The following is a 49,270-nucleotide window of genomic DNA, read 5'->3' as shown; positions in this document are numbered from 1 at the left end:
GAATAAGCAAACAATTTCTAACTTTTCTTCTACTGATTTTGGACTTCTTTTGGACATGTGAAAACTCCCCTTATAGTGTCTAGTGAATTTTTGTTTTTTCACTGTCCACTATATGGGGAGTATATCATTGATCAGGCTGGTGGGTTTTCTATATTTCCTTGTCGTAGTTTCCTCGTTAGAATAATGCTGCTAGGGACTAAAACGATGACACTCCCAATCCAGGCAGCGGGGTTGGCAGCAGCGACACCGTAGAAACCGAAATAGGTCAGACCGACAATGGCAACACCTGCCCGCATGACCAATTCCATTATTCCTGCAAGAGTGGGGACAAAGCCTTTCCCCAATCCTTGAATAAAACTTCGTAGGACAAAGAGGATAGACAGAATCCAGTAGCAGGCCCCGTTGATGATGTAATAGGCTAGGGCTAGATGGTAGACTTCTGCATTGCCGTCTGCCAGAAAGAGGCGGGAAAAGAAACGGTTGGCAGTGACGAGCAAAATAGCAAAGAGAATGGCCCAAACAAGGCTGATCAAGACTGATTTTCTCAATCCTTCTAAAATACGTGGATAGAGCTTAGCGCCGTAGTTCTGGGCAGTAAAGGTCGAAACTGCTAAACCTAGGTTAATCATGGGAAGCATGGCAAGCTGGTCGGTCTTACTAGCAATGGCTTGAGCTGCAATCGCATTAGTGCCTAGCTGGTTGAGCATGACCTGCAAGGTAATGGCACCAATAGCAATAATACTGGCTTGAAAAGCAATGGGAAAGCCGAGCTGTGCATGCTTGATGAGATTGGCCTTGTCTAAGCGAACTTCCCTCCATTTGAGTCGGAAGTAGGGGACTTTTTTATAAATATAAACAGCCAGATAGAGGACTGAAAATGCTTGAGCCGTAATGGTTGCTAGCCCTGCTCCAAATACACCCAGACCAACATTTAAAATAAAGAGGAAATCGAGGGCGATATTGATAAAGCAGGCGATCACAAGGGCGATCAGCGGCGTAGTTGAGTCCCCTAGGCTACGGATCAGGTTGGAGAGGTAGTTAAAGAGGACAGAGAAAATAGTACCACCGAAAATGGCTATTAAAAACTGCTGCGAATGTGGCAACAATTCCTCGGGTGTCTGCATGAAGATGAGCAGTGGGCGTAGGAAAGAAAGTGCCAAAATAGTTAAGAAAAGACTGACGCAGATCGAATAAAAGAGACCATGGACAAAACTTTTCTTGACCCCTTCAAGGTCATTGGCTCCAAAACGTTGGGCAGTGACAATGGTCAATCCATTGGTCAAGCCCTGCGCAAATCCGAGAATGAGAAAGACGATACTTCCTGTTGATCCGACACTGGCAAATGCAACCTTACCCAGTGTGTGACCGACAATGATACTATCTGCAAAATTGTAAGCTAATTGGAAAAAACTTCCAATCAAAAGGGGCAAGGTAAAACGCAAAATCACACGAATCGGTTTGCCTTGGGTTAGATCCTGCATAAAAACTCCTTGAAATAGGGGGGAAGAAATGAATATAGAGCTGCTGTAAGGATAGGCTAGAGTTTATTGGTGTATTCCTCAAAGTGATCAACAGTATGGTTGTCAGTTACAGCCATGATCAGTTCTTGCTCGTTAAAGATATAGTCGGGTGAAAATTGAACATTCAATTTATGGGTTGTTGCATCGCGGAAGCCGATAATATTGAGATTGTAGTGCTTTCGTAATTGCAGTTGAGCGAGGCTCTTTCCAATCCACTTTTGTGGCGCATGAAACTCAATAATCGTGACATCACCATCTAGCTCAATCAAGTCGGTTGTATCCCGGTGGAGGAGGTGCTTAGCAAGGGAGACACCTGTTTCTCTCTCTGGGGAAATCACACGGTCTGCTCCGATCTTTAGCAGGACTTCCTTGGCTGTCTTGCTCTTTACTTTCGCAACCACCTTAGGGACATTTAAAGCCTTGCAATGGAGGACGGCAAGGACACTTGACTCTAGGTTGCGCCCAGTTGCAACAACGACCGTATCACAACGGTCAATCCCTGCTGCTCGCAACAAATCCTTGTCTGTAATATCACCGACAATGCCCTTGGTTAGAACCGTTTCTAGCTGGTTGATCCGATCCGCATGGTTGTCAACAGCGATAATATGACAGTCGTAATGGTGCAAGGTTTTGGCAATCGTTGTTCCAAAAACACCAAGACCTAAAATTCCAATAGTTTGAGTTTTCATTATCATTTCCTTTTAAATCAAGATACGAGAGCGTTAAGCAACTCCTAGACAAAATAGGCAATTGAAGCAGGGTGTCTCGCACCCAATGAGATTGGTCTTTTTGTCAGCGAGTTGTAGCTCGAGTTCAGTTACACAAGATACGAGGACGTTAAGAGCACAAAGTGAAAATAGGAAACTGACGCTGTGTCTTAGGACACAAGGCAATTTATCTTTTTCACACAGTGCTTAGTTCGAGTTCAGTTACACAAGATACGAGAGCGTTTGACACGAGCTTTACTCGCTTTATTTCAACCTCCCACAGTCTATCCCTAGACTGGGGAAGCAACTCCTAGACAAAATAGGTGGTCGAACAGAAGCGGTTCGCTTCGTCGTGAGACCCCCACAAAGGCAACTAGATTGGCGTGTTAGCGACAATCAGATGCCTACTGTGATGTTTTCTAAGTTTACTCAACTTTTTGACTACGCTTTGTCAGCGAGTTGTAGCTCGAGTTCAGTTAAAATAAGATACGAGGGCGTAAAAAAGCGACTGAAAAATAGGAGACTGACGCAGTGTTCAATGAACACAAGGAAGTCTATCTTTTTTCCGAGCTTTTAGCCCGAGTTCAGTTAAACAAAATACAAGAGCGTTTGACACGAGTTTCACTCGTTTTATTTAGTCTATTCCTAGGCTGAATTCAATTACACAATCATAGAAGATTTTGCATACTGGATCGTTTCTTCCTTGGACAATTTACGGGCAGAAAGACTAATCAAAATGGACATGGGACCAATCCGCCCAAAGAACATGAGAGCCATGATGACGAGTTGCCCTAGCTGGGATAGTTCGGGGGTCAGATTAGCAGTTACCCCGACAGTTGCTAGGGCTGACATGACCTCGAAAATGAGAAAGAGCATAGGCTTTTGAGGGTCTGTCATGCTGATGGCAAAGAGCCCGATGAGAAAGACCATGATAAAGACGATAAAGGTCGCAAAGGCTTTTTGAATAGTGACAGCATCGATCGTCCGCGCCTTGAAGTTGGTATAGGGTAGTCCGATAATCTCGCTTCTGGCATAGAGGATAAGAGTGAGAAAGGCTGTAATTTTAATCCCGCCAGCTGTTCCTCCGGGTGCTCCTCCAAGCATCATTTGAAAGGTATAGAGTAAGAGGGTGACAGGATTAGCCTTTGTATAGTCAATTGATGCAAAGCCTGCTGTCCGCATGGTGACTGTTTGGAAAAAACTAGCTAATACCTTTTGAGGAAGAGTCAATGGTCCAAGCGTTGCAGGATTGTTATATTCTGTTAGGAGGGTCAAAATGCTGCCAATGAAGAGGATGAGACAGGTCAAGGTGAGAACAACCTTGGTGTGGAAACTCAATTTTCGGAAACTCAAGCGGTTTTGAATCTTGGTCTGCATGTCAAACCAGACAGAAAATCCGAGGCCTCCCATGATAATTAGTGCAGCAATGGTCAGATTGACCAAGGGATTGGTCGCATAGCCGATCAGGCTACTGGAGCCAAAGTTATCAAAGCCTGCATTACAGAAAGCAGAAATGGCTAGGAAAATCGAAGAAAAGATTCCCCGTTGCCAGCCGAATTCTGGGACGAACTGGAAAGAGAGGAAGAGGGCTCCCAAGGCTTCAATGGCAAAGGTAAAACCAAAGACAGATTTGATAAAGCTGCGGAAGTGCTTGGTTTCTACTAGGCTAAAACTTTCTTGTAGGGTAGCCATATTGATAAAGCTAAGTTTTCGTCCCCCTCTTAGGGCAAAGAGCCCGATAAAGCTAATTAGGCTCAAGCCACCAATTTGAATCAGTAACATGCAAATGATCTGGCCGAGCGTATTGTAGGTTTCTGCGACAGGTACGGTAAAGAGCCCTGTTACACAGACCATGGAAATAGTCGTAAAGAGATGGTCCCAGTACCTTGCCTCCGAACTAGCTAGCTGGGAAATTGGCAGAGATAAGAGGAGCGAGCCAATCAGGATGACACCTGCAAAACTCAGGACAATCCGTTGGCTCGGCTTTAATGTTAGATGAAAAATAGGCATAATCTTCTCTCGTAATTGGGATATAAAAATAGTGTAGCATAAATTGTTAAAAATAATACTAAAAATGCCCAATTGCTAGCAAAAAATAGTTGGGAATCGGCAACGAGTTCAAGGTTATTTTTGTAAGAATCATGTTGGATTTATGTTTGTTTTTAACAGATAATCCCTAGTCCTAGCAGACTGGCTTTCTGGTCAAATAAGCAAGACAGGTCAGTGAGCATAGAGCTTCTTACTTCCATTCTGCCAAAATGATCTGATTGTAATAGCGGAGTGGACCGACCTTCTGCAAGAGGTAGTTGGCGGTTAGACCGACCAAAAATCCAGAAAGAATGCCACTAAAAGACAGGATGGGAAGATAGTTCAGAACCAGTAAAGATTGGGCAATCCAGGCAAAGACCATGATCTGGCCGATATTATGGAGCATTCCTCCCAAGATGGAGATTCCGATAGCACTGACCCGCTTAGGGCCGAGCTGCTTGGCGGCAAGCATGCCCATATAGCTGAGGGTAACCCCTGCAAAGCCATAGAGAAAGGTGGAAAAAGTTCCGCCTAAAAAGGTTGAAATCAGCAGTCGAATACTGACGACCTTGATGCTATCTTTAGCAGGAAGAGTGAAAATAGCAATCAAGCTAATCAGGTTTCCAAGTCCTAATTTTGCTCCGGGAGCAAAGGAAAAGGGGGTTGGAATCAGTCGTTCGACGAGAGAAATGACGACGGCTTGAGCAGCTAGCATGGTAATAAATAATAAGGTTTGGTTTTTTGAATTCATAATTGTGTCTCTAACTAAGTAGGTAGAAAGTCCTTGGGAATCAGGCAAGATAGCCCAATCCTTTCTACTTCCATTATAGTATCTGTTTTTTAAAAGATATGCAAGTCTTTTCGTAAAATTGTTGGAAAAAGCGAACCATCCAATTGTACAATCTCAACAAAAGGTGTATAATAGAGTTTGTTAAAAAACAGACAAACTAATCGGAGGTTATGTTTTGACTAAAAACATTGTAATAGTGGGTGCTGGGTATGCAGGGATTTCTGCGGCGCGCTTGCTCGGGAAAAAGTTCAAGAAAAACGATGATATAACCGTTACCTTGATCGATAAAAATTCATTCCATACCTACATGACAGAGTTGCACGAAGTAGCAGCTGGTCGTGTGGAAAAAGATGCGATTAAATATGATTTGAAACGTATTTTCAACAAGTATCCAAAAGTCGACTTGGTGACTGACAAGGTTGTTGAAATTGACTATGATAAAAAAGAAGTGATTGCAGAACACCAAACACTTCCATTTGACTATCTCTTGCTTGCCATGGGTGGGGAAGCCAACGACTTCGGTATCAAGGGCGTAAAAGAAAACGGCTTTACGCTTTGGTCAATCGAAGCAGCAGAGCGTTTGCACGACCATATCGTTGATTCATGCTACCGTGCCATGCGCGAACATGACGAAGAAAAACGCCGCGCCCTTTTGACTTTCACCGTTATCGGTGCAGGCTTTACGGGGATTGAAATGATCGGTGAGCTGATCGATTGGGTTCCAATCTTGGCGCGTGAATTCAAACTAGATCCAGCAGAGTTCTCTCTCAAAGTGATTGAAGCAATGCCAAACATCTTGCAGATGGTCACTGAGAAAGAGCAAGTTAAAACCCGTAAATACCTTGAGAAAAAAGGTGTTGAATTGGTGCTAGGTGACGGGGTTGCAGCTGTTGAAGCTGACAAATTGATCCTTTCATCTGGTCGTGAAATCCCAACCTATACATCTATCTGGACAGCGGGTGTACAAGCGAATAGCGATGCCAGCGAATTTGGCATTGAGAAAGCGCGTGCGGGTCGCTTGGTTGCCAACGAATACATGGAAGCTAAAGGCAAGGAAAATGTCTATGTAGCTGGTGACTTGGTTTACTATGAAGAGCCAGGAAATGACGGCAAGCCAACCCCGCAAATCGTTCAGGCTGCTGAGCAGACAGGACATACTGCTGCTCAAAATATCATTGTTGCGATTACAGGCGGCGAAAAACATAGCTACAAAGGGAAATACGACGGCTTCATGGTTTCGATCGGTTCTCGCTATGGTGTTGCTTTCTTGATGGGGAAATATCACTTGTCAGGCTTTATGGCAATGTTTATGAAGCACATGGTGAACTTGCTCTATTTCTTCAGCATTCGTAGCTTTTTCTATATGGGTTCTTATGTTCGCCATGAATTCTTTGATATTAAGAATAAACGCAATATCTTTGGTGGTCATACATCAGGCAAAGGAAATCTTCTTTGGTCTGCACCACTGCGTGTCTTTTACGGTTCGGTATGGCTCTACGAGGGAATCAAGAAAGCCTTTGGTCTCTTTGGAACTACTTCATGGCTAGGAGATCAGGTTGTCTTCCCATTCCCATGGTTGGCAGATCCTGTATCAGGTGCATCAGCTGCTGAAGCAACGTCTGGCGCTTCTCAGGCAGCGACTGAGACAGCAGAAGCAATCTTTGGACTTAGCTATGCCTACGGTGAGCAGCCAATGACCGTCTTAGATGGGATGCCAGACTGGTTTGCGTCGATCATGCAATTCATGATGCCAAACCAAGAAGTTGCCCTCTTTATGCAAAAATTCATGACTATTGTTGAAATCGGAATCGGTCTTGCCTTGATTGCTGGGGCGTTCGTATGGATTGTCAGTGCAGCAACCGTTGCCTTAGTTGCCATGTTTAGCTTGTCAGGCATGTTCTATTGGGTAAACATTTGGTTCGTGCCAGTTGCAATCTCACTGATGAACGGTGCCGGTCGTTCCTTTGGTCTTGATTACTGGATTATGCCTTGGTTGGGTCGTTTCCTCGATAGGAAGATCTATGGCAAGCCCAAGCATATTTACACCTTGAAAGACAAAGGATAATGAATAGTGGTTCTCATGATTCCATTATCATTGACATAGAGCATAGTCGTTTAGTTTCTCGTTATCTCGTCTTGTATAATTGAACTATTGAGAAAAGTTACACTTTTCTTATCTATCACTTGTCTAGTTATCAACTAGACAAGTACCTGCGACTCGTTGCTTAGTAATAAAAATAAATTAAACGGCTATAAAAAATGATGAGGACTATTCAAAAAACGGGAGAACAGTTTGTGAATAGTCCTTTTTCTATGATGAAGTAGGAGAATTGTGGTACATCAAATTTGGAAGAATCATACAGAAATACAAAGCGGACTAAAAGAGGTCAAGCGGATCATGCTGACAGAGATGAAGATGATTCATCCAGCTGTGCGTGAAAAAATTGTTGAATATATCGAAGCACCAGGAAAATATTTGCGGTCAGGACTATGCCTTTTATTTGCTCAAGCTGTGGACGGAGAAATCAAGCCAGAAAAACTTTATTTTGCTGCCTACGTAGAGGTGTTACATCTCGCTACCCTTATCCATGATGATGTCATTGATGAGGCAGAGATGCGCCGTGGGATTGTCGCTGCCCATCGTCAATTTTCAAATCGCATTGCGATCTATGCCGGTGACTACCTCATGGCTTATGCAGGGCGCTTATTAGCCAAGGGCATTCGCCTAATACAGGTTGAAAAAGATGAGACCGATTCGCTCAATGAGAGATTGATTGAGGGGATTTTAGCAGGGGAATTGGCTCAATTGATGAACCAGTTTGACGCCAGCATGAGCATGAAACGTTACCTCAAGCAGATTCAGGGGAAAACAGCCTTTCTATTCGGCATGGCTTGTCAGCTGGGCAGTTTACAAAATGGGACATCCATCAAGAAAACCTCTCCTGCATTTCGGGCAGGTCGTTCCTTTGGCATGGCTTTTCAGTTGCGGGACGATGTGATTGATTATCAATTAGCCGCTCAAGAGTCAGGCAAGCCTGCTCGTCAGGATATTAAAAATGGGATCTACACAGCTCCCCTCCTCCTTGCGATGGAAGAGGATAAGAGCATTCGTCAAGATGTACTATGTCTGATCGGGAGTAAAGAAGAAGCACTGCTGGATCAGATAGTGGATAAAATCAATCGGACCAAGGCCAAGGAGCGGACTCACTCCTTGATGCAGGCATACCTAAGCAAGATGGAGCAACAGACTTCCTTGCTGGAAGCAGGTGATCGGTCAGTAGACTTGAAATGGCTGATTGAGAAGATGCTTGACTACTATGTTTAGAACCTGTATGGAGGTGAGGGACATAGCTCACCAGAGTTATGGATGAAGTCGAGCCTAAAAGGCAGGAGCCTATCCTGCAGGTCAAGAAAAGCAGATAGTATTCTGGAGTAACTGTGGCTACAACTTCTGAACATAACAGAAGGATTTTGTGGTCAATTTTGCATTAAACATTGGACATTTTTGTCGAAAAGGTATAAGATTGTAGAGTAAGAAAACGCTTCAGTTTTAAGAGACTGGAGTAGGAAAAAGGAGTTTTAGTACATGAAAACAACAAAAGTCGTATTGAAAAGTGTTGCAGTTTTAGCAGCTACCTTTGCCTTGGTAGCGTGTGGTGCAAAAGAAGAAAAGAAAGATACTGCAGCGTCTTCAGCTGAAACAACAATGTCTTCTTCAGCAGCAGAATCAAAAGCGATGGTTGAATTGAAAGATGGTAGCTATGCAGCAGAATCTGCGCCAGATGATCGTGGATACAAGATCGTTCATACGATTACTGTAAAAGATGGAAAAATCACTGAGTCTAAGTTTGACTACGAAGACAAAGATGGTAAAATGAAGTCTGAAAATGAAGAATACAACAAAATGATGAGCGACAAGGCAGGTGTTTCTGCTAAAGAAGCAATTGAAAAATTAAATGCAGAATTGGTTGAAAAACAAGATGTAGCAGCTGTTGAAGTTGTTTCTGGTGCAACTCATACATCAGAAGACTTCAAGAAGAGTACAGAGGCACTCCTTGCGGCTGCAGCAAAAGGCGACACTGCAAAAGTGACAATTGATAAATAATCGAGCATAGAGCAAAAGAAATAGAGGCTACGTAAAGCCTCTTTTCTAGTGGATGTTTAGCAGAGTATCAAAGGAGGACGAGATATGAAATGGAAGTGGTTCACCATTCCCTTGCTCATCTGCGTTTTTTTACTAGGAGCTTGCCAGTCGGGACAAGGAGCCAAGGAGGGTTTGCCTGTGGAAGAAAAGCCCCTGACCCGTACAGAGACTTTGCTTCATACAGTTGTGCAGATTAGCATTTATCACAAGGATCAGGAAGACGTCATGGAAGAGGGGCTCGCCTATATTAAGGAAATGGAGCGGCTCTTATCAACGAATTTGGAAGGCTCTGATATTTATAGGATCAACCATGCGGCAGGCAAGGAAGCGGTCAAGGTTGATCCCCGTACTTTTGAATTGATTGAGCAGGCCTTGGAAATGGGCGAGAAAAGTGATGGACGTTTTGATGTTTCAATTGGAGCCATCAATAATCTCTGGAAGATTGGTTCAGAAGATGCCCGAAAACCGAGCGACCAAGAAATCCAGACAGCTCTTCCCCACATCAATTACAAGGATGTGAAGTTAGACAAGAAAGGTCAGACTGTTGCTGTAAAAGCAGGGATGATCTTGGAGCTGGGTGCTATTTCAAAAGGCTATATCGCTGATGGCGTGAAGGCTTTATTTGAAAGTAAGGGGATTACGACAGCGATTATCAACCTAGGTGGCAATGTTGTTGTGATGGGAAGTTCACCTGCCCACAAGGAGGGGTGGAAAGTCGGTGTCCAAGATCCTGATGAGATAAGGGGAACGGTGGTTGGTTCAGTCTATGTAAAGGACGGATCGGTCGTTACTTCAGGGATTTATGAGCGCTATTTTGAAGTGGATGGTGTCATCTACCATCATATCTTAGATCCCGCAACGGGCTACCCCGTTGAGAACAATATCTCGGGTGTGACAGTCTTTACCAAAACCTCTACCCAAGGGGACGCTCTCTCGACAACCCTCTTCCTCTTGGGGATTGATAAGGGCAGGGCATTTATCGACCAGCTAGAGGATGTAGAAGCAGTCTTTGTTGATAAGGAGCGCGGCGTTCACTTAAGTAAGGGATTAAAGGATCGTTTTGAATTGAGCAATAAGGAGTATCATCTTGTTAATGACGAATAAAAAGGGGAAAATGACTCTCCCCATCTTTTTAGAATTTATCGAATTACGGACCAAGGTTGCGAGTATCTTTCCAATGTTGCTTGGGATTGTCTGGGCAATTTACCGCTACGGTGCCTTTAATGGGCTTAATACCCTACTCTTTGTTTTGGCGGTCTTGGCATTTGATATGTGTACGACAGCGATCAACAATACTATGGACTATGTTAAGGCAAAAGACCAGATCTATCGTTCAGAGCATAATGTCATCGGCCGTCATCAGCTTGATTTTCGGCAAATGGTGCAGATCATCTTTGCCCTCTTGTTCTTTTCGATAGCGGTTTCGCTCATCTTGGTCTGGCGGACAGACTTGATGTTATTATTGCTGGGAGGCGTTTGTTTCCTGATAGGGATCTGTTATACGTTTGGTCCCCTCCCCTTATCGCGGATGCCCCTGGGGGAGATTTTTTCGGGGGTCACAATGGGACTAGGTATCTTTTTCCTCGGTGTTTTTGTCCAAGCACCTCACCAGTTGTTGTCTAGTCAATTTGTCGGTGAATGGTTTCAATTACAGCTAGCTTGGGGAAAATGGATTGAGATTGGTCTGATGAGCCTGCCCTTGATTTGCTTGATTGCTAATATTATGCTGGCAAATAACCTATGTGACTTGGAAGAAGATATTCGCAATCACCGTCATACGCTAGTCTTTCATATTGGACGCCAAAAGGGGCTTTTGCTCTATACCTGTTTGGCCATCTTACCTTGGCTCTTGTGGCTGGTCTATCCTCTCTTGGGCTTCTTGCCATTTTGGGCTTGGTTGGGCTATGGCGTAGCAGGATTGTCCTATAAAAGTCTGGGACGATTTTTGGAAAAGCAGGTCAAGCGTGAGACATTTGTGGAATCTGTGAAAAGTTTCATTCTCTTTTCAATCATGTATCTTCTGATACTGGTTGTGGCGTGCCTTGTCTAGCAAAAAGAGTAGGGAAGTGGGACTTCGAGATCCCGCTTCCATACTTAAAAATAGGAGGGCATATAAAACGATTGTCGATTCGTGTTTGTATAGCCGTTTAGTTTATTTTTAGTACTAGCTCAAACAGTCTGGGGAGAGACTGTTTGAGGTGGGAAATAAAGAAAACGACGTTTTCGTCAAAACAGTCTGGGGAGAGACTGTTTGAGGTGGGAAATAAAGAAAACGACGTTTTCGTCAAAACAGTCTGGGGAGAGACTGTTTGAGGTGGGAAATGAAGAAAACGGAGTTTTCGTTAAAAGTCGCAGGTAGTTGTCTAGTTGATAACTAGACAAGTGATAGATAAGAAAAGTGTAACTTTTCTCAATAGTTCAATGATACAAGACGAGTTAACGAAGTAATAAAAATATAAACTAAATGACTATAATTATTTCAGACGGCAAGATTCTCTTACGATTTCGTATAAGAATGATTAAAAGGAGGCTGGGTTCCAGCCTCCTTTTAAATAGGTAAAATCAGTTCTTCTTCCTCATCACTTTCTTGGTCTTCAGGTGTTCGGATTTCGATGATGAGATTGTGGGGCAGGCAGACTGCAATCTCGCCTGATTTGCTAATCCAGCCGGTATTAACCGCAATCTGGTCGGGGCTATTGTCCTCCTTGTCTCGGATACGCTCACCATCAACTTCGATGATGTTGTACTGACCAGGATTGGGATAGTAGGTCACTTCCTTGTGGGGAGTGCTTTTTGAGAGTTTAAATTCTTCGACAATTTCGCCGTTGATTCGAATTGAAGCAATCAGATAGGGTTCGGCAGCCTGTCCTTGACTGCCCGCATAGGTGACAATGGCTGGCACAAAGGACAGGAGCAGGGTGATCCCGATTAGGATAAAATCAAAAGGTCTTAACTGACGTAAAATGTGTTTCATTCCAATCCTCATTCTAGCAAGAATAATCATATTGTAAAGGAAATTCAGAGCTTTGTAAAGACAAGAGAGTGTCAAAAGTGATTGATGAACACTAGGAGGCGTACAGCTATTCGGCTATTACTTTAAAGGCATTCTCTAAATAAATGTCACCTGACTATATTATGTAAAGGGAGCAACTACTTTCCTAGGGTATAGCTAGATACTAGAAAAGAATAGTTAACTTTTTAATAAAGACGAAAGAATAAGTGTAGGACATTAAGACACGTTGTATGTATAAACATATTTTTATGTGTTGAATAATTATAAAGTCAGAAAAACTCTAACTCTTTTATTATAACATAAATATTTTTAAAAAAATAGACTTGATTTTTAGTTTAAAAAATATTATAGTAAAGCTGTAGTGATCAATGTAAAATAATTTGTTAGAAAGGAGGATTTAGGGAAATCAAGTTATTTTCATTCAAAATATTCATGATTTCTTTTTTAGAGGAGGAAGTCGATATGAAAAAAATATTGTTAGCATTGATTGTTTTAGTTACGGGGATTTTTTCATCTTCACTTGTTTTTGCTGATGAAATAGACTCTCAATTACCTATAGAAATTCAAAATATGTACAATGAGCTTGATAAGGTAACTGAAATTGATGAAGATGGTTTTATCTATATCAATATAGATGAGGCATATCATCAAAAAGTAAGCTCTGAGGCGATTGAAGTTGGAATGACAATTAATGAATTACATGACCAGATAAAACGAGATGGAGTAGAGAATACTGCAAGAAATGTTTTTCGTTCTGCGTATATTGGTGTCTATGGAAATTATTGTGGAAAAGGAAATAAAGGGTGGAATGTACCTCCGATTGATGATTTAGATGCAGCGTGTATGATGCATGATATGTGTTTTAAAGGGTTCTTTAATAATAATGACGAATGTAATAGAGAGTTCCGAAGAAGACTACTTCCAATTATCCAAGTAACACCTGGTTTTACTCGAAAAAGTATCGTTGCGATTGGAGCATATAAGTTATTCTCATGAACGAATTTATAAAGTTTAAAATATTTATATTGTTAGTATTTTGTGTAGTACTATTGATGAGTGGTGTTTTATTATGGAAGATTCGAAATATTCGTCTCCACTTGTTTTGGAAAGTAGTGTTGTTACTTTCTGCTACTGTTCTTCTTTGGATTCTTTGGAATGTATTGATTTGGGGTTATAATTCTTGATGACGAGAAAGCCCTTTTTGAAATAATAGTTTTCTACTAGCTCTAATAGAGTTGATAATACTGATACATTTGCACCCTTTTAGAGGGTGCTTTTGTGTTCTTTAGGCTCTCGTATTTTGGAATTGAACATGCCCTAAACTTTGTGCGAAAAAGAGATATAACTGTTTCAGCTTCAGCTGATTACAGGTATGGCTACCTTTAGGGAAAAATCTTCCTAGCTCCAAAGGTATAGTATACCTTTGGAGGCAGGAAATAGAAGTTTGCGGTGCAAACTCTCTCGATCCTCTGCGTCAGATTTCCTAGTTTGCCATAGCCGTTGTAGACTATGTCCACTTACGGATATGGATACTCTTGAGTGCGCTTTGAGTTTTTAACGGGCTTTGTATCTTGATGTAATTGAGTTCAGCCTAAAACCTCGGAAAAAAGATAAATACTCCTAGAAGCAAATACTTCTGCGTCGTATTTCCTATTTTTCTGTCGGTTTTTAACGGCTTCACATCTTGATTATCTCTTTTTAGGATGAAATATGGTACAATAGTAAGGATATGATGAAGGAATTTAACCATACGACCGTTTTATTGCATGAAACCGTGGATATGTTAGCGGTGAAGCCTGATGGCATCTATGTGGATGCAACCTTGGGTGGTGCAGGTCACAGTGAGTATTTATTAAGTCAATTGAATGAAGCTGGGCATCTCTATGCCTTTGATCAGGATGAAGCGGCGATTTTGAATGCCCAAAAACGCTTGGTTCCCTATATTGAAAAAGGAATGGTGACCTTTATCAAGGATAATTTCCGTCACCTAAAGGCTCGCTTGAAAGAGCAAGGAGTGGAGGAAATTGATGGCATTTGTTATGATTTAGGTGTATCCAGCCCCCAGCTAGATGAGCGCGAACGCGGATTTTCATATAAAAAGGACGCGCCACTGGATATGCGGATGGATCGCACAGCCTCCCTAACGGCTTATGAGGTGGTCAATCACTATGACTACCACGATTTGGTGCGCATTTTCTTTAAATATGGAGAAGATAAATTTTCCAAGCAAATCGCACGAAAAATTGAGCAAGCGAGGGCTGAAAAGCCAATTGAAACGACAACAGAGCTTGCAGACTTGATCAAATCAGCCAAGCCTGCTAAGGAATTGAAGAAAAAAGGGCATCCAGCCAAGCAGATTTTCCAAGCCATTCGCATCGAGGTCAATGACGAGTTAGGAGCGGCAGATGCGTCTATTCAGCAGGCGATAGATATGCTGGCAGAAGATGGTCGTATTTCAGTTATCACCTTCCATTCCTTGGAGGATAGATTGACCAAACAATTGTTTAAAGAAGCTTCAACGGTGGATGTACCCAAGGGGCTCCCCTTTATTCCGGATGATTTAAAGGCCAAAATGGCACTGGTCAATCGCAAGCCAATTTTACCGAGTGAAGCTGAATTAGCTGCCAATAATCGTGCTCATTCTGCCAAATTACGTGTGGCGAAAAAGATACACAAATAGGTGAAGAATATGTTACAAGATCAACGAAAAGACGCAACCATGCGTGTCATTAGTGAAAAAATCAAGACATTTTCTCGAGTGGAGAAAGCCTTTTATGGCAGTATCGTCTTGTCGGGTTTGACCTTGGCAGTTGGGATTGTCTTTATGCAGACTCGCTTGCTACAAGTTCAGGCGGAAATGGCCCATGTCAATCAAGAAATCAACAGTAAGCAAGTGGAGATTGATGATGCCGAGCAGGCTGTCAATGAGTTGATTCGGAATGCACGCTTATTGGAGATAGCAGACAAGGCTGGTCTGACCTATAAGAATGATAATGTTGGAGTAGCAGAATAATGTCAAAACGCAAACAACAATTATTACGGTATGTGTTAAAAAAACGCTATATTCCGTCACAAAATCGTCGGAGAGTGGGACAAAGTCTCATTCTACTGACGGTTTTCATCTTTTTCATTTTCCTCATCAATTTTGCCATTATTATCGGAACGGATAAAAAATTCGGTGTTGATCTGTCAGAGGGGGCAAGAAAAGTCCATCAGACAGAAGTGACCGTGCAGGCTAAGCGGGGAACGATTTACGATCGAACTGGTTTACCGATTGCCAAAGATTCAACGACCTATACAATCTATGTCATTATTGATAAGGAATATGTATCAGCTCTAAAAGAGATTCTGTATGTCGAACCGCGTCAATTTAATCAGGTCGCAGCGATCTTAAACAAGCATCTAGGGCTTGAGACAGATTATGTTCTGAAGCAGTTGAATCAGCCCAAGCTCAAGCAGGTTTATTTTGGAACCTTGGGCAAGAATATTTCTTATAGCACCATGACGGCGATTCAAGAGGAAATGGAAGCCACAGGTATAAAAGGGATTGCCTTTAATACCAACCCGGGACGCCTCTATCCAAATGGGAATTTTGCATCCAGTTTTATCGGTCTTGCCAACCTAGTCGAAGATAAGGATGATGGCGGCTATCATTTGGAAGGTCAGCGAGGGATGGAGTATGCCCTCAATAGTATCTTGGCTGGTCAAGACGGGAGAATTGTCTATGAAAAGGATAGCTGGGGTCGTATTGTTCCCGGGACAGAAAATGTCAAAGAAGCCAGAATAGATGGGCAGGATATTTACACAACGCTTTCGGCTGATCTTCAGCGCTCTCTGGAGACCAATATGGACGTCTTCTTTGGCAAGACTAAGGGAAAATATGTCAACGCGACACTCGTTTCTGCCAAGACAGGTGAGATTCTAGCAACGACGCAACGGCCGACCTACAATCCAGATACCAAAGAGGGAGTAGACGACAAGGACATCTTGCAACGCTCGCTCCTCTACCAGGAAAACTTTGAGCCGGGCTCTACCATGAAGGTTATGACGGTTGCCACTGCTATCGACAATGATAGTTTTGCGCCCAATGACTATTACAACCGTTCTGAAATCCAGATTGCTGATGCAGTCATTCGGGACTGGGATGTCAATGCAGGGGATATATTTGCTCCCATGACATTAACCTATGCACAAGGTTTTGCGCTTTCCAGTAACGTCGGTATGACCATTTTAGAACAAAAGATGGGCGATGAGCGCTGGTTAAATTACCTTGAGAGATTCCGCTTTGGTTTCCCAACTCGTTTTGGAATGGAAGGGGAAGAGTCGGGGATTCTACCAGAGGATAATGTTGTGTCTGTTGCCATGACCTCCTTTGGGCAAGGGATTCTAGCAACTCAAACTCAAATGTTACGTGGATTTAGCGCTGTGGCAAATAATGGTGTGATGTTGGAGCCTAAGTTTATCACAGCTCTCTATGATTCAAATACCGATTCAGTCCGCCTATCAAAGCCAGAAGTTGTGGGAAAACCTGTATCAGAGAAAGCCGCAGCTGACACTCGTCAATATATGATTGGTGTCGGAACAGATCCGCACTTTGGAACCTTACGCGCATCTGACGGAGCAGTTATTCAAGTAGAAGGCTACAACATTGCGGTGAAGTCGGGTACTGCCCAGATTGGTAAGGAAGATGGAACGGGTTATATGGAGGAGCCGAATGACACCATCAACTCCGTTGTTGCCATGATTCCCGCTGAAGATCCAGAGTTTATCATGTATATGACTGTCCAACAGCCAGAGAGTTGGAGCGTTCTCTATTGGAGAGACATTATCAATCCTACCCTCAAAGAGGCCATGCAGTTGAAAGATAGTCTCAACCTAACGACACCAGCCCCAAGTCTGACCGCTGTTACAAAAGAAACCGAGTATCCATTGGGGGATATTATCGGTGAGTCGCCAGGGGTAACGGCTGGGAGGTTGCGTCAGCGGTTGGTGCAACCGATTATCTTGGGAAATGGTCCAGAGATTAAGAAAGTCTCTGTCGAGATCGGCTCAAATCTTGCAGCCAATCAGCAGATTTTGCTATTGACAAACCGTTTCAAAACGGTGCCTGATATGTATGGATGGACCAAAGAAAATGTGGCTATTTTCTCTGAATGGACAGGGATTGAGGTTGAATATAGCGGTTCGGGTTCGATTGTCGTTGGTCAGAATGTTGCCATTGGCACTGACTTAGAAAAGACGAAAAAAATAAGAATTAACCTAGGAGATTAATATGTATTCTGTAATCATAGCAGGACTGCTTGCCTTTGGGGCGACGGTTCTATTGATTCCAAGATTTATCAGATTTTACCAAGCAAAACGTATCGAGGGTCAACAGACCCATGAAGATGTCCGCCAACATCAGTTTAAAGCAGGGACACCCACCATGGGGGGGACAGTCTTTCTACTGGTGGCTACTGTCGTGACCATTCTAGTTGCTGTCATTTCAAATAGGCTGACAGGATCAGTGCTTGCGATTCTTTTTATACTATTACTTTACGGAATCGTTGGTTTCTTGGATGATTTCCTAAAGATTTTCCGCAAGGTCAATGAGGGCTTGAACCCCAAGCAAAAATTAGCCTTGCAGATTCTAGGTGGTCTTGTCTTTTATCTGGTTCACATGCAGGGAACGGGTGACGGGACGCTCAGTGTCTTAGGGTATCCAATCCATCTAGGTATCTTTTATGTCGCCTTTGTACTCTTTTGGCTAGTTGGATTTTCCAATGCAGTCAATCTGACAGACGGGATTGATGGTCTCGCTTCGATTTCAGTAGTTATCAGCCTTTCAGCCTACGCAGTTATTGCCTATGTCGAGGGGAAAATGGATATTTTATTGGTCTGCGTGACCATGATTGGTGCCTTGTTGGGATTCTTCTATTACAATCATAAGCCTGCCAAACTCTTCATGGGAGATGTGGGCAGTTTGGCACTCGGTGGCATGCTGGCAACGATTTCGATCGCCTTGCATCAAGAGTGGACCCTGCTTTTTATCGGTCTAGTCTATGTGGTGGAAACCTCGTCTGTCATGCTTCAAGTCAGCTATTTCAAGTACACTAAGAAGAAGTTTGGTGAGGGCAAACGGATTTTCCGTATGACCCCATTTCATCACCATTTGGAATTAGGGGGCTTGACAGGAAGAGGCGAAAAATGGAGCGAATGGAAGGTTGACTTATTTTTATGGGGAGTTGGTCTCATCATGAGCTTGCTTGTCCTCCTTATCTTATATTTCTAAGGAAGCCTTTTATAGCCCAATGTTCTGAATGTGGCTCTTTCTATCCGAAAGGTACCCCATCTATCAGGAGCGCAGGCTAGAGTAGCTAGACAGTTTATAGCCCGATTTCCATGACCGATAGAAATGGATCTGAGAAGTAAGGACTAGGAGAGCGAATCTCTGGCGAGTATCAAACAGCAGTCAAATGCTGTTTTTTTTGTTATAATAAGGAAAGAAGAAAAAGAGGATACTATGAAATTTACAGAATTTAGCTTAAAACCGTATATTCAAGAAGCGTTGCGGGAAAGGGGCTTTGTTAGGGCGACAGAAGTTCAAGAACGGTTGATTCCAATCGTCTTGTCTGGGCGTGACTTGGTCGGAGAATCAAAGACAGGCTCTGGCAAGACCCACACCTTTTTGATTCCCATTTTTCAGCAACTGCAAGAAACAGTCGATCAGGTGCAGGCCGTGATTACCGCACCGTCGCGTGAGCTAGCAACGCAGATTTACCAAGCAGCGCGTCAGATCGCCCACTGTTCGGACACGGAAATTCGTGTGGCAAACTATGTCGGAGGAACGGACAAGCAGCGTCAGATTGACAAATTGCAGGCCAACCAGCCCCACATTGTTATTGGAACGCCAGGCCGCATCTATGATCTGGTTAAATCAGGGGATTTAGCCATTCATAAGGCGACAACCTTTGTGGTGGATGAGGCAGATATGACGCTTGACATGGGCTTTCTGGAGACGGTGGATCGGATCGCTTCCAGTCTCCCTAAAAATTTGCAGTTCATGGTCTTTTCTGCAACTATTCCGCAGAAATTACAACCCTTTTTAAAGAAATATTTGACCAATCCGATCATCGAGCAAATTAAGACGCAGACGGTGATTTCAGATACGATTGATAACTGGTTGATTTCGACTAAAGGACGGGATAAGAATGGGCTTATCTTGGAGATTACCAAGCTGATGCAGCCATACTTGGCTATGATTTTCGTTAATACCAAGACGCGGGCAGATGAATTGCATAGCTACTTGAGCGCAAATGGTTTGCGCGTGGCAAAAATTCACGGGGATATTCCACCGCGAGAACGCAAACGGATGATGAATCAGGTCAAGAATCTGGAATTTGAATACATTGTCGCAACCGACTTGGCAGCGCGGGGAATTGATATTGAAGGAGTTAGTCACGTCATCAATGATGCCATTCCGCAGGACTTGTCCTTCTTTGTGCACCGTGTTGGGCGGACGGGTCGTAATGGGCTATCTGGCACAGCCATTACCCTCTATCAGCCGAGTGATGATGCTGATATTCGCGAGCTTGAAAAACTCAATATCCGCTTTGTTCCTAAGACGATTAAGGACGGCGAATTTCAAGATACCTATGACCGTGACCGCCGTGTCAATCGGGAAAAATCTAAAGAGAAATTAGATCTTGAAATGATCGGCCTCGTCAAGAAGAAAAAGAAAAAAATCAAGCCGGGCTATAAGAAGAAAATTCAGTGGGCAGTAGATGAAAAACGTCGAAAGACCAAGCGCATTGAAAACCGCGCCAAAGGACGAGCAGAACGCAAAGCCAAACGCCAAACGTTTTAAACTAAGATACGAGGGCGTTAAGGGAGCAAAGCAAAAATAGGAGTTTTGACGAAGAACCATAGGTTCTAGGAAAAACTATCTTTTTTGCACAGCTCGTAGCCCGAGTTCAATTCTAAGATACAAAGCTCGTTAAAAACTCAAAGCGAAAATAGAAAATTTAACGAAGAAACTTTAGTTTCTAGGAAAATTTGTCTTTTTCGCACAGAGTTTAGGGCGTGTTCAATTCTAAGATACAAAGGGCGTAAAAAGCGAATGAAAAATAGGAAATACGACGAAGAAGTCTCTGCTTCTAGGAGTATTTATCTTTTTTCCGAGCTTTTAGCCCGTGTTCAATTACAAGATGTGAAGCCGTTAAAAACCGACTGAAAATTAGGAAACATGACGAAGAAGCGTAGCTTCTAGGAATGTTTATCTATTTTCCGAGCTTTTAGCCCGAGTTCAATTCTAAGATACAAAGCCCGTTAAAAACTCAAAGCGAAAATAGAAAATTTAACGAGTGAAAAGCTCCAGTTGAGGTTTTCAGCCCACTGGAACCCTAACTGTAACCAGTTAAAACTGGCACAGCTACGTCTCTTTTTCACACAGGGCTTAGCTCGTGTTCAATTACCCAAGATACGAGAGCGTTAAAAGCCCAAAGCGCACTCAAGAGTATCCGTATCTGTAAAGCAGGCATAGCCTGCAACAGCTACGGCAAACTAGGAAATCTGACGCAGAGATTAAAGAGAGTTTGCTTCGCAAACTTCTATTTCCCGCCTTCAAAGGTATACCATACCTTTGAAGCTAGGAAGATTTATCCCTAAAGGGAGCCATATCTGTAACCAGTTAAAACTGGCACAGCTACGTCTCTTTTTCACACAGGGCTTAGCTCGAGTTCAGTTCCCCAAGATACGAGGGCGTTAAGGGAGCAAAGCAAAAATAGGAGTTTTGACGAGTGAAAAGCTCCAGTGGAGGTTTTCAGCCACTCCCTAAAGTGAACCCTATCTGTAACCAGTTAAAACTGGCACAGCTACGAGAACATTAGATAAGCCAGCGAGTGCTGTAAAAGTGATTCTTGGATGAAAGTGTGGTACGCTATGAATACAGGTGATGAATATAGGAAACAGGAAAACAGATGTTACAAATAATACTAGGTCTTTATATGAAGAGCCTGTTGATTGCGGCAGTCTTAGTGGTTTTTGTTAGCCTAGGTTGGTTTTTAATCCGCCTAATCAAAAACAAAGACAAGACCACTCAAGAGCGCCAAGAGGTTCTCTTTGATTTGTTAATTATCAATGTGATGACCATTCCCATTTTGTCCTTTGGGATTGTGGGCATCTTGCTCATGCTAAGAGTGTAGAAAGAAGGAAGAAAAATGTACGATACGATTATTATTGGAGCTGGTCCTGCAGGAATGACTGCAGCCTTGTATGCGGCACGGAGCAACCTAAAAGTAGCGCTTTTAGACCGTGGTATCTATGGCGGACAAATGAACAATACCGCAGAGATTGAAAATTATCCCGGCTATGACCAAATCAGTGGTCCAGAATTGGCAGAAAACATGTTTGCACCGCTTGCAAAATTTGGTGTGGACTTTCTCTACGGTCAGGTGATTCGCGTGGAGACAGAAGATGAGATCAAACGAGTTGTGACAGAAGATGGGGTCTTGGAAGCTCATACTCTTGTCCTTGCCATGGGAGCTCAACACCGTCTCTTAGGAGTGCCCGGAGAAGATACTTACAATAGCCGTGGTGTATCTTACTGTGCGGTCTGCGACGGAGCTTTCTTCCGTGGGCAAGACTTGCTGGTTGTAGGTGGTGGCGACTCTGCTGTTGAAGAAGCCCTCTATCTGACCCAGTTTGCAAATACGGTGACTATCGTCCACCGCCGTGATGAATTACGTGCCCAAAAAGTTATTCAAGAACGTGCCTTTGCCAACGAGAAAATCCGATTCATCTGGGATAGCGTGGTTGAAGAAATTAAAGGCGATGACATCAAGGTGCAGGAAGTCTTGATTAAAAACGTGAAGACAGAAGAAGTAACAGCTCACGCCTTTGGTGGTGTCTTTATCTACGTAGGGCTTGACCCAATGACAGATGTTGTGGCAGATTTGGGGATTACGGATGAGCAAGGGTGGATTGTGACTGATGAACAAATGCTCACCAGCCAGTCAGGGATCTTTGCAGTTGGAGATATTCGCCAAAAACAATTGCGCCAGATTACAACGGCTGTTGGAGACGGAGCGATTGCTGGTCAGCAAGTTTACCATTACGTTACAGAGCATGTAAATTAAGGAGAAAAGATGTTCCATATCCAAGATATACAGAAAAAATCAGACGGTATTTCTTTTGAGGAAACTCTGGAGCTTGCGGATGAGTTGAAGGCGCGAAATGCTGATGTCTTAGCAGTTACCCCCATTAAGGTGGTAGGTCGGGTCAGCTTTGAAGTAGGATTCTTTCTCTTGAACTATCACATGACCTATGACATTACTCTAGCTTCCAGCCGTTCCATGGAACCAGTAGTCCTTTCGGAATCTCTTCCAGTACATGAAATTTTCGTGGCGGATGAGCAGGCTTTGAGAGGGCAGGATATGGTGGAAGAAGATTTGGTGCTCGTCGTTGAAGATGATGTGATTGTGCTGGCAGAAAGCGTGGCAGATAACATCCTCTTACAGATTCCACTCAAGGTATTGACACCGGAGGAAGAAGCGGGACAGGGCTTGCCATCAGGTAACAATTGGACTGTGATGACAGAAGAGGATTACGCGGTAGCAGCCCAAGAGAAAAAGGAAGCAACTAGCCCCTTTGCCCAATTACAGGGACTTTTTGAGGAAGAATGACATTGACAGACAATTGGAAACATCTTGTCAATAGGTCGATTTCATTGTATAATGAAAAGGATATTAAGAAATAGGAGTAGAACATTCATGACAAAAGCAAATTTTGGTGTTGTGGGAATGGCCGTTATGGGGCGCAACCTTGCACTTAACGTAGAATCAAGAGGCTACACTGTTGCGATTTACAACCGTTCAGCAGATAAGACAGAAGATGTTGTTGCCAGCAACCCGGGTAAAAAATTAGTTCCAAGCTATGATGTAGAAAGTTTTGTACAATCCATTGAAACACCACGCCGGATCATGCTTATGGTGCAGGCAGGTCCCGGTACAGATGCGACTATCCAAGCCTTATTGCCACACCTTGATAAAGGGGACATCTTGATCGATGGTGGAAATACTTTCTATGAAGATACCATCCGTCGCTCGAAAGAACTTGCAAATTCAGGGATCAACTTTATCGGTACAGGGGTTTCTGGTGGAGAAAAAGGAGCGCTTGAGGGGCCGTCTATTATGCCGGGGGGACAAAAGGAAGCCTATGACTTAGTAGCAGATGTTTTGGAAGAAATTTCTGCCAAAGCTCCTGAAGATGGTGCGCCATGTGTGACCTATATCGGACCAGACGGTGCAGGCCACTACGTGAAAATGGTTCACAATGGGATTGAATATGGTGATATGCAGTTGATCGCAGAAAGCTATGATCTGATGCAGCACTTGCTCGGTCTTTCTGTGGATGAAATGGCAGACATCTTTACTGAATGGAATAAGGGTGAGCTTGATAGCTACTTGATTGAAATTACAGCAGACATCTTGAAGCGTAAGGATGATGAAGGTCAAGAAGGCCCGATCGTTGACTATATCCTTGATGCCGCTGGAAACAAGGGAACGGGTAAATGGACGAGCCAATCCTCACTCGATTTGGGTGTACCATTGTCCTTGATTACCGAGTCTGTATTTGCCCGCTATATCTCAACCTACAAAGAAGAGCGTGTACATGCTAGCAAGATCTTGCCAAGACCAGCAGCATTTAACTATAAGGGAGATAAGAAGGAGTTGATCGAGAAAATCCGTCAAGCCCTTTACTTCTCAAAAATCATGTCTTACGCCCAAGGCTTTGCTCAATTGCGTGTAGCATCTAAGGAAAACAACTGGAACTTGCCATTTGGTGAAATCGCAAAAATCTGGCGTGCCGGCTGTATCATCCGTGCTCGTTTCTTGCAAAAGATTACGGATGCTTACGGACGTGATGAGGATCTTGCAAACCTCCTCTTGGACGAATACTTCCTTGACGTAACAGCCAAATACCAACAAGCTGTTCGTGATGTGGTAACCTTGGCGGTACAAGCAGGGGTTCCTGTTCCAACATTCTCAGCAGCGATTACCTACTTTGACAGCTACCGTGCTGAAAACCTACCAGCTAACCTGATTCAGGCGCAACGTGACTACTTCGGAGCGCATACCTATGAGCGCAAAGACAAAGAAGGAATCTTCCATTACTCATGGTATGATGAAAAATAATCTATGGTAAAAAAAATCTTAATTGCAGGCCGCGAGCGCAACCTATCTCATTTTGTCTCTATGGAGTTGCAGAAAAAAGACTACTTGGTCGACTATACTTCTACGGGAAAAGAAGCGCTTCAGCTTGCCCATGAGACAGACTTTGATTTGATTCTCATGAGTTTTTGTCTGTCGGACATGTCTAGTTCTGACTTGGCGGCAGAGTTGATTAAAATCAAACCGAGCACGGTCATGATTGTGGTAGTAGATAGTGAGGACGCCAAACAGTATGGCACGGATATTCAACGCTATGCTGTCTCCTATATTATCAAACCCTTTATCATCAGTGACTTGGTCGATCAGGTAACCTCTATCTTTAGGGGACGCGATTATATTGACGAACATTGCAAGCAGGTGAAACTTCAGGCAGCCTACCGTGACTTGAAAATTGATTTTCAAAATCGGACGGTCACTCGTGGTTCAGAGTTGATCAACCTGACCCGCCGGGAATATGACCTCCTTGCGACCTTGATGAATAGTCAGGAAACCTTGAGCAGAGAGCAGCTCTTGGATCGGGTCTGGAAATATGAAGCTACGGCTGAAACCAATGTCGTTGATGTCTATATTCGCTATCTGCGGGGAAAATTAGACCTGCCAGGTCAAGAATCCTATATTAAAACCGTCCGCGGTGTAGGCTATGCCATGCGGGAGGAATAAGAGAAAAAGTGGAGTGAGTTCAATCGAGATTTTCCGGTCTCGTTGGAACTCGCTTTTTCGTTGTAATCTGTGCCAAGACTGTTTGAGGTGGGAAATGAAGAAAATGCAGTTCGCAAGTAGTACTGAGGTACAGCAAGACGAGGTAACCAAGTAATAAAAATATAAACGAAATGACGATATTTGGAAAGCAGGCATTGCCTGTAACAGCTAGGAAAAACGAGGAAAGCAGACGACTGAACAGCTCCAAAAGTTTATTTCTTACAACAATGTATTCACAACAACCATTTTCTGACTTTTTCTCCAAAGTATGCTATCATAGAAAAGACTAGGACGAGGAGGAGATGAAACATTGAAGAAGAGTTCATTTAAAGAGAAATTGCTGTTGATTAGCTTTGCAGCCTTGGTTTTACTAGCGGTGCTAAACTATTCAGATATTTACAGCTCGGTAAGGGTCTTGCTATCGAGCATGAATGCCTTGTTTATCGGGGCGATTTTTGCCTTTATTTTGAATGTTCCGATGAAGAAATTAGAGGACTTGATTGCCAAGGTATCGTTTCTGCGAAAAAGCAAGCGGTCCCTAGCTATTGTCGGGGGTCTAATCGTCTTTGCTCTGATTGTGACAGGGGTAGTAGTGATTATTCTACCAACCTTGGTTTCAACTGTGTCGGAGTTAGTATCGGTTACGAATCAAGCTATTCCCAAGCTCATTCGAACCTTGCAGGAGAGTGGCTTCTTGTCCAGCAAATTGGGCAGTCGCCTGAATAGCTATGTCTCTCAATTTACGGATTGGTCTAAGTTATCCGGATTTGCGGCAGCTTTCCTCGCCGGATTAGCGAATAATGTGACAGGGATTTTTTCAAATGTTTTAACCTTGATCATGGCTTTCTTTATTACCTTGAGTATCCTTGGGAGCAAGGAACACTTGCAGGATATGACAGGCAAATTGCTTCACGCAGCCTTTCCAGAGAAAGTAGTGCGGATTATTGCCTATATTGGTCAGGTGATTATTGAAACCTATGATCGATTCTTGATGAGCCAGATTGTAGAAGCGGTCATCATTGGAGGTTTAGTCTTTGTCAGCTATTCCCTCTTCTCGATTCCGTATGCAGGAATGGCAGGAATTTTATCAGGAGTGCTTTCTTTTGTGCCTTATATTGGTCCTTTTTCTGCCTGTATTATCAGTGCCCTCTTTGTATCGGTGCAGAATCCTTGGTTGGCGCTCTGGTCGATCGTTCTCTTCCAGATAATCCAATTGATTGAAGGGAATGTTATCTATCCTCGTGTGGTGGGACAATCGGTTGGTTTGCCAACCCTCTTTACCCTAGCTGCTGCCTTAATCGGTGGAAATTTATTCGGCTTACTAGGCATGGTTTTCTTCACCCCTATTTTTGCGGTGATCTATCGCCTTGTGAGAGAATGGACCTATGCACGGCTTAAGAAAAAACAAGATATAAAGGCGTGAAAAATTCGTATGGAAATAGGAAATCGTTCTCGAGTCCTTAGACTCTTCGTACGATTTCCTATTTTCACTGTGTGCGCTTAACGTCCTCACATCTTGCGTAACTGAATTCGGACTACGAGCTGTGCAAAAAAGAGACGCAACCGTTGTAACTGTAGTTACCTACGGGTGTGGCTACCTTTAGGTGTAGTTTTTCCTAGCTCCAAAGGTATGGGATACCTTTGGAGGCGGGAAATAGAAGTTTGCGGAGCAAACTCTCATCTAAAAGTTCTTCGTCAAAACTCCTATTTTTGCTTTGCTCGCTTAACGTCCCCGTATCTTGTTTAGTATTATTATCCTGTGAAATATGATACAATGAAGTATAATCATGATAGAATGGGAGAGATAGTATGCGTTGCCCTAAATGTACCAGTATAAAATCAAGTGTTGTGGATAGCCGTCAGGCAGAAGATGGAAATACCATTCGCCGTAGGAGAGAGTGCGAGAGCTGTGGTCACCGTTTTACCACCTATGAACGCGTTGAAGAAAAAACCTTAGTTGTTGTGAAAAAGGATGGAACCCGCGAGCAATTTTCCCGTGAGAAAATTTTTAATGGGATTATTCGCTCTGCCCAAAAGCGTCCAGTATCTAGTAGTGAAATTGAAGAGGTGGTGAACCGCATTGAGCAGAAGGTTCGTGCCCATAGCGATAGCGAGGTTGAGAGTGATTTGATTGGCAATCTCGTCATGGAAGAGTTGGTCGAATTAGATGAGATTACCTATGTCCGCTTTGCCTCTGTCTATCGTTCCTTTAAAGATGTGGGTGAGCTTGAAAACTTGCTCAAACAGATCACCAAGGGAAGCAAGACAAGAAGATAGGACAGCAGATGAAACCAAATGATCTATATGCTTATATGCGAAAGAATGCCGTAAGCCCTAACTGGCTTAGCTTTATCCTCTGTTACCAACCGATTATTGGACAGGATGCGGCTGCGGTCTATCAATTCTTGTGGGCAAGCTATGACCATGGTACGGGCAAGTATGCCCTTAGCCGGATTTTAAATCATGTCAATATGGGGCTCAATCGCTTGGAGAAAGCCCTAGATGTACTGGGAGCCATGGACTTGCTGGCCATCTACCAGAGGGGGGATACGATCGTTTTTCGCTTCATTGAACCCTTAGCAAAGGAAGCCTTTTTGGCAAATCCTCTCTATCAAAAACTCTTGACCAAGAAAATTGGAGAGCCAGCAGTGGAGGAATGGACGTCTCTACAATCAGGATCAGATACCGAAGTGACCAAGCATTTTTCAGACGTTTTCACCATGGACGGAGAGCTTCCGCTTGAGGTTAAGCCTGCGCCGAACTTTGATTTGCAGGCCTTTAAGACCATGATGGCACGCGATCAATTGCGATTTCAGAATGAGACAGATGATGTGATTGCCCTCTATCATCTGGCTGAAAAAAATGGCTGGGACTGGATGCAGACCTATAAGATTGCAAAAGAAACAGCCCATGCTCAAGTGATTTTAGTCAAGCGCATGGAGCAAAAGGGGGAGGTAACACCTGTCGCCTCTAGCTTGACCAAACAGGAGCAGGCCATTGTGGCTGAAAGTAAGTCCAAGACTGCCCTTGAATTTTTAACGATTTTAAAAGAAGCTCGTAAGGCGGCTGTCACCATGTCAGAACGCAAGTGCTTGCAGCAATTAGTAGACTTGGGCTTGTTGGATGAGGTCATCAATGTGCTTGTCCTTTATACTTTTAACAAGGTCGACTCGGCTAATTTGCAGGAAGCCTATGCCTTAAAGCTGGGGAATGATTTTTCTTACAAGCAGATTCGAAGTGCCGAGCAGGCAGTCTCTCATTTGCGGGATAGTAAAGGGCTAAGCCGTAAGAAGCAGAGCGCCCAAGCGCCCAAGACTAATGTGCCTGAGTGGAGCAAGCAGGAAGTCAAGACCGAGCAAACGGCAAAAGGTCAGGCTGAATTAGCGGCGCTCTATCGTGAACTAGAAGCTATGGAAACGAAAGGAGAGGGATAGATGAAAGCTGTGAAAGACAGGGTGCCACAGGGTGCTACATCAGGAAGAAAGTCTTATCAAGAACTCTATCAGGAGATTATTCAGGATAAGGAAGTGGCTGATTTTATCCATCAGCACCAGTTGACAGAAGAAGAAATTACCCGTTCAATCTCCAAGTTTTTTGAATATGTGACGGAGCGCAAGAAGTTCCTCCACCAAGACGAGGCTTATATTGCGGTCGGTTATCAGCCTGTGCTCATCATGAATGAGGGCTACGCAGATGTGTCCTATTTGGAGACTGCTGAACTGCTTGAATACCGTAAGGCAGAAGCGATTAAAAACCGTATCCAGCTGATCAATCTTCCAGCTAATTTGAAAAATATCACCATTGCAGATGTGGATCTTAATGACGAAAACCGTGTAGAGGTCATGAAGGCTATTACTGAATTTGTCAAACAGGTAGGTCAGGACAACAAGGGCTTGTATCTCTATGGTAATTTTGGAGTAGGAAAAAGCTATCTGATGGCATTTTTAGCCAATCTCCTTTCCAAGACCCACCAGATGTCGACCACCCTGCTGCATTATCCAACCTTTGTCGTTGAGATTAAAAATGCGATCGGTGATGGCTTGGTCAAGGAAAAGATTGATGCGATTAAGACAGCACAAGTCTTGGTCTTAGATGATATTGGCGCAGAACAACATAGTTCCTGGGTGCGGGATGATGTCCTTCAGGTCATCTTGCAACACCGGATGCAGGAAAACCTGCCGACCTTCTTTACCTCGAATTTTTCCTTTGCGGACTTGGAACGGCACTTTGCTGCGGGACGTTCAGGAGATGAGACATGGCAGGCCAAGCGAGTGATGGAACGTATTCGATTTTTAGTCACTGAACTACGATTAGGAGGAATGAATCGTCGATGAATGAAACAATTGATTTAATGCTAGCCCACAGTTCTGTTCGTAGATTTACTGATGAGCCGATTTCCGATCAAGACTTGGAGGCGATTATTAGTGCAGGGCGTGCGGCTTCGACTTGGAAAAATTTTCAGTCTTACTCGATTGTGGTGGTGCGTTCAAAAGAGAAAAAAGAGGCGCTTCATGTTTTGACGCCTCAACCTGCAGTTTTACAGGCAGATACGATTCTGCTCTTTGTCGGTGACCATAATCGGGCGAGCAAGGCTGCTGCCTTGCACCAAGCAAACTTTGATCCTAAGGGGACAGAGAATCTCTTGATTTCTTCTGTTGATGCAGCGCTAGCGGGGCAAAATGTCTTGCTTGCAGCTGAAAGTTTGGGTTATGGCGGTGTTTTTATCGGTATGATCCGCCATGCAGCCAGAGAGATTGCCGACCTGTTTGCCTTACCAGACTATACCTATCCTGTATTTTGTATTGCACTAGGAAGACCTGCCCAACAGTTTCCAGTCAAACCCCGACTGCCTCAGGAATTTGTTGTCTTTCAAGAAGAATACCAAGAGCAAGATGTGGAGGCGATTCGTACCTATGACCGTATCCAGTCAGACTATGCAGGAGCTAGACAGAAAGAGACCTGGTCTGAACGCCTGATTGCTCAATTTGGTCAGGTAGAACACCCAGAGACAAAAACACTTTTGAGAGAAAAACACTTATTATAGAAAAGGAGGAGCAATGGCTCTACCAACTATTGCCATCGTTGGTCGCCCCAACGTTGGAAAATCAACCTTATTTAACCGGATTGCGGGTGAGCGTATTTCCATTGTAGAAGATGTAGAGGGTGTAACCCGTGACCGCATCTATGCAACAGCTGAATGGCTTAACCGTCACTTTAGCCTCATTGATACGGGGGGGATTGATGATGTGGATGCCCCTTTTATGGAGCAGATCAAACATCAGGCAGAGATTGCTATGAGTGAAGCAGATGTTATCGTCTTTGTTGTATCGGGCAAGGAAGGAGTGACAGATGCTGATGAGTATGTGGCGAAAATCCTCTATAAGACCAACAAGCCAGTCATTTTAGTGGTGAACAAGGTCGATAATCCTGAAATGCGTAGTGATATTTATGATTTTTATTCTTTGGGCTTAGGAGATCCTTACCCGGTTTCCTCTGTTCACGGGATTGGGACAGGGGATGTACTTGATGCTATTGTGGAAAATCTACCGGCTGACAGTGAAGAAGAAAATCCAGACATGATTAAGTTCAGCTTAATCGGCCGTCCCAACGTCGGAAAATCAAGCCTGATTAACGCTATTTTGGGGGAGGAGCGCGTGATTGCTAGTCCTGTTGCGGGTACAACCCGTGATGCGATTGACACAGTCTTTACTGACAGTGATGGGCAAGAATTTACCATGATTGATACCGCAGGTATGCGTAAGTCTGGAAAAATCTATGAAAATACCGAGAAATATTCCGTCATGCGTGCCATGCGTGCCATTGACCGTTCAGATGTGGTGCTCATGGTCTTGAATGCCGAAGAAGGGATTCGTGAGTACGACAAGCGGATTGCTGGATTTGCCCACGAAGCAGGAAAAGGGATGGTGATTGTCGTCAACAAGTGGGATACCCTTGAAAAAGACAATAAGACCATGCAGAACTGGGAAGCAGACATCAGAGACCAATTCCAGTATCTCGCCTACGCACCGATTATCTTTGTATCTGCTCTGACCAAGCAACGGCTACATAAGCTACCAGCCATGATCAAGCAGATTAGCGAAAGCCAGCAAACCCGGATTCCGTCTGCTGTCTTGAATGATGTAATCATGGACGCGATTGCGATCAATCCGACGCCGACAGACAAGGGCAAACGCCTCAAAATTTTCTATGCGACCCAAGTGGCAACCAAGCCACCAACCTTTGTCATCTTTGTGAATGAAGAAGAGCTCATGCACTTCTCTTATCTGCGCTTCCTTGAAAATCAAATCCGCAAAGCCTTCGTCTTTGAAGGTACGCCGATTCACTTGATTGCTCGTAAGCGGAAGTAATACTCGTCAAAAATCAAATTCTGACGTCGTTAACTCACCTTGCTGAACCTCAGTTCTACCTACGGTTTCATTGCCTAGTCAGATTTTGATTTTTATAGAGTATAGTCCCTTATAGGCAGCGAGAGGGAAAGCAGTTCCTACTCTGTACTATTATAAAAAGGCGCGTCTTTTAAAGGTGTGCCTTTCTCACGCTTTCTAATCTTCCGTAATCATTGGACAATCATCAAGGTTCATCACTTCATCTGGGAAATTGATGTCAATCACATATTTTTTACTCGTTCCCTGAACAGTTTTAATCTTCACATTCCATCTGGGATGAAATACCAAATGTCCATTCTCCAGTTCAATCGTCAAGTGGATTTCATCATAATTCTTTGAAAGAAAAGTGGCTCTTCCCCTCTCTTCATCACAAAAACATGCCATTTCTGCATGATATTGAAACTCAAATTCAAATAATGTAGCTGTTTTAAACATTCATCCCTCTCCATCTATTTAGAAATCATAGTGCATCACCGTCTAAAGAACCTACTCTCCATCTTTTGAAGCTAATGGATTGTTCTTATTTTTATAGTTGTCTCGTTTACTTTTAGTACTAGCTCAAACAGTCTGGGGAGAGACTGTTTGAGGTTGGAAATAAAGAAAACGAAGTTTTCGTCAAACCAGTCTGGGGAGAGACTGTTTGAGGTTGGAAATAAAGAAAACGAAGTTTTCGTCAAACCAGTCTGGGGAGAGACTGTTTGAGGTTGGAAATGAAGAAAACGACGTTTTCGTCAAACCAGTCTGGGGATAGACTGTTTGAGGTGGGAAATGAGGAAAACGACGTTTTCGTCAAACCAGTCTGGGGATAGACTGTTTGAGGTAGGAAATGAAGAAAACGACGTTTTCGTTAAAAGTCGCAGGTAGTACTGAAGTACAGCAAGACGAGTTAACGAAGTAATAAAAGATAAACTAAATGGCTATATCTTTAAAATCTCCTACTACTAGGATATACCAAGATGATTCTAAACACAAGTCTTTTTTGAAATCGCTTTCGTTTCCTAATAGCTAGCTGCCCCCTTTTCTTCTAATGGGCTTCTTTGTTCGTCATTATCGTCTTTTTTGAAAAATAAAAGAACTAAGAGAAGCCTTATTGCTCAATCTATGCTATAATGAAGAGATATAAATTTGATGTTCAAAGAGTGTTCCTACTAAAAGTAAAGGAAACGATGATGATTAGCACTAGGCAAGACGCGATCAGGACGTCATAACTAGAAACTGAATGCTGCTAAGATAAAGGAGTGGGTATGGGTCGATTGATGCCAGGGCGGATTCGTCAAGAGGGAATCCTGCTCTATGAAAGAGGATTAGTGGAAATCAGACAGGTAGAAGACAGGCAGCTCTTTTTGAAGATTGCAGAAGAGGATTTTTGTTATGCCTTAGAAGAAACGAAGCTGTCTTGTAGCTGTCAACTTTTTTCTCAAAAGGGCTACTGTCAGCACCTAGCTGCGGTTGAATATTTTTTGAAAAATGATACTGAGGGGAAGGCCTTGGAGGAGCAGCTTTCTGCTGGCAAAGCAGAGCATGAGGAAACGAAGCGTAGGACCTACTTTGGGGGTCTATTTTTAGATGATATTTTAGAGAATCCCCAGAACGTAGCCATCCATTATCGTTTGGCAGTTGAGGGGCAGCTGCAGCTCTTTGACCATAATATTGACTGGACCTTGAAAATCCAGCGTGGTATCGATCCGAGAACCTATATCATTCGCGATATTGGTGCTTTCTTGCAAACAGTGAAAAAAGGTGGCTACTATCAGATTGGCAAGCAGTATTATGAGAAGATTAGCTTTGAACAGTTTGATGTGGCTAGTCAGGAAGTCATCACCTTTTTGTGGCGCCTAGTTCCGAATAAGAAAGTGGGCGATTTAGAGATACTGGTGCACTATGGGCGACACTTACAGTTACCGCTTTCGAATTTTGAAGAGGGATTGGATATCTTAGGGCAGTTGGAATCGTTCGAGTTTCACTATGAGATGAACACCTATAAGGACTTACAGCTTCTAGCATTTGATGCCCATGCGAGCTGCTATTCCTTTGAAGTGGTGGTTCACCAATACATGATTGAGTTGCGGGTTCACGAACAGGCTTTTCGAGAACTGTTCAAAGGGCGCTATTTGTTAGTAGACAATCGCTTGTACTATTTGGACAGGAAACAGGAACGAATACTGGCTGCGCTCAAAGCCCTTGTTCCAAATGAGGCTGGAGAGAAAGTTGTCCAATTTGATTTTCAAGACCAGGAACGCTTGGCACTAAGTCTGTTAGAGTTGCAGCTGGTCGGAGCTGTCAAGGCTCCTAAGCGCTTTGTCATCCATGACTTTCGTCCTCGGTTTGAGCTGTCACTGCACGCTGAAGGGGAGATTGAACTGGACTTGATTCTGGAATTTGACCATCGACAGGTGGCGAGTAGAGAGGAGCTAAATCGCTTGCCCTTTTCCTACCATTTCCAGCACCTAGCACAGGTGGAGCAGGTCATACAGGAATCAGGGTTTAAGGGAGACTTTATCACTCGTCATCCGGGGCTTCAACCTGCAGAATGGTATGATTTCTTTCATCAGACCTTGCCCAAGTTTCGGGCACTGGGGCAGGTGCAGTTATCGAGTGAATTAGAGGGCATGTTGATAGCTAGTCAGCCGAGGATCAAGGTAGAGACCCGAGGTGTCCTGCTGGATATCTCCTTTGATTTTACAGGAATCGCTGAGGAAGAAATTGAGCAAGCTGTGACTGCTCTGTTGGAGGAGGCGACGCATTTTACCAGCCAGACAGGGAAGGTCTTGGTTTTTGATGAAGAAACCAAGCGGTTGAGTCGAACCTTGCAGGACTTGCGGGCTCGGTATCAGTCGGCAGGTCATCTGTCACTTGACCACCTCGCCTCTTATCAACTAGCCCAGACTTGGGCTGGGAAAGAAGCGGTTCATTTTTCCAAGGACTTCCAACAATTGGCATACGATTTGGCACATCCGGAATCCTTTGCATTACCTGAATTGCAAGTGACAGCTGATTTGCGTGATTACCAGCGTCTAGGTGTGCGATGGTTATCCATGCTGAACCACTATGGCTTCGGTGGTATTTTAGCCGATGACATGGGATTAGGAAAGACCTTACAGACCATTGCCTTTTTGAGCAGTCAGCTCGAGGCGGATCAAAAGGTCTTGATCTTAGCACCGTCAAGTCTGATTTACAATTGGCAGAGCGAGTGCCAGACTTTTGCACCCGACTTGGATGTGGCAGTAGCCTATGGGAATAAGGAAAAGCGGGAGGAGCAGATTCGAGCGGCACATCAGATTATCATCACCAGCTACCATTCCTTTAGGCAGGATAGTGAGCTTTACCAGCAGCAAGACTACGACTATCTGATTTTGGACGAAGCCCAAGTCATGAAAAATGCCCAGAGCAAGATCGCCCAGCTTTTGAGAGAGTTTGAAGTGGGAAACTGCTTTGCCCTTTCAGGAACGCCGATTGAAAATCATCTGTCCGAACTGTGGTCCATCTTTCAGATTGTGCTACCGGGACTCTTGCCTGGTAAGACAGAATTTGCCAAATTATCAGCCCAAGAAGTCGCACGGATCATCAAGCCCTTCGTTCTTCGTAGGAAAAAAGAAGATGTTCTCTTGGAACTGCCTGACCTACTAGAAATCAATGTTTTAAATGAATTGACTGATGAGCAGAAAGTTGTCTACTTAGCACAGTTGAAGCAGATGCAGTCCAGCATTTTAGACGCAAGTGATGCGGAAATTCAGCGCAAGAAGATGGAGATTCTGGCAGGGATTACCCGTCTTCGTCAGATTTGTGATACCCCGAGCCTCTTTCTGTCGGACTATGGGGGAGGAAGTGGTAAGCTGGAGAGTTTGAGAGAGTTGTTGGAGCAACTCAAAGAAGGTAGCCACCGCATCTTGATTTTCTCTCAATTCCGTACCATGCTGGACATGATTGAGGGAGAGTTGGAGGCACTAGGGCTCACCAGTTATAAATTGACAGGCTCGACCCCAGCCAATCTCCGTCAGGAAATGACGACCGCTTTCAATGCAGGGAGCAGGGATGCCTTTCTGATTTCCCTCAAAGCAGGAGGGGTGGGTCTCAATCTGACAGGGGCAGACAGTGTGATTTTAGTTGACCTCTGGTGGAATCCAGCAGTAGAAGCCCAAGCCATTAGCCGCGCCCATCGGATGGGGCAGACGGAGAAAGTCGAGTGCTATCGCCTGATTACCCGCGGTACGATCGAAGAAAAGATTCAAGCCCTGCAAGAAAGCAAGAAACATCTGGTGACGACTGTTCTTGACGGTAATGAGAGCCGGGCAAGCATGACGGTAGATGATATTCGGGACATTTTAGGTCTTTAGTGCTAACCCTTGTAAAAGAAAAAAGATAGTCAAAGCGCCTAAGGTATGGTATAATAGTCGTTTGAAAGGAAGAACTATGGTGAGAATGCAGACGAGATTTCCCCTAGTAGCTGATGATGAGTTAGTAGTGGGAGAAAATCCTGAAATGAGATTATATGATGAGGCGGACTTGATCAGCAATATCAAGGGACCTTATCAGGACAGGGAATTTGGGCAAGAAATAGCGAGTTCAGTTGCTCCTCAATATAGGGTGGGAACTGGAACAGAAGAAGCCTTGTTGCCACCGCTTTTTCAGGCAACGCCAAGTCCTTATTCTCGAAAAGATCGCTATCAAAAGCCAGCTTCTCAAGGAACCGCGGTTTTTCAAGCCAGAACGCAAGGGCAGTTGGCACGTGAGACAGCGCGTGAAGATTTGAAGAAAAAACGCTCGGCTTCCTATTTACATCAGGAAGTACCCCGCCATATCCTATCAGAAAACCATCAGGTAACGGCACCTTTGGTTAAAAAGTCTGTGCCTCACTTGACTGCCTTGGCGAATCGATTACAACAGACAGATTATATTTTGGCAGATATGCCAGCTGTCTATTCATTGACAAAAGAGGAGCGGGAACAAGAGCAGCCCGTCAAGAAAAATTCCTACGACTTTTTGAAGAAGAGTCAGGTCTATAATTATCCAGAACGCAAGGTTCAACGCGAACGTCGCTTGGCACAGGAATTAAATCTAACACACATGGAAGAGGGACTGGAATGACAAAAACCTATCATTTTATAGGAATTAAGGGTTCAGGAATGAGCGCCTTGGCTTTAATGTTGCATCAAATGGGGCACAAGGTTCAAGGAAGTGATGTTGATAAATACTATTTCACACAGCGTGGTCTTGAGCAAGCGGGGATCACGATTTTACCCTTTAGCCAAGCAAATATTACTGCTGATGTCGAATTGATAGCAGGAAATGCTTTCCGTCCAGATAATAATGTAGAGATTGCCTATGCAGATGCTAATGGCTTTGCCTATAAACGCTACCATGAGTTTCTTGGTCAATTCATGCGTGATTTCACGAGTTTTGGTGTAGCAGGGGCGCACGGTAAAACGTCTACAACGGGTCTCTTGGCCCATGTCATGCGTAATATCACGGATACCAGCTATTTGATTGGCGACGGGACAGGTCGTGGTTCAGAAAATGCCCAGTATTTTGTCTTTGAATCAGATGAATACGAACGCCATTTTATGCCCTACCATCCAGAATACAGTATCATTACCAACATCGACTTTGACCACCCCGATTATTTTACCAGCTTAGAAGATGTCTTCCACGCTTTTGATGATTATGCTAAGCAGGTGCAAAAGGGCTTGTTTGTCTACGGTGAAGATGAGCAATTGCGTCGCATTACAGCAACTGCGCCGATCTACTATTATGGTTTTTTAGAAGACAATGACTTTGTCGCCTATGATTTGCAGCCGTCAACGACTGGTTCGCAGTTTAAGGTGCGCCATGCTGGACAGGAACTAGGACAGTTCCAAATTCCGACCTTTGGCCGTCACAATGTCCTTAATGCAACAGCAGTGATTGCAAACTTATTTGTTGCTGGCTTTGATTTGAACTTGGTAGCTGAACACCTCAAAACCTTTGGAGGAGTGAAGCGTCGCTTTACCGAAAAGATTGTGAATGACACTGTGATTATCGATGACTTTGCACATCATCCAACAGAAATTGGTGCGACCATTGATGCAGCGCGTCAAAAATATCCAAGTAAAGAAATCGTGGCGATCTTCCAACCGCATACGTTTACACGAACCATTGCCCTGCTGGATGAATTTGCCCTTGCTTTGAATGAAGCAGATGCGGTTTACCTAGCTCCGATCTATGGGTCGGCGCGTGAGACAGATAATGGTCAAGTGAAGGTCGAAGACTTGGCAGCCAAAATCACTAAAAAGGCTGGAATTGTATCACTTGAAAATACCTCCCCATTATTGGATCATGAACATGCAGTCTACGTCTTCATGGGGGCAGGAGATATTCAATCCTACGAATACTCCTTTGAACGCCTATTATCCAATCTATCCCATAACGTTCAATAAGGAACAGGGAGTGGGAAAGAACTCGCCTGGTCGAAAAAGAGTTCGTCTTCCCACCCCCGCACAGTTGATTAGGTCAAATTTGGAGTGGGAAATACGAACAAATTTGCCAATCAACCACTGCGCTGAGATGTTGACACGAACCATGAGAAGCGAGGCTGGACTTGAGTCCGCCTCTTGTTTTTATAGTTATTTCGTTTACTTTTAGTATAGCCGTTTAGTTTATTTTTAGTACTAGGCAACGAGTCGCAGGTAGTTGTCTAGTTGATAACTAGACAAGTCATAGATTAAGAAAAGTGTTAGTACAGCAAGATGAGTTAACGAAGTAACAAAAGATAAACTAAGTGACTATATCCGGAGCAGTACTTGTGATAAGGAGTTAGTCTAGCCCTATATAACTTAGCATCATCCAAGAGTAAGAATCATCAGTCTTGTAGCTAGGTGGCTCGTGCGGGTGTTAATGACCTATGATCCAGCCGCCCCTAGCCACCAAGTAGGAAACAACACTAAAATACAAGGAGGTAGTATGCAGATTCGATATGTAAGACCAACGGATCTTAATGAAATCCATACGATTGAACAGGCTAATTTTAGCCCAGAAGAACAGATTGCCAAAAAGGTTCTCGCCTTTTATGTAGAGCATGAGGCAAAGACCTGCCTAGTGATGGAAGATGAAGGGGTCATAGTCGGCTATCTCTTGGCACTTCCGACAGAACATGCTAGGGTGACGGATGACTTGTTTGAAAGGAGCAAGCCACGACCATCAGGATCGCCCTTGCCGTATTTAGCTATCCTTAGCCTTTCGGTGGCGGAGGCCTATAAAAGACAAGGTGTAGGGACCCTGTTGCTGGCAGCGATCAAGGAGCTTGCAGTTCAGGGGGCTTACCAAGGAATTAGTCTAACCTGTAAGGATTATATGATAACTTATTATAGCATGTATCAATTTGAGGATTTGGGCATTTCTGAATCCCAGTTTGGGGGTAAAATATGGTACGATATGTACTGGAAATGTCCCTGATGCAAAAGCTAGGCTTGATTTTGTAGCACTTTTAAGATATAATGGCTTGTAACTGTTTGAAAGGAGCTTTATTGTGACAAAAGATGCACGTGAAAAGGATGGGCAGTCTTCTAGTTTCCGCGATAAAATCTTACGCGAATTAGAAGAGATTAAGGCAACATCTGCTTCAGAAAAAGCTGATTTAAAACTTGATTTTCTTTCTAGCACTTCAGATACTCAATGGTTGGAAGAGGACTTAACAGAAACGGTGCCTCTTTATCGTCCATCACTGATTGAAACGGCTAGCAAAGAGGAAGAATTAGTGGAAGATACGCCTATTTCGCCTAATACGAATAGAAATGCTGAGGATATTCAACCGAATATGCGCCTAAGACGAAGACGAAATCGGAAAACGCAAGATAATTTAGCGAAGCGAATTGTAAAATATGTGATGACAGCTGTTATTCTTTTAATAGTAATCACAGGAATTTCAATCTGCTTCTATATTAAATCAAGTCTGGAGCCAGTAAATGCACGGGCAACAGAAATGGTTCAAGTAGAGATTCCAGAAGGGTCTTCTACAAAGGAGATCGCTCGGATTCTGGAAGAACATCACTTGATTAAAAATGCAACGGTTTTCAATTATTACTCAAAATTAAAAAGCTATAATCATTTCCAAAGTGGATTTTATAATTTGAGCCAGTCCATGTCTGTGGATCGATTGGCCAAGGCTCTGCAAGAAAGTGGAACTGCAACCGCACAAGAACCTATTGCAGGAAAAGTATTGATTGTAGAAGGCTATACGATCAAACAAATCGCTCAGGCAGTAACAGATAATGTTCATACATCAGATAAGGAAGATAAAACCCCATTCACAGCGGAAGCCTTTCTTGAAACTGTTCAAAATGAAGCATTTATCGAGCGAATGGTAGCAGCTTATCCAAAATTATTGGGAAGTTTGCCGGCTGCAGATAGTGGTGTCAAATACCGTTTGGAAGGCTACCTATTCCCAGCGACCTACGATTACTCGACAGAGACAACGATGGAAGGCTTGGTCGAGCAGATGCTAGCAGCTATGGATAGTCGTCTCCAGCCTTACTATGAACAATTGGCAGCTAAAGGCCTTGATGTCAACCAACTCTTGACCTTGGCATCGCTGGTTGAAAAAGAAGGCTCTACTGATGAAGACAGACGCAACATCGCTAGCGTATTTTTCAATCGCCTCAATATCGGCATGCCGCTCCAATCCAATATTGCGATTTTATATGCCATGGATAAATTGGGGGAAGAGACGACTTTGAAAGAAGATGCGACGATTGATACGAATATTGATTCTCCTTACAATATCTATGTGAATGCTGGCTTGATGCCTGGTCCGGTAGCTAGTCCAAGTCTTTCTGCTATTGAAGCGACTTTCTCTTCAAATAAAACGGGTTATTATTATTTTGTAGCAGATGTAACGACAGGTGCGGTTTACTTTGCGGCAACAGGTGAAGAGCATAACCAAAACGTTGAAAAGTATGTCAATAGTAAGATAAACAATTAGAGCAATTGCTCGGATAAAATTATGTGGTTTTCCGCATAATTTTGTTTTCATGAAAGAATTTTAATACAAAGGAAGAAAAAAAGAAGATGGCTGAAAAAACATATCCAATGACGATTGACGAAAAGGAAAAATTGGAAAAAGAATTAGAAGAGTTAAAGCTCGTTCGTCGTCCTGAAATTGTCGAGCGTATCAAGATTGCTCGCTCTTACGGAGATTTGTCAGAGAACTCGGAATACGAAGCAGCAAAAGATGAGCAAGCCTTTGTTGAAGGTCAAATCTCTATGATTGAGACCAAGATTCGCTATGCAGAGATTGTCAATAGTGACGCAGTAGCAGCGGATGAAGTGGCGATTGGGAAAACAGTGACCATCCAAGAAGTTGGTGAGACAGAAGAGGAAGTCTATCTCATTGTAGGAGCTGCAGGAGCAGATGCCTTTGCCAATAAAGTCTCAAATGAAAGTCCAATTGGTCAGGCCCTAATCGGTAAGAAGACCGGCGATGTGGTGACTGTTCAAACCCCAGTTGGTAGCTATGATGTGAAGATTTTAAAGGTTGAAAAAACGAAATAGCAGCAGTTATAGCCGTTTAGTTTATTTTTAGTACTAAGCAACGAGTCGCAGGTAGAACTGAAGTTCAGCAAGGCGAGTTAACAACGTCAGAATTTGATTTTCGTTGAGTATGACAAAAAGAAAACGACCAATTTCCTGTTTGATACAGAGAATTGGTCGTTTCATTTTTTAGTCCATTGGCGCTAATAGCCAAGAATTTTACAGCTAATCAGGTCGCCCTAACGCGAACGTTGCTTGCCAGCATTCCGGTTTTTCTTTTTTGATGATGAGGTAATCGCAGTATCCATAGTTGGTGTTTCGGTTTTGACACGAGTGCTTGTGTGGAGTGGTTTAGGAGGATTTTGTTCAAATTCTTCTGCAACTTGTCTGCGAAGTTTTGGCTTAAGGAAGAAGTTGGTAATCACTTGCTGAATGATTCCGATAATTCCACCGACAACCCAGTAGAGGGTCACACCAGCTGGAGAACTCCATGATAAGAAGACAATCATGAGTGGGTTCATGAGCATCATTGTTTTCATCTGTTGTTTTTGTTCGTCCTCCATGCCGACCTGCATGAGAAGTGACTGGAAGAAGTAGAGGACACCAGCTACGGCTGTAAGAATCAGACTTGATTTTCCAAGTGCAATCCCCATAAAGCTAGCATCTGCAATTCCCTCTGTATAGCGTGCTGCATAAAAGAGGGCGGAGAAGAAAGGCATTTGGATGAGGAGAGGAAGGCATCCCATGCCACCAAATATGCTGACACCGTACTCTTTTTGGGTAGCAAAAAGTTCTTGCTGGGCAGCCAGCTGTTCTTCTTGCGAGCTAGCATTTTTCATGCGCTCTTGGATAGGAGCAAGAATCGGTTTGAGGTAGTGCATTTTCTCGGATTGATAGGTAGCTTTCCAAGATTGGTAAATACCGAGTGGCAAGATGAGCAGGCGGACGCAAATGGTTACGACGATAATAGCGACTCCAAATCCGAGCCCTTGGTTTTCAGCAAAGAACTGGATGACATTTCCCATCGGCTCGACAAGGAGTTTATAGACCCAGCCCTCTCCAGTCGGAACGCCATTTTTGGTCTTTACACAACCAGATAGGAAGAAGAGCATAGATAGGACAAGTCCTGACAATACAATACGGTTTGATTTTTTCACTTTATCATTTCCTTTTTTACATGATACACTCTATTCTACTTGTTTTGGAGAAAATATACAAGTCTTTAATGCCACTGTTTGACCTGAAAATCCTTAAAGTTTTCAAAGTTTGCAAGGGTCACATCCAGATAGCTTACCTTAGACATGCACGAGGGATTTTTACGGATTTCCTGAATGAATTGACTGAGCTTAGCTGGCTTGTCTGATTGGGCAAGAATTGTGACAGTTCCGTCCTCATTATTCCAGACTCGACCATAGATGTCTCCGATTTCTACTGCTAGATATTGGACAGCCCAGCGAAAGCCAACTCCTTGTACCCGACCAGAAGCGATCATTTTTACCTTTTGCATGTGTTTCTCCTTTTGACAAGTTCCTTACTTTATTATATCATTGTTTGGTAATGAAAGAAAATGAGGGAGTTGCATGGAGACGATTCGTTCCAAGTCTAATCGGCTGATTAAGGAAACCAAAAAATTACACCAAAAGAAGTACCGCAAGCAGTCCTACCTAATTGAGGGCTGGCATTTGTTTGAAGAGGCATGTCGGGCCAAAGCTGATATTGAGCGGGTCTTTGTCTTAGAGGAATACCGTGAAAAGGTAACGGAAGATGTTTGTAAGGTGGTGGTCAGTCCAGAAATTTTACAGGAGCTAGCCGATAGTCAGACTCCGCAGGGCATTGTTGCCCAAGTCTCCCTACCAAGTGCTAGAATGCCCGAACAGTTCAGAGGGAAGTATTTGGTCCTAGAAGATGTCCAGGATCCGGGAAATGTTGGAACCATGATTCGAACGGCAGACGCGGCAGGCTACGACGCGGTCTTTATCTCGGATAAGTCCGCAGACATCTACAACCTGAAAACCCTGCGTGCAATGCAGGGGAGTCATTTTCATTTACCAGTTTACCGAGTTGCCATTGAAGAGCTGCTTACCCAGCTCAAAGATCATGGGGTACAGGTATTAGCGACCACCCTATCTGCCAAGTCTAGGGATTATAAGGCAGTTGATGTAGCAAGGTCGTTTGCTATTGTCATGGGCAATGAAGGGCAGGGAATTTCACCAGTGGTTGAAGCTCAAGCAGATGACTTAGTGCATATTAACATGCCAGGACAGGCAGAGAGTTTGAATGTAGCAGTGGCAGCAGGGATTCTTCTCTTTAGCTTTATTTAAGCTAGAATTTATAGACTATGGTATAATAGAAAGTGAGGTGATAGCATGACAGTCTATACAGAAGATGAAGAGTATATGACCTATGTTGGGCATCTGATAGAAATGCCCAAGGTACAAAAACTCGGGACAATCCCTCACCATTATTATTCGACCCGTTTGGAGCATTCGATTCATGTATCCTATACCAGCTATAAGATTGCAAAGAAACTAGGATGGGATGCCAAATCAACGGCGCGTGGTGGTCTCTTGCATGATTTGTTTTATTATGATTGGCGTGAGACCAAGTTTAAAAAGAGCCATGCTTGGATTCATCCACGGATTGCAAAACGCAATGCCCAGAAGTTGACTGATTTAAACAAGGTCGAAGAAGATATTATTGTCAAGCACATGTTCGGAGCCACCATTGCACCACCGCGCTACAAGGAGGCATGGATTGTGACCTTTGTCGATAAGTAATGGGCTGTGAAAGAAGCGACGCTTCCTTTACAGAAAATGTGGAAACAAGGCAGTTTTCATTTTCACTAATATCGTAATTCATTTAGAGGAGGATTGAAATGAATCAAGAACCTTATATTATCAATCAAGTGGATAATACCGCTTTGAACCGTTTCCTTGGTAAAATTTATGGCTTTGTGGCAGCAGGCATTGGCATTTCTGCTCTGGTCTCTTATCTGTCGCTGACAGTTTTTAGAGATATTACCTTTAACTTGTTGCTAGGAGGTTCCTTTGTCATCTGGCTGATTTTGCTGGCTGAAATCGGACTTGTTTTTGTGGCTTCGCGTATGGCAGCTCAAAATAGCCCTCTGGCCTTGCCCATGTTTTTAGCTTATTCGGTCATGAATGGCTTTACCATTAGCATTGTCTTACTCGCCTACACGGGCGAAACTGTCCTAACAGCCTTTTTGACAGCTTCTTTGATGTTTGTCGTGATGGCGGTGATCGGGCTGACAACCAAGAGAAATCTTTCAGGTATGGGGCAGGCACTCTATGCGGCCTTGTTTGGAGTGATTATTGCAACGGTTGTCAATATCTTTCTTGCTAGTTCAGGCATGAGCTTTATCATTTCGATTATTTCCGTTTTGATTTTTTCAGGCTTGATTACCTATGATAACCAGCGCATTCGCCATGTCTTTGAAGAAACCAATGGTGAAGTAGGTCAGGGATGGGTCATTGCAATGGCACTGTCTCTCTATCTTGACTTTATCAATCTCTTCTTGCATCTGTTGCGCATCTTTGGTTCAAGAGATTAGGAAGAACCTCTACCTATATACAGAGAAGATTGCCTAGAGGGCGGTCTTCTTTTTTTGTCGTAGCTGTTACGAGCTTGCTTGTTGTATAGATAAGGGTGCGCTTTGAATTTTTATAGTCATTTAGTTTATATTTTTATTACTTCGTTAACTCGTCTTGTATAATTGAACTCGGGCTACGAGCTGTGCAAAAAAGAGCGATACCTGTTTCAGTTTTAGCTGATGATGGTTCTTTAGGAAATAGGCTGAAAACCCCCACTGGAGCTTTTCACTCGTCAAAACTCCTATTTTTGCTTTGCTCGCTTCAACAGTCTAGGAATAGACTGTTGAAGGTTGGAAATAGAACGAGCGAAGCTCGTGTCAAACAGTCTAGGAATAGACTGTGGGAGGTTGGAGATAAAACGAGCAGTGCTCGTGTCAAACAGTCTGGGAATAGACTGTTGAAGGTTGGAAATAGAACGAGTGAAGCTCGTGTCAAACAGTCTAGGAATAGACTGTTGAAGGTTGGAAATAGAACGAGTGAAGCTCGTGTCAAACAGTCTAGGAATAGACTGTTGAAGGCTGGAGATAGAACGAGTGAAACTCGTATCAAGTGTGGCTCCCTTTAGGGATAAACATTCCTAGCTCTAAAGGTATAGCATACTTTAGAGGCGGAAGATAGAAGTTTGCGAAGCAAACTCTCACTGGCTTCTTCGTCATGTTTCCTAATTTTCAGTCGGTTTTTTAACGGCTTCACATCTTAACTGAACACGTGCTAAACCTCGGAAATAGAGGTTTGCGAAGCAAACTCTCATCTAAAAGTTCTGCGTCAGTCTCCTATTTTTCGGTCGCTTTTTTAACACCCTTTGTATCTTAATGCCCTCCTATCAGCAGGAAAAATGTCACTTTTTTTCAATAAAAATTGAAATCGTTTTCTAATTTGTGGTATACTAAGACTATATAAAGAGACTAGGAGGTTTATATATGGCAGTGAAAGATTTTATGACGCGAAAGGTTGTCTATATTTCACCGGATACGACGATTGCGCATGCAGCTGAATTGATGCGTGAGCAGATGATTCACCGTTTACCTGTTATTGAAAATGACAAATTGGTTGGTCTTGTGACAGAGGGAACGATTGCAGAAGCCAGCCCTTCAAAGGCGACTAGTCTATCGATTTATGAGATGAATTATCTGTTGAATAAAACCAAGGTTCGTGATGTGATGATTCGTGATGTCATTACGGTATCCAGATTCGCCAGCCTAGAAGATGCCGTCTATCTGATGTACAAAAACAAGGTCGGTATTTTGCCTGTCGTGGACAATGACCAAATGGCAGGAGTTATCACGGATCGTGATGTTTTTGCAGCCTTCCTCCATGTATCTGGTTATGGTGAAGCGGGAGTGCGCGTGCGTTTCCTCGTAGAAAATAAGGCTGGGGAACTCGAAAAGATCATCAGATTGATTTCAGAACAGGGCTACAATATTATCAGCACGGTTCAGATTGCAGATAAATCAGGTAACGTAGTCATTGAAGTGCAGATTGAAGGCAGGGTGGACAGCCAGCAAGTGGCAGCTATGTTTGAACAGGCAGGTATCAAAGTGGACAGTATGCTACCTACTGAAACCAAAAAAATATAAGTTCATGCTCTTTAAAAATCAAACGGATAGCTTGTTGATTTTTCGTGAATATCAAGAAAAGTTTATAAATAAGAAAAGGCTTAAATCCCATTCCTAAGAATGATGGTTTTAAGCCTTTTTGTCAGCGAGTTGTAGCTCAAGTTCATACTCCTATAAAAATCAAAATCTGACTAGGCAACGAAACCGCAGGTAGAACTGAAGTTCAGCAAGGTGAATTAACGACGTCAGATTTTGATTTTTGACGAGTATCAACGCCATTGAGCCTCTGGATACCCGTTCATTTTGCCATTCCAAGAGTATTATTTTTCAAAAGGTTGTTTGTTGCTATCCAGCGTAAATCCTTCTCCCAGAACTTCATGGGCATCAGTAATGGTGATAAAGGCGTGGGGGTCGATCCGGTGAATCAGGTCTTTCATTTCTTGTAGCTGGCTCTTATAGATGACAGAGTAAACCATATCAATTTCTTTCCTGCTATAAAAGCCTTGAGCCTTGATCAGGGTGATACCGCGTTCGATCTGTTCATCAATGGCTTGAGCCAGTTCCTGTGATTTTTCAGAAACGATCATGACACCCTTACTGCCATAGTTTCCATCACTGATAAAGTCAATCACACGAGAGACAATGGTAACCATCATCAAGGTGTAGAGTACATTGCGAAGATCGTGAAAGACTAAAATCGTCAGTGTCAGCACCAACACATCAATGGCTAAAATGATTTGTCCAATCGTAAAAGAAGTGTATTTGTGGCCAATTCGCGCGAGAATATCACTTCCCCCGGTTGTGCCTCCAGCCCTGAAGATGATTCCGAGACCTGCTCCCATAAGGATACCACCGAGGATAGATACTAAGACCAGATCTCCTTCTAATGGGACGCGAATAGGAATGCGTTCAAAGAGAGCTAGCCAGGTGGTCACCCCTACGGTACCGACAATGCTATAATAGAGTGTCCGTTTGCCCAAAATTTTCCAGCCAAGGATAAACAAGGGAATATTGATAAGGATATTCATTATCCACGGTTGGATGCGAAATAGGTAGTAGATAATCAGATTGATCCCTGTTGCGCCGCCCTCATAGAGGTGGTTTGGGATGATGAGGTAATTGAGTCCAAAAGAAAAAAGTCCAGCACCCAGTATAATAAAAAATAGATTCTTAAATCGTAGCATTCCCCTGCCCCTTCCGGTTTGTCTACTCTTATTTTAGCAGATTTAAAAGGGATATACAAGACAAATAAAAAGTGCTTTTTCTCCGCTTTTTTGGTAGAATAAAATGAACTACACTCAAGGAAAAGAATCAGATGATTTTCAAAGAGTATCATAAATAGGGGATTTGTATGACACAAGGAATATTTATCACATTTGAAGGGCCAGATGGTGCAGGAAAGACGACGGTTTTACAAGAATTGCTCCCTCGCTTGACAGCACTAGGAAAGCAAGTCACAACGACTCGTGAACCGGGGGGAGTGGCGATTGCAGAAGATATCCGATCCGTCATCTTAAATCCTCAAAATACGGCGATGGATGACAAGACGGAGTTGCTACTTTATATTGCAGCACGGCGCCAGCATTTGAAAGAACGGATCCTCCCAGCCTTGGAAAGCGGACAATTGCTCTTGGTCGATCGCTTTATCGATTCTTCTGTCGCCTATCAAGGATTTGGTAGGGGCTTAGACATTGAAGCGATTGAGTGGCTAAATCAGTATGCGACAGATGGATTGAAGCCAGATTTGACGCTCTATTTTGATATTGATGTCGAAGAAGGCTTGGCACGGATTGCTCGCAATGCTGATCGGGATATCGATAGGCTCGATATGGAGGCCCTTGATATGCACGAGCGTGTGCGGGCGGGGTATTTGGCACTTTTGGATAAGGAATCAGAGCGGATTGTTAAAATTGATGCTTCTAAGACCTTGGAGGAAGTGGTGGAGGCTGCCTTTACTGCCATTTGCGACCGCTTTTTTAAATAAAGATGAAAAAAGAAGAATTACAGGGGATACAGCCCCACGTTTACCAGTATTTTCAGAATGTGTTGCAACAAGGACGCTTGGCACATGCCTATCTTTTTTCGGGTGATTTTGCTAGTTTTGAGATGGCAATCTTTCTTAGTCAGGCGATTTTTTGTGAGAATAAAGTAGCGGAAATTCCTTGTGGACAATGCCGTTCCTGTCGGCTGATTGAGCAGGGGGAGTTCGCAGATGTGAGTCTTGTCAGCCCTCAAGGCAATACCATTAAGACGGAGACCATTCGCAATTTGGTCAAGCAGTTTTCCCAGTCGGGTTTTGAATCGAATCGGCAGGTTTTTATCATTCGTGACGCAGAGAAGATGCATCCCAATGCAGCCAATTCTTTGTTAAAAGTCATTGAGGAACCTCAGAGCGACATTCGTATCTTTTTATTGACCAACCAAGAACACGCTGTCCTAGCAACGATTAAAAGTCGCGTTCAGATTGTGAGCTTTCCCAAAAATCTACCCGTTTTGGAGCGCATGTTGGAAGAAAAAGGCTTATTAAAAACGCAGGCTCAGTTGATTGCCCGCCTCGTTGCAAGCATTGAAGAAGCCCAGCAATTAGCCGTTCAGAAATCCTTTTTAGAATTGATAACTGTGGCGAAAAAGTGGCTGGATGTGCTGTTCAAACAGCCCAATAAGGCATACTTACAAGTGGGAAGTTTGGTTCGTTTAGCAGATGAAAAGGCAGATCAAGCTCGCTTGTTTGAGCTGCTCACCCTCTTATTGGCAGAGCGGATGACGGAGCCTACCGTTTTGACCTATTTGGAGAACTTGCAGTTGGCTCACCACCAATGGCAGAGTAATGTCAGTCTACAAAATGCCTTGGAATACTGGCTATTATTAACAGAAAAACAAGTGAAGTGACTGTTAATACATAAATGGGGTACGCTTTGAGTTTTTAACAGGCTTTGTATCTTAAATAATTGAACTCGGGCTACGAGCTGTGCAAAAAAGAGACATAACTGTTTCAGCTTCAGCTGATTACAGGTATGGCTACCTTTAGGTATAAATCTTCCTAGCTCCAAAGGTATGGGATACCTTTGGAGGCGGGAAATAGAAG

At 43.5% G+C, this 49,270-nt stretch carries 42 protein-coding genes and 1 pseudogene; 34 read left to right on the top strand and 9 right to left on the bottom strand.

The annotated features are described in order from the left end of the window. Nucleotides 1-131: 131 nt before the first annotated feature. From BU200_RS04400 to BU200_RS04385, 4 genes are all read right to left on the bottom strand, one after another. The gene (locus tag BU200_RS04400; RefSeq protein WP_075099018.1) at nucleotides 132-1,481 is read right to left on the bottom strand and encodes an MATE family efflux transporter; all 1,350 of its coding nucleotides are present in this window, start codon (nucleotides 1,479-1,481) and stop codon (nucleotides 132-134) included. A 56-nt stretch (nucleotides 1,482-1,537) separates the two neighbouring features. Next, the gene (locus BU200_RS04395) at nucleotides 1,538-2,209 is read right to left on the bottom strand and encodes a potassium channel family protein (protein WP_075099017.1); all 672 of its coding nucleotides are present in this window, start codon (nucleotides 2,207-2,209) and stop codon (nucleotides 1,538-1,540) included. 678 nt (nucleotides 2,210-2,887) lie between these two features. After that, the gene (locus BU200_RS04390; RefSeq protein WP_075099016.1) at nucleotides 2,888-4,237 is read right to left on the bottom strand and encodes a TrkH family potassium uptake protein; all 1,350 of its coding nucleotides are present in this window, start codon (nucleotides 4,235-4,237) and stop codon (nucleotides 2,888-2,890) included. Between the two features lie 229 nt (nucleotides 4,238-4,466). Further along, entirely contained in the window at nucleotides 4,467-5,006 is a 540-nt protein-coding gene (locus BU200_RS04385) for a Gx transporter family protein (RefSeq protein ID WP_075099015.1), read from the bottom strand. A 214-nt stretch (nucleotides 5,007-5,220) separates the two neighbouring features. On the opposite strand from BU200_RS04385, the gene BU200_RS04380 reads away from it, so the two are divergent. The 5 genes from BU200_RS04380 (at nucleotide 5,221) to BU200_RS04360 (ending at nucleotide 11,239) form a co-directional block, all read left to right on the top strand. Next, a complete protein-coding gene (locus BU200_RS04380) occupies nucleotides 5,221-7,110 on the top strand; it encodes an NAD(P)/FAD-dependent oxidoreductase (protein WP_075099014.1) in 1,890 nt (629 codons plus the stop codon). A gap of 267 nt (nucleotides 7,111-7,377) precedes the next feature. After that, on the top strand, nucleotides 7,378-8,370 hold the full coding sequence (locus BU200_RS04375) for a polyprenyl synthetase family protein (protein WP_075099013.1): 993 nt from the start codon (nucleotides 7,378-7,380) through the stop codon (nucleotides 8,368-8,370). A 261-nt stretch (nucleotides 8,371-8,631) separates the two neighbouring features. Further along, nucleotides 8,632-9,150 carry an FMN-binding protein gene (locus BU200_RS04370; RefSeq protein ID WP_075099012.1) on the top strand — a complete coding sequence of 173 codons (519 nt, stop codon included), beginning with the start codon at nucleotides 8,632-8,634 and terminating at the stop codon, nucleotides 9,148-9,150. 84 nt (nucleotides 9,151-9,234) lie between these two features. Then, nucleotides 9,235-10,293 (top strand): FAD:protein FMN transferase, encoded by a 1,059-nt coding sequence (locus BU200_RS04365; protein WP_075099011.1) that lies wholly within the window; start codon nucleotides 9,235-9,237, stop codon nucleotides 10,291-10,293. Then, nucleotides 10,283-11,239, top strand: coding sequence for a 1,4-dihydroxy-2-naphthoate polyprenyltransferase (locus tag BU200_RS04360; RefSeq protein WP_075099010.1), 957 nt, complete (start codon nucleotides 10,283-10,285; stop codon nucleotides 11,237-11,239). Before BU200_RS04365 ends, BU200_RS04360 begins: the two co-directional genes overlap by 11 nt. 498 nt (nucleotides 11,240-11,737) lie before the next feature. Here the strand turns inward: BU200_RS04360 and BU200_RS04355 are convergent, their stop codons facing one another. Continuing rightward, the gene (locus BU200_RS04355) at nucleotides 11,738-12,169 is read right to left on the bottom strand and encodes a NusG domain II-containing protein (protein WP_089503546.1); all 432 of its coding nucleotides are present in this window, start codon (nucleotides 12,167-12,169) and stop codon (nucleotides 11,738-11,740) included. 495 nt (nucleotides 12,170-12,664) lie between these two features. Here BU200_RS04355 and BU200_RS04350 point away from each other — a divergent pair, with 495 nt between their 5' ends. From BU200_RS04350 to der, 17 genes are all read left to right on the top strand, one after another. Then, complete coding sequence (locus BU200_RS04350; RefSeq protein ID WP_075099008.1) at nucleotides 12,665-13,198, top strand: phospholipase A2 family protein; 534 nt, start codon at nucleotides 12,665-12,667, stop codon at nucleotides 13,196-13,198. Nucleotides 13,199-13,931: 733 nt separating this feature from the next. Then, nucleotides 13,932-14,882 (top strand): 16S rRNA (cytosine(1402)-N(4))-methyltransferase RsmH, encoded by a 951-nt coding sequence (gene rsmH / locus BU200_RS04340; protein ID WP_075099006.1) that lies wholly within the window; start codon nucleotides 13,932-13,934, stop codon nucleotides 14,880-14,882. A gap of 9 nt (nucleotides 14,883-14,891) precedes the next feature. Further along, nucleotides 14,892-15,215: a cell division protein FtsL gene (gene ftsL / locus BU200_RS04335; protein ID WP_075099005.1), complete on the top strand. Its 324-nt coding sequence runs from the start codon at nucleotides 14,892-14,894 to the stop codon at nucleotides 15,213-15,215. Next, complete coding sequence (gene pbp2x / locus BU200_RS04330; RefSeq protein WP_075099004.1) at nucleotides 15,215-17,473, top strand: penicillin-binding protein PBP2X; 2,259 nt, start codon at nucleotides 15,215-15,217, stop codon at nucleotides 17,471-17,473. Before ftsL ends, pbp2x begins: the two co-directional genes overlap by 1 nt. Before the next feature lies 1 nt (nucleotide 17,474). Beyond that, entirely contained in the window at nucleotides 17,475-18,473 is a 999-nt protein-coding gene (mraY, locus tag BU200_RS04325) for a phospho-N-acetylmuramoyl-pentapeptide-transferase (RefSeq protein WP_075099003.1), read from the top strand. A 231-nt stretch (nucleotides 18,474-18,704) separates the two neighbouring features. Continuing rightward, nucleotides 18,705-20,048 (top strand): DEAD/DEAH box helicase, encoded by a 1,344-nt coding sequence (locus tag BU200_RS04320; RefSeq protein ID WP_075099002.1) that lies wholly within the window; start codon nucleotides 18,705-18,707, stop codon nucleotides 20,046-20,048. Nucleotides 20,049-21,159: 1,111 nt separating this feature from the next. Further along, nucleotides 21,160-21,384: a DUF4059 family protein gene (locus BU200_RS04315; protein WP_075099001.1), complete on the top strand. Its 225-nt coding sequence runs from the start codon at nucleotides 21,160-21,162 to the stop codon at nucleotides 21,382-21,384. A 15-nt stretch (nucleotides 21,385-21,399) separates the two neighbouring features. Further along, a complete protein-coding gene (gene trxB / locus BU200_RS04310) occupies nucleotides 21,400-22,317 on the top strand; it encodes a thioredoxin-disulfide reductase (RefSeq protein WP_075099000.1) in 918 nt (305 codons plus the stop codon). A 9-nt stretch (nucleotides 22,318-22,326) separates the two neighbouring features. Next, nucleotides 22,327-22,863: a YceD family protein gene (locus BU200_RS04305; RefSeq protein ID WP_075098999.1), complete on the top strand. Its 537-nt coding sequence runs from the start codon at nucleotides 22,327-22,329 to the stop codon at nucleotides 22,861-22,863. 87 nt (nucleotides 22,864-22,950) lie between these two features. Beyond that, nucleotides 22,951-24,375 carry an NADP-dependent phosphogluconate dehydrogenase gene (gene gndA / locus BU200_RS04300; RefSeq protein WP_075098998.1) on the top strand — a complete coding sequence of 475 codons (1,425 nt, stop codon included), beginning with the start codon at nucleotides 22,951-22,953 and terminating at the stop codon, nucleotides 24,373-24,375. Between the two features lie 3 nt (nucleotides 24,376-24,378). Continuing rightward, nucleotides 24,379-25,071: a response regulator transcription factor gene (locus BU200_RS04295; RefSeq protein WP_075098997.1), complete on the top strand. Its 693-nt coding sequence runs from the start codon at nucleotides 24,379-24,381 to the stop codon at nucleotides 25,069-25,071. Nucleotides 25,072-25,420: 349 nt separating this feature from the next. After that, nucleotides 25,421-26,533: an AI-2E family transporter gene (locus tag BU200_RS04290; protein WP_075098996.1), complete on the top strand. Its 1,113-nt coding sequence runs from the start codon at nucleotides 25,421-25,423 to the stop codon at nucleotides 26,531-26,533. A 386-nt stretch (nucleotides 26,534-26,919) separates the two neighbouring features. Next, complete coding sequence (gene nrdR, locus BU200_RS04285; RefSeq protein ID WP_075098995.1) at nucleotides 26,920-27,387, top strand: transcriptional regulator NrdR; 468 nt, start codon at nucleotides 26,920-26,922, stop codon at nucleotides 27,385-27,387. 8 nt (nucleotides 27,388-27,395) lie between these two features. Beyond that, complete coding sequence (locus BU200_RS04280) at nucleotides 27,396-28,544, top strand: replication initiation and membrane attachment family protein (protein ID WP_075098994.1); 1,149 nt, start codon at nucleotides 27,396-27,398, stop codon at nucleotides 28,542-28,544. After that, on the top strand, nucleotides 28,545-29,444 hold the full coding sequence (gene dnaI, locus BU200_RS04275; protein ID WP_075098993.1) for a primosomal protein DnaI: 900 nt from the start codon (nucleotides 28,545-28,547) through the stop codon (nucleotides 29,442-29,444). Continuing rightward, entirely contained in the window at nucleotides 29,441-30,154 is a 714-nt protein-coding gene (locus BU200_RS04270) for an NADPH-dependent oxidoreductase (RefSeq protein ID WP_075098992.1), read from the top strand. Before dnaI ends, BU200_RS04270 begins: the two co-directional genes overlap by 4 nt. Nucleotides 30,155-30,167: 13 nt before the next feature. Beyond that, complete coding sequence (gene der, locus BU200_RS04265) at nucleotides 30,168-31,478, top strand: ribosome biogenesis GTPase Der (protein WP_075098991.1); 1,311 nt, start codon at nucleotides 30,168-30,170, stop codon at nucleotides 31,476-31,478. 195 nt (nucleotides 31,479-31,673) lie between these two features. Here der and BU200_RS04260 read toward each other — a convergent pair whose 3' ends face one another. Further along, nucleotides 31,674-31,901: a hypothetical protein gene (locus tag BU200_RS04260; RefSeq protein ID WP_249024019.1), complete on the bottom strand. Its 228-nt coding sequence runs from the start codon at nucleotides 31,899-31,901 to the stop codon at nucleotides 31,674-31,676. A gap of 860 nt (nucleotides 31,902-32,761) precedes the next feature. Here BU200_RS04260 and BU200_RS04255 point away from each other — a divergent pair. From BU200_RS04255 to greA, 6 genes are all read left to right on the top strand, one after another. After that, nucleotides 32,762-35,851, top strand: a complete 3,090-nt coding sequence (locus BU200_RS04255; protein ID WP_075098989.1) for a pilus expression-regulating Snf2 family helicase — start codon at nucleotides 32,762-32,764, stop codon at nucleotides 35,849-35,851. Nucleotides 35,852-35,936: 85 nt separating this feature from the next. Beyond that, nucleotides 35,937-36,602 carry a divisome accessory protein ZapJ gene (gene zapJ / locus BU200_RS04250; protein ID WP_244912662.1) on the top strand — a complete coding sequence of 222 codons (666 nt, stop codon included), beginning with the start codon at nucleotides 35,937-35,939 and terminating at the stop codon, nucleotides 36,600-36,602. Then, nucleotides 36,599-37,930, top strand: a complete 1,332-nt coding sequence (murC, locus tag BU200_RS04245; RefSeq protein WP_075098987.1) for a UDP-N-acetylmuramate--L-alanine ligase — start codon at nucleotides 36,599-36,601, stop codon at nucleotides 37,928-37,930. Before zapJ ends, murC begins: the two co-directional genes overlap by 4 nt. Nucleotides 37,931-38,453: 523 nt before the next feature. Beyond that, complete coding sequence (locus BU200_RS04240) at nucleotides 38,454-38,945, top strand: GNAT family N-acetyltransferase (protein WP_075098986.1); 492 nt, start codon at nucleotides 38,454-38,456, stop codon at nucleotides 38,943-38,945. Nucleotides 38,946-39,018: 73 nt separating this feature from the next. Further along, nucleotides 39,019-40,470: an endolytic transglycosylase MltG gene (mltG, locus tag BU200_RS04235; RefSeq protein ID WP_115265072.1), complete on the top strand. Its 1,452-nt coding sequence runs from the start codon at nucleotides 39,019-39,021 to the stop codon at nucleotides 40,468-40,470. A gap of 86 nt (nucleotides 40,471-40,556) precedes the next feature. Further along, nucleotides 40,557-41,039, top strand: a complete 483-nt coding sequence (greA, locus tag BU200_RS04230; protein ID WP_075098984.1) for a transcription elongation factor GreA — start codon at nucleotides 40,557-40,559, stop codon at nucleotides 41,037-41,039. A 218-nt stretch (nucleotides 41,040-41,257) separates the two neighbouring features. Here the strand turns inward: greA and yidC are convergent, their stop codons facing one another. Together yidC and BU200_RS04220 are read right to left on the bottom strand one after the other, a co-directional pair. After that, complete coding sequence (gene yidC, locus BU200_RS04225) at nucleotides 41,258-42,175, bottom strand: membrane protein insertase YidC (RefSeq protein ID WP_075098983.1); 918 nt, start codon at nucleotides 42,173-42,175, stop codon at nucleotides 41,258-41,260. A gap of 65 nt (nucleotides 42,176-42,240) precedes the next feature. Beyond that, complete coding sequence (locus BU200_RS04220) at nucleotides 42,241-42,525, bottom strand: acylphosphatase (protein ID WP_075098982.1); 285 nt, start codon at nucleotides 42,523-42,525, stop codon at nucleotides 42,241-42,243. Between the two features lie 73 nt (nucleotides 42,526-42,598). Here BU200_RS04220 and BU200_RS04215 point away from each other — a divergent pair, with 73 nt between their 5' ends. From BU200_RS04215 to BU200_RS04195, 4 genes and pseudogenes are all read left to right on the top strand, one after another. Next, nucleotides 42,599-43,339 carry a TrmH family RNA methyltransferase gene (locus tag BU200_RS04215; protein ID WP_075098981.1) on the top strand — a complete coding sequence of 247 codons (741 nt, stop codon included), beginning with the start codon at nucleotides 42,599-42,601 and terminating at the stop codon, nucleotides 43,337-43,339. 45 nt (nucleotides 43,340-43,384) lie between these two features. Next, a pseudogene (locus tag BU200_RS04210) lies at nucleotides 43,385-43,792 on the top strand (HDIG domain-containing metalloprotein); the annotation flags it as partial. Between the two features lie 101 nt (nucleotides 43,793-43,893). Continuing rightward, nucleotides 43,894-44,589: a Bax inhibitor-1/YccA family protein gene (locus BU200_RS04205; RefSeq protein ID WP_075098980.1), complete on the top strand. Its 696-nt coding sequence runs from the start codon at nucleotides 43,894-43,896 to the stop codon at nucleotides 44,587-44,589. A 960-nt stretch (nucleotides 44,590-45,549) separates the two neighbouring features. Next, entirely contained in the window at nucleotides 45,550-46,206 is a 657-nt protein-coding gene (locus BU200_RS04195) for a CBS domain-containing protein (protein ID WP_075098978.1), read from the top strand. A gap of 299 nt (nucleotides 46,207-46,505) precedes the next feature. On the opposite strand, the gene BU200_RS04190 is transcribed toward BU200_RS04195, so the two are convergent. Further along, nucleotides 46,506-47,369 (bottom strand): YitT family protein, encoded by an 864-nt coding sequence (locus BU200_RS04190; protein ID WP_075098977.1) that lies wholly within the window; start codon nucleotides 47,367-47,369, stop codon nucleotides 46,506-46,508. A 167-nt stretch (nucleotides 47,370-47,536) separates the two neighbouring features. Here BU200_RS04190 and tmk point away from each other — a divergent pair, with 167 nt between their 5' ends. Together tmk and BU200_RS04180 are read left to right on the top strand one after the other, a co-directional pair. Further along, complete coding sequence (gene tmk, locus BU200_RS04185) at nucleotides 47,537-48,169, top strand: dTMP kinase (RefSeq protein WP_075098976.1); 633 nt, start codon at nucleotides 47,537-47,539, stop codon at nucleotides 48,167-48,169. Nucleotides 48,170-48,171: 2 nt separating this feature from the next. Beyond that, nucleotides 48,172-49,074, top strand: a complete 903-nt coding sequence (locus tag BU200_RS04180) for a DNA polymerase III subunit delta' (RefSeq protein WP_075098975.1) — start codon at nucleotides 48,172-48,174, stop codon at nucleotides 49,072-49,074. Nucleotides 49,075-49,270: the final 196 nt, after the last annotated feature.

The organism is Streptococcus acidominimus (assembly GCF_001921825.1).
GTDB classification, from domain to species: domain Bacteria; phylum Bacillota; class Bacilli; order Lactobacillales; family Streptococcaceae; genus Streptococcus; species Streptococcus acidominimus.
The sequence above is the reverse complement of the archived record's forward strand: the minus strand, read 5'-3'. Positions and strand labels throughout refer to the sequence as shown.

Bases quoted from the DNA above. Each gene is read 5' to 3' on its own strand.
- dnaI (WP_075098993.1), top strand. From the start codon at position 28,545: ATGAAAGCTGTGAAAGACAGGGTGCCACAGGGTGCTACATCAGGAAGA.
- BU200_RS04205 (WP_075098980.1), top strand. From the start codon at position 43,894: ATGAATCAAGAACCTTATATTATCAATCAAGTGGATAATACCGCTTTG.
- der (WP_075098991.1), top strand. From the start codon at position 30,168: ATGGCTCTACCAACTATTGCCATCGTTGGTCGCCCCAACGTTGGAAAA.
- greA (WP_075098984.1), top strand. From the start codon at position 40,557: ATGGCTGAAAAAACATATCCAATGACGATTGACGAAAAGGAAAAATTG.
- rsmH (WP_075099006.1), top strand. From the start codon at position 13,932: ATGATGAAGGAATTTAACCATACGACCGTTTTATTGCATGAAACCGTG.
- gndA (WP_075098998.1), top strand. From the start codon at position 22,951: ATGACAAAAGCAAATTTTGGTGTTGTGGGAATGGCCGTTATGGGGCGC.
- BU200_RS04305 (WP_075098999.1), top strand. From the start codon at position 22,327: ATGTTCCATATCCAAGATATACAGAAAAAATCAGACGGTATTTCTTTT.
- BU200_RS04280 (WP_075098994.1), top strand. From the start codon at position 27,396: ATGAAACCAAATGATCTATATGCTTATATGCGAAAGAATGCCGTAAGC.
- BU200_RS04220 (WP_075098982.1), bottom strand. From the start codon at position 42,525: ATGCAAAAGGTAAAAATGATCGCTTCTGGTCGGGTACAAGGAGTTGGC.
- BU200_RS04350 (WP_075099008.1), top strand. From the start codon at position 12,665: ATGAAAAAAATATTGTTAGCATTGATTGTTTTAGTTACGGGGATTTTT.
- BU200_RS04370 (WP_075099012.1), top strand. From the start codon at position 8,632: ATGAAAACAACAAAAGTCGTATTGAAAAGTGTTGCAGTTTTAGCAGCT.
- BU200_RS04295 (WP_075098997.1), top strand. From the start codon at position 24,379: ATGGTAAAAAAAATCTTAATTGCAGGCCGCGAGCGCAACCTATCTCAT.
- mraY (WP_075099003.1), top strand. From the start codon at position 17,475: ATGTATTCTGTAATCATAGCAGGACTGCTTGCCTTTGGGGCGACGGTT.
- BU200_RS04195 (WP_075098978.1), top strand. From the start codon at position 45,550: ATGGCAGTGAAAGATTTTATGACGCGAAAGGTTGTCTATATTTCACCG.
- BU200_RS04260 (WP_249024019.1), bottom strand. From the start codon at position 31,901: ATGGCATGTTTTTGTGATGAAGAGAGGGGAAGAGCCACTTTTCTTTCA.
- trxB (WP_075099000.1), top strand. From the start codon at position 21,400: ATGTACGATACGATTATTATTGGAGCTGGTCCTGCAGGAATGACTGCA.
- BU200_RS04390 (WP_075099016.1), bottom strand. From the start codon at position 4,237: ATGCCTATTTTTCATCTAACATTAAAGCCGAGCCAACGGATTGTCCTG.
- BU200_RS04320 (WP_075099002.1), top strand. From the start codon at position 18,705: ATGAAATTTACAGAATTTAGCTTAAAACCGTATATTCAAGAAGCGTTG.
- pbp2x (WP_075099004.1), top strand. From the start codon at position 15,215: ATGTCAAAACGCAAACAACAATTATTACGGTATGTGTTAAAAAAACGC.
- BU200_RS04180 (WP_075098975.1), top strand. From the start codon at position 48,172: ATGAAAAAAGAAGAATTACAGGGGATACAGCCCCACGTTTACCAGTAT.
- BU200_RS04385 (WP_075099015.1), bottom strand. From the start codon at position 5,006: ATGAATTCAAAAAACCAAACCTTATTATTTATTACCATGCTAGCTGCT.
- BU200_RS04400 (WP_075099018.1), bottom strand. From the start codon at position 1,481: ATGCAGGATCTAACCCAAGGCAAACCGATTCGTGTGATTTTGCGTTTT.
- BU200_RS04215 (WP_075098981.1), top strand. From the start codon at position 42,599: ATGGAGACGATTCGTTCCAAGTCTAATCGGCTGATTAAGGAAACCAAA.
- murC (WP_075098987.1), top strand. From the start codon at position 36,599: ATGACAAAAACCTATCATTTTATAGGAATTAAGGGTTCAGGAATGAGC.
- ftsL (WP_075099005.1), top strand. From the start codon at position 14,892: ATGTTACAAGATCAACGAAAAGACGCAACCATGCGTGTCATTAGTGAA.
- tmk (WP_075098976.1), top strand. From the start codon at position 47,537: ATGACACAAGGAATATTTATCACATTTGAAGGGCCAGATGGTGCAGGA.
- BU200_RS04240 (WP_075098986.1), top strand. From the start codon at position 38,454: ATGCAGATTCGATATGTAAGACCAACGGATCTTAATGAAATCCATACG.
- BU200_RS04365 (WP_075099011.1), top strand. From the start codon at position 9,235: ATGAAATGGAAGTGGTTCACCATTCCCTTGCTCATCTGCGTTTTTTTA.
- BU200_RS04360 (WP_075099010.1), top strand. From the start codon at position 10,283: ATGACGAATAAAAAGGGGAAAATGACTCTCCCCATCTTTTTAGAATTT.
- nrdR (WP_075098995.1), top strand. From the start codon at position 26,920: ATGCGTTGCCCTAAATGTACCAGTATAAAATCAAGTGTTGTGGATAGC.
- BU200_RS04255 (WP_075098989.1), top strand. From the start codon at position 32,762: ATGGGTCGATTGATGCCAGGGCGGATTCGTCAAGAGGGAATCCTGCTC.
- BU200_RS04395 (WP_075099017.1), bottom strand. From the start codon at position 2,209: ATGAAAACTCAAACTATTGGAATTTTAGGTCTTGGTGTTTTTGGAACA.
- BU200_RS04270 (WP_075098992.1), top strand. From the start codon at position 29,441: ATGAATGAAACAATTGATTTAATGCTAGCCCACAGTTCTGTTCGTAGA.
- BU200_RS04190 (WP_075098977.1), bottom strand. From the start codon at position 47,369: ATGCTACGATTTAAGAATCTATTTTTTATTATACTGGGTGCTGGACTT.
- zapJ (WP_244912662.1), top strand. From the start codon at position 35,937: ATGCAGACGAGATTTCCCCTAGTAGCTGATGATGAGTTAGTAGTGGGA.
- BU200_RS04315 (WP_075099001.1), top strand. From the start codon at position 21,160: ATGTTACAAATAATACTAGGTCTTTATATGAAGAGCCTGTTGATTGCG.